The 54,897-nt window shown below is 61.8% G+C and carries 57 protein-coding genes and 4 pseudogenes; 22 read left to right on the plus strand and 39 right to left on the minus strand.

Annotated elements, in window-relative coordinates; all coding sequences use genetic code 11:
* Positions 1-237 (plus strand): transposase (locus tag IVB48_RS07155; RefSeq protein ID WP_247398896.1); only part of this gene is annotated, 237 nt, incomplete at its 5' end.
* Here the strand turns inward: IVB48_RS07155 and IVB48_RS07160 are convergent.
* Positions 210-1,169, minus strand: a complete 960-nt coding sequence (locus tag IVB48_RS07160; RefSeq protein ID WP_247398899.1) for a DUF2130 domain-containing protein — start codon at positions 1,167-1,169, stop codon at positions 210-212. The two genes, IVB48_RS07155 and IVB48_RS07160, sit on opposite strands and share 28 nt — an antisense overlap.
* A gap of 249 nt (positions 1,170-1,418) precedes the next feature.
* Positions 1,419-2,633, minus strand: a complete 1,215-nt coding sequence (locus tag IVB48_RS07165; protein ID WP_247398904.1) for a cytochrome P450 — start codon at positions 2,631-2,633, stop codon at positions 1,419-1,421.
* Between the two features lie 148 nt (positions 2,634-2,781).
* Here IVB48_RS07165 and IVB48_RS07170 point away from each other — a divergent pair, with 148 nt between their 5' ends.
* Positions 2,782-3,510, plus strand: coding sequence for a TetR/AcrR family transcriptional regulator (locus IVB48_RS07170; protein ID WP_247398907.1), 729 nt, complete (start codon positions 2,782-2,784; stop codon positions 3,508-3,510).
* Positions 3,511-3,971: 461 nt separating this feature from the next.
* Here the strand turns inward: IVB48_RS07170 and IVB48_RS07175 are convergent, their stop codons facing one another.
* Entirely contained in the window at positions 3,972-4,301 is a 330-nt protein-coding gene (locus tag IVB48_RS07175; protein WP_247398909.1) for a hypothetical protein, read from the minus strand.
* 83 nt (positions 4,302-4,384) lie between these two features.
* Here IVB48_RS07175 and IVB48_RS07180 point away from each other — a divergent pair, with 83 nt between their 5' ends.
* Positions 4,385-4,573, plus strand: a complete 189-nt coding sequence (locus IVB48_RS07180; protein WP_247398912.1) for a hypothetical protein — start codon at positions 4,385-4,387, stop codon at positions 4,571-4,573.
* A gap of 111 nt (positions 4,574-4,684) precedes the next feature.
* Here the strand turns inward: IVB48_RS07180 and IVB48_RS07185 are convergent, their stop codons facing one another.
* The 4 genes from IVB48_RS07185 to IVB48_RS07200 all read right to left on the minus strand — a co-directional run bounded on the left by IVB48_RS07185 (position 4,685) and on the right by IVB48_RS07200 (position 6,224).
* Positions 4,685-4,846, minus strand: a complete 162-nt coding sequence (locus tag IVB48_RS07185; RefSeq protein ID WP_247398915.1) for a hypothetical protein — start codon at positions 4,844-4,846, stop codon at positions 4,685-4,687.
* A complete protein-coding gene (locus IVB48_RS07190) occupies positions 4,839-5,147 on the minus strand; it encodes a hypothetical protein (RefSeq protein ID WP_247398918.1) in 309 nt (102 codons plus the stop codon). The genes IVB48_RS07185 and IVB48_RS07190 overlap by 8 nt, the downstream gene beginning before the upstream one ends.
* A gap of 303 nt (positions 5,148-5,450) precedes the next feature.
* Positions 5,451-5,828 (minus strand): response regulator, encoded by a 378-nt coding sequence (locus IVB48_RS07195; protein ID WP_256468510.1) that lies wholly within the window; start codon positions 5,826-5,828, stop codon positions 5,451-5,453.
* A gap of 6 nt (positions 5,829-5,834) precedes the next feature.
* Entirely contained in the window at positions 5,835-6,224 is a 390-nt protein-coding gene (locus IVB48_RS07200; RefSeq protein ID WP_247398923.1) for a response regulator, read from the minus strand.
* Between the two features lie 529 nt (positions 6,225-6,753).
* Between IVB48_RS07200 and IVB48_RS07205 the strand changes: the two genes are divergently transcribed.
* Positions 6,754-8,310 (plus strand): ISL3 family transposase, encoded by a 1,557-nt coding sequence (locus tag IVB48_RS07205; RefSeq protein WP_247399024.1) that lies wholly within the window; start codon positions 6,754-6,756, stop codon positions 8,308-8,310.
* A 134-nt stretch (positions 8,311-8,444) separates the two neighbouring features.
* The gene (locus IVB48_RS07210) at positions 8,445-10,130 is read left to right on the plus strand and encodes a transposase family protein (RefSeq protein WP_247398925.1); all 1,686 of its coding nucleotides are present in this window, start codon (positions 8,445-8,447) and stop codon (positions 10,128-10,130) included.
* Positions 10,131-10,306: 176 nt separating this feature from the next.
* On the opposite strand, the pseudogene IVB48_RS41295 reads toward IVB48_RS07210, so the two are convergent.
* The 12 genes and pseudogenes from IVB48_RS41295 to IVB48_RS07270 all read right to left on the minus strand — a co-directional run bounded on the left by IVB48_RS41295 (position 10,307) and on the right by IVB48_RS07270 (position 20,708).
* A pseudogene (locus tag IVB48_RS41295) lies at positions 10,307-10,950 on the minus strand (FMN-binding negative transcriptional regulator).
* Positions 10,951-11,015: 65 nt separating this feature from the next.
* Positions 11,016-11,168 carry a rubredoxin gene (locus IVB48_RS07220; RefSeq protein ID WP_247399027.1) on the minus strand — a complete coding sequence of 51 codons (153 nt, stop codon included), beginning with the start codon at positions 11,166-11,168 and terminating at the stop codon, positions 11,016-11,018.
* Positions 11,169-11,535: 367 nt separating this feature from the next.
* Entirely contained in the window at positions 11,536-13,089 is a 1,554-nt protein-coding gene (locus IVB48_RS07225; protein WP_247398929.1) for a tripartite tricarboxylate transporter permease, read from the minus strand.
* Positions 13,090-13,557: a tripartite tricarboxylate transporter TctB family protein gene (locus IVB48_RS07230; RefSeq protein ID WP_018456533.1), complete on the minus strand. Its 468-nt coding sequence runs from the start codon at positions 13,555-13,557 to the stop codon at positions 13,090-13,092. It abuts the gene before it with no gap.
* A 10-nt stretch (positions 13,558-13,567) separates the two neighbouring features.
* On the minus strand, positions 13,568-14,101 hold the full coding sequence (locus IVB48_RS07235; RefSeq protein WP_247385366.1) for a helix-turn-helix domain-containing protein: 534 nt from the start codon (positions 14,099-14,101) through the stop codon (positions 13,568-13,570).
* 87 nt (positions 14,102-14,188) lie between these two features.
* Positions 14,189-15,139 carry a PDR/VanB family oxidoreductase gene (locus tag IVB48_RS07240; protein ID WP_247398932.1) on the minus strand — a complete coding sequence of 317 codons (951 nt, stop codon included), beginning with the start codon at positions 15,137-15,139 and terminating at the stop codon, positions 14,189-14,191.
* Positions 15,140-15,649, minus strand: a complete 510-nt coding sequence (locus IVB48_RS07245; protein ID WP_247398934.1) for an MOSC domain-containing protein — start codon at positions 15,647-15,649, stop codon at positions 15,140-15,142.
* Between the two features lie 35 nt (positions 15,650-15,684).
* Complete coding sequence (locus IVB48_RS07250) at positions 15,685-17,328, minus strand: thiamine pyrophosphate-dependent enzyme (protein WP_247398936.1); 1,644 nt, start codon at positions 17,326-17,328, stop codon at positions 15,685-15,687.
* Positions 17,325-18,002, minus strand: coding sequence for a 3-oxoacid CoA-transferase subunit B (locus tag IVB48_RS07255; RefSeq protein ID WP_247398938.1), 678 nt, complete (start codon positions 18,000-18,002; stop codon positions 17,325-17,327). The genes IVB48_RS07250 and IVB48_RS07255 overlap by 4 nt, the downstream gene beginning before the upstream one ends.
* Positions 17,999-18,661 carry a 3-oxoacid CoA-transferase subunit A gene (locus tag IVB48_RS07260; protein WP_247282258.1) on the minus strand — a complete coding sequence of 221 codons (663 nt, stop codon included), beginning with the start codon at positions 18,659-18,661 and terminating at the stop codon, positions 17,999-18,001. The genes IVB48_RS07255 and IVB48_RS07260 overlap by 4 nt, the downstream gene beginning before the upstream one ends.
* Positions 18,662-18,680: 19 nt before the next feature.
* Positions 18,681-19,859, minus strand: coding sequence for an acyl-CoA dehydrogenase family protein (locus IVB48_RS07265; protein WP_247282259.1), 1,179 nt, complete (start codon positions 19,857-19,859; stop codon positions 18,681-18,683).
* A gap of 18 nt (positions 19,860-19,877) precedes the next feature.
* Complete coding sequence (locus IVB48_RS07270) at positions 19,878-20,708, minus strand: tripartite tricarboxylate transporter substrate binding protein (RefSeq protein ID WP_247398941.1); 831 nt, start codon at positions 20,706-20,708, stop codon at positions 19,878-19,880.
* A 400-nt stretch (positions 20,709-21,108) separates the two neighbouring features.
* Here IVB48_RS07270 and IVB48_RS07275 point away from each other — a divergent pair, with 400 nt between their 5' ends.
* The 6 genes from IVB48_RS07275 to IVB48_RS07300 all read left to right on the plus strand — a co-directional run bounded on the left by IVB48_RS07275 (position 21,109) and on the right by IVB48_RS07300 (position 26,088).
* The gene (locus tag IVB48_RS07275) at positions 21,109-21,777 is read left to right on the plus strand and encodes a TetR/AcrR family transcriptional regulator (protein ID WP_247398943.1); all 669 of its coding nucleotides are present in this window, start codon (positions 21,109-21,111) and stop codon (positions 21,775-21,777) included.
* Between the two features lie 13 nt (positions 21,778-21,790).
* Complete coding sequence (locus IVB48_RS07280) at positions 21,791-22,774, plus strand: MDR family oxidoreductase (RefSeq protein WP_247398945.1); 984 nt, start codon at positions 21,791-21,793, stop codon at positions 22,772-22,774.
* 98 nt (positions 22,775-22,872) lie between these two features.
* Complete coding sequence (locus tag IVB48_RS07285; protein ID WP_247398949.1) at positions 22,873-24,081, plus strand: PLP-dependent aspartate aminotransferase family protein; 1,209 nt, start codon at positions 22,873-22,875, stop codon at positions 24,079-24,081.
* A gap of 38 nt (positions 24,082-24,119) precedes the next feature.
* Complete coding sequence (locus IVB48_RS07290) at positions 24,120-24,611, plus strand: ester cyclase (RefSeq protein WP_247398952.1); 492 nt, start codon at positions 24,120-24,122, stop codon at positions 24,609-24,611.
* Positions 24,612-24,817: 206 nt separating this feature from the next.
* Positions 24,818-25,447 (plus strand): FMN-binding negative transcriptional regulator, encoded by a 630-nt coding sequence (locus tag IVB48_RS07295; RefSeq protein ID WP_247398955.1) that lies wholly within the window; start codon positions 24,818-24,820, stop codon positions 25,445-25,447.
* 14 nt (positions 25,448-25,461) lie between these two features.
* Positions 25,462-26,088 (plus strand): LysE family translocator, encoded by a 627-nt coding sequence (locus IVB48_RS07300; RefSeq protein WP_247398958.1) that lies wholly within the window; start codon positions 25,462-25,464, stop codon positions 26,086-26,088.
* 136 nt (positions 26,089-26,224) lie between these two features.
* On the opposite strand, the gene IVB48_RS07305 is transcribed toward IVB48_RS07300, so the two are convergent.
* From IVB48_RS07305 to madL, 3 genes are read right to left on the minus strand one after another with little or no spacing between them, the layout of a single operon-like run.
* Entirely contained in the window at positions 26,225-26,920 is a 696-nt protein-coding gene (locus tag IVB48_RS07305; RefSeq protein ID WP_247398961.1) for a GntR family transcriptional regulator, read from the minus strand.
* Entirely contained in the window at positions 26,921-27,685 is a 765-nt protein-coding gene (gene madM, locus IVB48_RS07310) for a malonate transporter subunit MadM (protein ID WP_247398964.1), read from the minus strand.
* Positions 27,682-28,116, minus strand: coding sequence for a malonate transporter subunit MadL (gene madL, locus IVB48_RS07315; protein ID WP_247398967.1), 435 nt, complete (start codon positions 28,114-28,116; stop codon positions 27,682-27,684). Before madL ends, madM begins: the two co-directional genes overlap by 4 nt.
* Before the next feature lie 193 nt (positions 28,117-28,309).
* Between madL and mdcA the strand changes: the two genes are divergently transcribed.
* Genes mdcA through IVB48_RS07350 form a run of 7 tightly spaced genes read left to right on the plus strand, consistent with a single transcriptional unit; the run spans position 28,310 to position 34,321 of the window.
* Positions 28,310-29,956, plus strand: coding sequence for a malonate decarboxylase subunit alpha (gene mdcA, locus IVB48_RS07320; RefSeq protein ID WP_247398969.1), 1,647 nt, complete (start codon positions 28,310-28,312; stop codon positions 29,954-29,956).
* Between the two features lie 10 nt (positions 29,957-29,966).
* The gene (mdcC, locus tag IVB48_RS07325) at positions 29,967-30,284 is read left to right on the plus strand and encodes a malonate decarboxylase acyl carrier protein (protein WP_247398971.1); all 318 of its coding nucleotides are present in this window, start codon (positions 29,967-29,969) and stop codon (positions 30,282-30,284) included.
* Positions 30,281-31,195 carry a biotin-independent malonate decarboxylase subunit beta gene (locus tag IVB48_RS07330; protein WP_247398973.1) on the plus strand — a complete coding sequence of 305 codons (915 nt, stop codon included), beginning with the start codon at positions 30,281-30,283 and terminating at the stop codon, positions 31,193-31,195. The genes mdcC and IVB48_RS07330 overlap by 4 nt, the downstream gene beginning before the upstream one ends.
* Entirely contained in the window at positions 31,182-31,919 is a 738-nt protein-coding gene (mdcE, locus tag IVB48_RS07335; protein ID WP_247398976.1) for a biotin-independent malonate decarboxylase subunit gamma, read from the plus strand. The genes IVB48_RS07330 and mdcE overlap by 14 nt, the downstream gene beginning before the upstream one ends.
* Positions 31,912-32,559: a malonate decarboxylase holo-[acyl-carrier-protein] synthase gene (gene mdcG, locus IVB48_RS07340; RefSeq protein WP_247398978.1), complete on the plus strand. Its 648-nt coding sequence runs from the start codon at positions 31,912-31,914 to the stop codon at positions 32,557-32,559. The genes mdcE and mdcG overlap by 8 nt, the downstream gene beginning before the upstream one ends.
* On the plus strand, positions 32,556-33,410 hold the full coding sequence (gene mdcB, locus IVB48_RS07345; RefSeq protein WP_247398981.1) for a triphosphoribosyl-dephospho-CoA synthase MdcB: 855 nt from the start codon (positions 32,556-32,558) through the stop codon (positions 33,408-33,410). The genes mdcG and mdcB overlap by 4 nt, the downstream gene beginning before the upstream one ends.
* On the plus strand, positions 33,404-34,321 hold the full coding sequence (locus tag IVB48_RS07350) for an acyltransferase domain-containing protein (RefSeq protein ID WP_247398984.1): 918 nt from the start codon (positions 33,404-33,406) through the stop codon (positions 34,319-34,321). The genes mdcB and IVB48_RS07350 overlap by 7 nt, the downstream gene beginning before the upstream one ends.
* Positions 34,322-35,490: 1,169 nt before the next feature.
* Here IVB48_RS07350 and IVB48_RS07355 read toward each other — a convergent pair.
* Both IVB48_RS07355 and IVB48_RS07360 read right to left on the minus strand, forming a co-directional pair.
* Positions 35,491-35,913 carry a hypothetical protein gene (locus IVB48_RS07355; protein WP_247298874.1) on the minus strand — a complete coding sequence of 141 codons (423 nt, stop codon included), beginning with the start codon at positions 35,911-35,913 and terminating at the stop codon, positions 35,491-35,493.
* Between the two features lie 18 nt (positions 35,914-35,931).
* A complete protein-coding gene (locus tag IVB48_RS07360) occupies positions 35,932-36,153 on the minus strand; it encodes a hypothetical protein (protein WP_247298876.1) in 222 nt (73 codons plus the stop codon).
* Between the two features lie 1,041 nt (positions 36,154-37,194).
* On the opposite strand from IVB48_RS07360, the pseudogene IVB48_RS07365 reads away from it, so the two are divergent.
* Positions 37,195-37,326, plus strand: a pseudogene (locus IVB48_RS07365) (serine acetyltransferase); the annotation flags it as partial.
* On the opposite strand, the gene IVB48_RS07370 reads toward IVB48_RS07365, so the two are convergent.
* The 6 genes and pseudogenes from IVB48_RS07370 to IVB48_RS07395 form a co-directional block, all read right to left on the minus strand.
* Entirely contained in the window at positions 37,323-38,192 is an 870-nt protein-coding gene (locus IVB48_RS07370; RefSeq protein WP_247398987.1) for an ABC transporter permease, read from the minus strand. The pseudogene IVB48_RS07365 and the gene IVB48_RS07370 sit on opposite strands and share 4 nt — an antisense overlap.
* A pseudogene (locus IVB48_RS07375) lies at positions 38,185-39,044 on the minus strand (ABC transporter ATP-binding protein). The gene IVB48_RS07370 and the pseudogene IVB48_RS07375 overlap by 8 nt, the downstream one beginning before the upstream one ends.
* Positions 39,041-40,099 carry an ABC transporter substrate-binding protein gene (locus IVB48_RS07380; protein ID WP_247398990.1) on the minus strand — a complete coding sequence of 353 codons (1,059 nt, stop codon included), beginning with the start codon at positions 40,097-40,099 and terminating at the stop codon, positions 39,041-39,043. Before IVB48_RS07380 ends, IVB48_RS07375 begins: the two are co-directional and overlap by 4 nt.
* 21 nt (positions 40,100-40,120) lie before the next feature.
* Positions 40,121-41,047 carry a TauD/TfdA family dioxygenase gene (locus tag IVB48_RS07385; protein WP_247398993.1) on the minus strand — a complete coding sequence of 309 codons (927 nt, stop codon included), beginning with the start codon at positions 41,045-41,047 and terminating at the stop codon, positions 40,121-40,123.
* 301 nt (positions 41,048-41,348) lie between these two features.
* Entirely contained in the window at positions 41,349-41,540 is a 192-nt protein-coding gene (locus IVB48_RS07390; RefSeq protein WP_247398995.1) for a hypothetical protein, read from the minus strand.
* 113 nt (positions 41,541-41,653) lie between these two features.
* The gene (locus IVB48_RS07395) at positions 41,654-41,878 is read right to left on the minus strand and encodes a hypothetical protein (RefSeq protein ID WP_247398998.1); all 225 of its coding nucleotides are present in this window, start codon (positions 41,876-41,878) and stop codon (positions 41,654-41,656) included.
* Between the two features lie 373 nt (positions 41,879-42,251).
* On the opposite strand from IVB48_RS07395, the gene IVB48_RS07400 reads away from it, so the two are divergent.
* Genes IVB48_RS07400 through IVB48_RS07410 form a run of 3 tightly spaced genes read left to right on the plus strand, consistent with a single transcriptional unit; the run spans position 42,252 to position 44,735 of the window.
* Entirely contained in the window at positions 42,252-43,088 is an 837-nt protein-coding gene (locus IVB48_RS07400) for a class I SAM-dependent methyltransferase (RefSeq protein ID WP_247399001.1), read from the plus strand.
* A 45-nt stretch (positions 43,089-43,133) separates the two neighbouring features.
* Entirely contained in the window at positions 43,134-44,477 is a 1,344-nt protein-coding gene (locus IVB48_RS07405; RefSeq protein ID WP_247399004.1) for an LLM class flavin-dependent oxidoreductase, read from the plus strand.
* A gap of 45 nt (positions 44,478-44,522) precedes the next feature.
* A complete protein-coding gene (locus tag IVB48_RS07410; protein ID WP_247360241.1) occupies positions 44,523-44,735 on the plus strand; it encodes a hypothetical protein in 213 nt (70 codons plus the stop codon).
* A gap of 213 nt (positions 44,736-44,948) precedes the next feature.
* Here the strand turns inward: IVB48_RS07410 and IVB48_RS07415 are convergent, their stop codons facing one another.
* The 9 genes and pseudogenes from IVB48_RS07415 to IVB48_RS07455 form a co-directional block, all read right to left on the minus strand.
* Positions 44,949-46,367 carry a PLP-dependent aminotransferase family protein gene (locus tag IVB48_RS07415; protein ID WP_247399007.1) on the minus strand — a complete coding sequence of 473 codons (1,419 nt, stop codon included), beginning with the start codon at positions 46,365-46,367 and terminating at the stop codon, positions 44,949-44,951.
* A 6-nt stretch (positions 46,368-46,373) separates the two neighbouring features.
* Positions 46,374-47,807: an NAD-dependent succinate-semialdehyde dehydrogenase gene (locus IVB48_RS07420; RefSeq protein WP_247399010.1), complete on the minus strand. Its 1,434-nt coding sequence runs from the start codon at positions 47,805-47,807 to the stop codon at positions 46,374-46,376.
* A gap of 170 nt (positions 47,808-47,977) precedes the next feature.
* A pseudogene (locus IVB48_RS07425) lies at positions 47,978-48,876 on the minus strand (dihydrodipicolinate synthase family protein).
* Between the two features lie 11 nt (positions 48,877-48,887).
* Positions 48,888-49,727 carry an amino acid ABC transporter ATP-binding protein gene (locus tag IVB48_RS07430; protein WP_247399012.1) on the minus strand — a complete coding sequence of 280 codons (840 nt, stop codon included), beginning with the start codon at positions 49,725-49,727 and terminating at the stop codon, positions 48,888-48,890.
* Positions 49,727-50,380, minus strand: a complete 654-nt coding sequence (locus IVB48_RS07435; RefSeq protein WP_247360248.1) for an amino acid ABC transporter permease — start codon at positions 50,378-50,380, stop codon at positions 49,727-49,729. The genes IVB48_RS07430 and IVB48_RS07435 overlap by 1 nt, the downstream gene beginning before the upstream one ends.
* Before the next feature lie 11 nt (positions 50,381-50,391).
* Positions 50,392-51,360 (minus strand): proline racemase family protein, encoded by a 969-nt coding sequence (locus IVB48_RS07440; RefSeq protein WP_256468874.1) that lies wholly within the window; start codon positions 51,358-51,360, stop codon positions 50,392-50,394.
* Between the two features lie 4 nt (positions 51,361-51,364).
* Positions 51,365-52,207: a transporter substrate-binding domain-containing protein gene (locus IVB48_RS07445; RefSeq protein ID WP_247399017.1), complete on the minus strand. Its 843-nt coding sequence runs from the start codon at positions 52,205-52,207 to the stop codon at positions 51,365-51,367.
* 93 nt (positions 52,208-52,300) lie between these two features.
* Positions 52,301-53,623, minus strand: a complete 1,323-nt coding sequence (locus IVB48_RS07450) for an FAD-dependent oxidoreductase (protein WP_346658971.1) — start codon at positions 53,621-53,623, stop codon at positions 52,301-52,303.
* 1,162 nt (positions 53,624-54,785) lie between these two features.
* Positions 54,786-54,897 (minus strand): IS3 family transposase (locus tag IVB48_RS07455; RefSeq protein WP_247399029.1); only part of this gene is annotated, 112 nt, incomplete at its 5' end.

Genomic DNA, 54,897 nt, shown 5'->3' on the forward strand with positions numbered 1-54,897 from the left:
CGCAAGAAGACTCACGTGGATCTTGATCCATGGCTGGAACGAGCATGCGCAAGTCTCGTCGCATCCTTCGCCAACGGCATCACCAAAGACAAGGCCGCCATCAACGCTGCGATTACAACATCTTGGTCTAACGGGCAGACCGAAGGTCAGATTACCAAGCTCAAGCTCGTCAAGCGTCAGATGTACGGGCGCGCCAAGCTCGATCTTGTTCAGGCGCGCTTGATCGGCGCTACATGATCACCAATGCACCAAAATTGCGTCAGAGCCAAAATTGGACGCCGATGAGGGGTCAAAGTTGCAAGCCGATTGACAATTATGCCTGCCGGCTGCCCGACGGCGCCGTTGACCTGCTGGATGACGTCGGCGCCAAGCTCGCCTTTGCCGACTGGTTCTATGATATCCGTCGGGAAACGGCTGCGCAAAAGCTCTTCGAGTTCCAATTCGAGGACTTCGCCTTGGGCCTGTTGCGAACCTTGCTCCGCCTTGCGCTTGAGTTCCTCGATCGTACGTGCCATCGACTCGATCGTTTGATCCTTTTCGGCAACGCGAAGCCTGGCAGCGTCGTCGGCTTCCTGCCTGGCCTTGGTCTGAACCGTTGCAACGGAGGCTTGAACGCGCTTTTCGATGGTCAAGTCCAACTCACGCTTCTCATCGTCCAGCGCGCGCTGCTTGCGAATAAGTTCAGCCTGAGCCTGCTGGGCTTCGGCCAGCTTGCGGTTATTCGCCTCCAGAAGCTGACGGAGCTCGGCAGCCTCATTAATTTTCGCTGATAGTTCCGCGGCAGAGGCTTCGCGCGCCTTCTTGGCTTCAGAAGCGACAATCCGCTCGCGTTCGGCCGTCAATCGTTTCGCGACCTGGTCTTCGACCGCCTCGCGGTCCTTGGTGAGCTGTTCGCGTTCCAGACGGAGCGCCTCAGTCTTGCGGGCGACTTCAGCATCTTTTCCCGCGAGCTGTTCCTGGAAGCGACGGCGGGTTTGCTCGAGCAGCGGCGCGGCAAGCGATTCCGTCAGTCGAATTTCGTGATTGCAGTTCGGACAATGTAAGGTAGGCTCGTATGCGCCATTCGTGGCTGCCGCTTTGAAGCTCATCGCGTTGATCTCATTCGTCGCTGAGTCGCGATTGAACCGTATTGGTGTGTCGGCGCCAGAGCGGAATGTGCGTGTCCACATGGGATTTCCACCTGTGGGCTTCCAAATCTGAAATCCGAACGTGCGGATCCGTCGAAATATTCCATAATCTATGTTATGCGAATCGAAAACGCCATTGAAATCAATTGGTTATACCTAGCAGCGACTGTTGCCCTCTCAATATCCTTGTTCCCGCGTCATCATCGTTGCAGGCGACGAGAAGCAGTGCCACCGGATCCGGTGTTGGAATTAGGTCGGTTCTAGCGGACTTCGCCCTAGGCTTGGCGGCCGCTAACGTGAGCCCCGGCGCGACCGCTGCGTGACAACGCGCACTGGTAACGAGCTGAGCGCACGCAATCCGCTGCTGTCCCGGTAGAGCGGCTCGCCTGCTATCTCAATCGATGCGACACGCCCAGCCAAAGCTGCCAGTACGGCTTCGCCTTCGAGCCGTGCGACCATCTGACCGACGCAGCCGTGGATGCCGGTACCGAACCCGATATGTCCGGCGACGCGCCGGGTGATGTCGAACTGATCGGCTCGCCCCCACCGCGCGTCGTCGCGATTTGCCGATGCAATCAGCAGCAACACCTTCTCGTGCTTGCCGATCGGCACACCAGCGACTTCGGTTTCGTGCGGCGTGGTCCGGAATACGTACGGCGCCGCCGAATCGTAGCGCAGGGTCTCGTCGAACGCCGCGCGCGCCAGCGACGGATTGGCGGCCAGGATGGCCCACTGCTGGGGATGACGGGCAAGGCTGTAGAGCGCCATGCCGATGGCACTGATGGTGGTATCCAGTCCGGCCGAGAGAAAGGATCGGACCAGCAGCGGCGCCTCTTCCTCTGTGATTTCGCCGGTATCCGCCGCCTCATAGACCTGCGCCCCGAAACTGCCGGGAGCCAACGCCTGCCGCAGGCATTTCGCGGCGACCCAGGGCAGCACCTTGGGCGCATGGGCCATCAGGCTTCGGAAGTAGTCGTTCTCCGGCCCCATGCCGGCAAACACCATCGCGCCATAGGTCAGGAAGTTTTCGCGGCCCTCATTGTCGATGCCGAGTGCGTCCGGGAACACGGTCAGCGGGAACACTTCTGCAAGATCGCGGATCGCATCGAACGACCCCTTTTCGACGAGGTCGTCGACCAGCGCGACGGCCTTGGCCTTGAACGCATCTTCCAACTTCCGCATCGCGCCAGGCGACATGATCCGCGCCAGCACTTTACGGGTGCGCGTATGCAGCGGCGGATCCGCCTCAAGGACGATGCTCGGTGGGCGCCAGGGCTTTTCCTTGAAGTAGTTGGCTAGTCCAGCACCGCCGGCATTACTGAAGTTCACATGATCGGCGAAGATTGCCTTGACCTCGGCGAAGCTGGGCACGGCGAAGATGCCGTACTTCTCAAGACGGATGATCGGCCCCGCGGCGCGAAGCTCGGCATAGGCCGGGTATGGATCGGCGCGGGTATCCGCGCCGAACGGATCGAAGTCACTGCAGGCATGATCGAGCGCCAACATCCCCATTGCTCCCTCCTACTGTCTGCCGTTTCTAGTTAATTGACCATAGTCATTTATCTTAAGCGCGGCAAGCCGCGAATGAACGATCTTTCTTTGCTTGTGATTCCAGTGACGTAGCGGCAAGGAGAGACCGGCGGAGATTCGGAAAATGTCGATCAAGCGGTCAGGAAATCCCGAGAGCGCGCGGCGGTTTCAGCGCCGCGCGCGCCAGGAAGCTGACAAGCAGGCGTTGCAGGTACGCATCCTTGAAACTGCGCGCAGGGAATTCGCGACGGGCACCCTCGAAACTGTGTCAATCCAGAAGATTGCCGACGCGCTTGGCTACTCGAAGGGCACGGTCCTCAAGTACTTCCCGACCAAGATACTTCTGTTGCTGGCGGTCAAAGAACGGAATCTTGAGGAAATGGCGGATCGGCTCGAGCGCGTCCGCGCGCGACATTCCAACAGCGAGGCGCGGCTGCGGCGTGTCATGGAGACCTATATCGACTACTGGGTCGACAACCCCGATCACTTCCGCTCGCTCTATTCGATGGCTGGGACTGTCGAGGACAGACGCTTTCCTGATGGCGTCTATTTCGGGCAGACCGACATTGCGCGGCGGGGATTTGGGATTTTTGTGACCTCGATCAGCGAGTATCTCTCCGAGCTGGGTGTGGAGACAACGCCGATGCTAACGCAACGACTGGCAACGGCCCTGCTCTCCGCGGCGCATGGAGTGATTTCACTGCCGCTCGGAACACCCACTATGAAATGGCCGGATATCCGTGGCAACGGCCGATTGGTACTCGGCAATCTCATTGACGCTTGGTCGGCGAAGATCGAAGCCGCGCGGCGAACGGACGCCTGGCCGAAAATTTCGATCATCAATTTCCTTTAGATCGGCCGCACGGAGCCAACAACTCGGTTTGTGAGACTCAACTTCGGCCATGTCTGTTCTATGCCAACCGCGGTCGCCGGCTTGGCCCCTACTGTGTGCCCTACGGCGCTCACCCTTGTCCTTCTTTATGTCCGCGTGACCTGCCTCTTCAGACGTCGACATCTCTCGCCACCGTCTCCCTGAATCGGGCCGACCTGCAAAAGTTCAGCGCAGCGCACCCTTACAGGAGCCACCTCCAATCCGCACGGTCGAGGAGCCGATGCAGGCCATGACGCTATCACCGATGCGTTCGTTAGCGCCGGTTCGACGCAAGCGCGACCATAACCTTCATTATGGAATATCCGAATCTGATTTGCGCCAGAATCTACCGAAAGCTGCGTCAAATTAATCACCAAATCGTCAAGGGCTAGAGAGATTCGACATGTGGCCTTAGTACGTCAACGCCATGTGGCCTTAGCACGTCAACCGTCTCGATCAGTCCCGCAGCCTCCATCACGAGCAATAGCTCCGCTGGCGTCATTTCCGGTTTCTTGAAACGTTCGCGCATACGCCGAATGGCGGCAACGGCGCGCGGCTGGTTTGCGTCGTGCGTTGACCTTGGTCACACCGTCTTTTATGCGCGCCTTAGGCACGCCGATGTCTTTTGCGATGATGTCGAGCGCGATCTTTCGCGCCGCCATGGCGGACCTATCGACAGCGCGCCGAATGGCATTGCGCATGCCGCGAGCGGATAGCTCAGTTGCCCACTTCTCCAATTTGCTGGCATCAACTGTCACGCTGATCGTAGACATGGTGCGTTATTACCTACTTGTTAGTTTGTAGATCGCGGTCGCTGTGCTAACAGCGCCGTCCATCGAAGAACTAAGGAGCTAACTTGAAACGTCCCGCCAAGAAGAAGAAGTTGATGCGCCGCGAATGGACGACCGCTGATTTGCGGTCACTTAAGAAGCACTCGAAGGATCGAACGCCAGTCCTGAAAATCTCGAAGGAGATGAAGCGCACCATCGGTTCGCTACGTCAGAAGGCCCTCGTCTTGGGCATCGGCTTGGGTCACCAGCGCTGACAAAAACAGAGCTGCGCAGCGAATATGCTGCGCGGCCTGCCCTTGAACTATACTTTCGGCGGTGTCCGCTTCGAGCGCTCAGCGGGTTGCGGCATCATTGCGGTGTACCGCTCACCCTGCTCGACCATGCGCGCGACTGGCGAGCCCCGGGGCAACGTGCGGCAAGAGCCCGCTCGCGACAGCGCTGCGGCTGATTGCATCGAGCGTCGCGGCGGCCTCATTCAGTGTATCGGCGAGATCGTTGAGCGCTGTTATCGTGGCACGATCATTCATCGCCGCTCTCCGCGTTGTCGGCGTCACACGCAAACGGTTTGGCGCCGTTGCCGGTGCGCAGATAGTTGAGCGGAGCTTCACTGCTAACCCGCTCCCCTTCGGCGTAGCACCGAGCGGACCCGACGCCGATGCAACTCGCGAGCAAAGCGGTCAGCGTCTCCATGGCGTCGGCTAGGCGCCCAAGTTGACGCGCCGCAGCCGCGATCTTTTCGAGCGCATCGGCGGCACGCCCTAGGCGGGCGTCTTCAGACAGCGCAAGCAAGTCGCCCACGCTGATCGTCTGGTCAGGTTGATTGGTCATGACGGCTTTCCGTTGGATGGCGGGTAGCGGGAGACGCCGCGCCAATCCCCGCCCGAAGCAGTAACGGACCGGCGCGACGGCTTTCAGTGCGCGGCGTGACCCAATCTGCGCAGAGGAAGCGCTCCCGCTCCGCGCCCTCCTACCATGGGCGACGCGACCAATAGAATCGTCCAATTCCCGGAATTGGTCGGCTAAGCCATGGAGCGATCTTTGCTTCTACGGAGGTCTGCTCCCGCAGGCGAAGCAGACCTATCGGGCCTGTGACCCGAAGCGATAAAGGGAGACTAGGAGCGTGGCGGGCACTCAACGCTCTCTTGCTGCGAGGAGCCGTCGAATGTGGTCAAGAACAGGACGATGGTCCAGCCGCTTCGACGCAGGAGGTCCCTCTTGGCAGAGGTCGCCTGCCAATGCGAGAACCTTAGCGATTGTCCCGCCCAGCAGCGTCTTCACGCTGGGGTAGTTGGTTTTGATCCACGTCGAGAGCGCGAACCCGGCGTTGGTGGGCTCGTTCATGTCGATCAGCGCAACGTCGATGGCATGCCTGTCATCGCGGAGGCACTCACGCGCTTCGTCGTAAGTGATCGCTTCTAGGACCCGATAGCCGCATTCACGGAGGTATTCGGCGAGCGGATGTCGCACCAGCACATTGTGCTCCACGACTAAAACACATGCTGTCTTCATGCTGCGTTACAGCGTCATCCCGAGTATCTCAGCGATCAGCTTGCCGATGCGTTTGGGGTCGTAGGGCTTGCTGACGAACTTACCTACTCGGCTCGCGACGCTCTCCAATGCTACGTTCCCAGAGGCAACTACGATAGGCAACATTGGTTGCTCGGCTCGAAGTCTTTCAGCTAAAGCTAGTCCGTCGAGATCTCCAGGCATCTGAATGTCGGTGACCAGCACGTCAATCCGCTCTCCGCTCCCTATGTATTGCAGAGCGTCGTCGGCTGATGCGGTTTCAATGACTTCAAAGCCGAGGCCACGAAGCTGATCAGCCAAATCTTCGCGGATAAAGAACTCATCCTCAACGATCAGCACCTTGACTCTCTGACCGTCCAATACCTCCAACGGAACCATTTCGACCTCCCGCCAAACCCTTGAACTTTTAAGAAGTGCGTGGTTCCTAGCAAGTTAGCCGCCTCCTTTGGCCACACGATGTTACCCGCCCCCTTTTGATATTGGCGACGGCTCACGCCATGAGCGGCAGCGGACCGCGGATGATCTTTGAAGAGCGGTTCTTTAACGGACCAGTCGAGCCGGGACAGGCACAACCGCTTCAAGGCTAAGAACAGATGATCTGACCATCTTCTCTACCCGTTCCCAGTCCATCCGTGCCACCCGCAGCCTTTCAGGCTGCGGGGAGGTGAGACATGGGGAGTTTGGACCGAAAGTGTGTCAGGTGACACGCTCTGACACGCGTGACACGACGGTCGCTTTTTCGATCATCATCTCTATAAAATTCAGCTTCCTTTGAAATGACGCAGCACGGGCCGCCAAGCGACCACGTTAGGCACTTTTGATGCCGGTTCGAAGGGCCGTTCCACACCATCACTTTTGATGAAGTTCAAGCGCCGGCTCGTGTTGGTTTCACAAAGGAATCAATATGATGCAGCGAGCACTACGTCCGTCGGCTCTGGTCCCTCACGGGTTTGACGTGGAAAGCGCCTTTTGTGATGGCGCTACGACCGTGATCACCGTGCGTCCCACGAGCGGGACGAGTCTCTGTCCCGGATGCGGGACCAGTTCTGGGCGGATCCATAGCCGATATCGGCGGCGCCTAACCGATCTGCCGCTTGCGGGGCGGCAGGTTCGCTTGGTGGTCGTGGCGCGCCGCTTCCGCTGCGTTACTGCTCTCTGCGGTCGGCGTATTTTCACCGAGCGCTTCGATGACGGCGCTCTAGCACCGTGGGCGCGGCGAACGACCCGGCTTGATCTGATCGTCCATCACCTTGGCCTCGCCTTGGGTGGCCGCCCGGCGGCGAGTTTTGCCCGTCGACTTATGCTGCCCGTGAGCAACGACACATTGCTTCGGGTGGTTAGAAGGCGCGGATGTCCGCCCTTTGCTGCGCCGAGTGTTATCGGCATCGACGATTGGGCCTGGCGGCGCAATCAGCGCTACGGAACGATCGTCTGCGACCTCGAGCGGCGACGGCCTATCGCCCTGTTACCCGACAGAGAGCCGGCCACCGCGCAGGCCTGGCTCGCGGGGCAGCCACAAATCGCTGTGGTCGCGCGTGACCGCGGCGGTGGTTATGCCCTTGCTGTGGCCAAGGCACTCCCGCATGCCACCCAGGTCGCCGACCGTTGGCACCTCATGGAGAACGCCAGCCACGCCTTCCTGGATGCGGTTCGCAAATCCATGCGCCAGGTCCGCGTCGCGGTCGGCTCCGCCACCATAAATCCCACTTTATTGACCGCCGCCGAGCGCATACAATATGAGGGCTATCTTCGGCGAGAAGACACCAACGCGGCAATCCTCAAACAGGCTGAGACGGGCATCTCCATAAAGGAGATCGTACGGCTCACCGGCCATAGCCGGGGCCTCATCCGCAGGGTATTGCGAGGTCAGCGATCCGACGTGTTCAGGGTGCGCGAGAGCTCGCTCGAGCACTACCTGCCATGGCTCGATGTTCAGTGGGCCGCTGGCCATTGTAATGGCGCCGACCTGTGGCGTTGCCTCAAGGCGCGGGGATTTAGAGGCTCGGTGCGAGTCGTTACCGAATGGGCGACACGCCGTCGGCGTGCCGAAATGCCCGATGCTCAGAGCCTGCAGCGCGTACCGTCCGCGAGAACTATCGCCCGCCTGATGACCAATGGCCGCGATACACTATCAAGGTCAGAGACCGTCACCATTGCGGCGATCGAGCAAGGCGTTCCTCTTCTAGTGGAAGCTCGAGAGATCATAGCCGCTTTCCATGCGATGATCCGCAAGAAGGCTCACATAGAGCTTGAACCATGGTTGGAACGGGCACGCGCAAGCCTCGTCATGTCTTTCGCTAACGGAGTCATCAAGGACAAGGCCGCCGTCAGCGCAGCGATCACAACGTCCTGGTCCAACGGACAGACCGAGGGCCAGATCACCAGGCTTAAACTGGTGAAGCGCCAAATGTACGGACGCGCCAAGCTCGACTTGCTGCAGGCTCGACTAATCGGTGCCACATGACCAGTGCTGCACCAAAATTGCGTCAGAGCCCCCTTTGGACGCCGATCGGGGGCGCATTGCCTCACCCAGAATGTTACTGGACAACTTCTCGCCGATGAATGCAGCGGCGCCACCAAATTGGTTCGGTGGCCTCCATGGCGGGAAAGATCAGCATGGGCGCGAGGCGCGAGGTGGTGTCGGCGGTGATGGAACGTTACCGATCGGCCAAACGAGCGGAGAAGGGGCGGATCCTTGACGAGCTGTGCGCGACGACGGGCTGGCATCGCAAGCATGCGGTGCGCGCACTCCGGCGACGCGCAACGGTTGGGCCCGGCGCAGTTGAGGCACCGCGAGAGCGCAAGCGTAGATATGGTGCGACGATCAAGGACGCGATGACGGCGCTGTGGGAGGCGTCGGATCGGGTGTGCGGCAAGCGGCTCAAGGTGATGATCCCGACCTTGCTGCCTGCCCTCGAGCAACATGGCCGATTGCGACTTGGCCAGGCGGATCGTGACTGTGTTCTCTCGATCAGCCCCGCAACCATCGACCGCCTGCTCGTGGACGTGAAGGTCGCGGCGAGCGGTGGCAGGCGACGCCGTGCCGGATTTTATTCGGCAATCCGGCGCGAGGTCCCGATCCGCACGTTCAATGACTGGAACAGCCCGCCGCCTGGCTTCTGCGAGGTCGACATGGTCGCCCATGGCGGAACGTCGGTGGCTGGCTCGTTCATCCAGACTTTGACGATGGTCGATGTCGCCACGGGCTGGACGGAGTGTCTGCCGTTGGTGACGCGGGAAGGTTCGCTGGTCGTCGAGGCGATCAACCGCGCACAGAGCCTGTTCCCCTGGCTGTTGCGCGGCGTCGACTTCGACAACGACAGCGCCTTCATGAACGATGTCGTAGTGCCATGGTGTCGCGAACAGAAGCTCGAAGTCACACGCTCGCGCGCCTACAAGAAGAACGATCAGGCGTTCGTCGAGCAGAAGAATGGTGCCGTCGTCCGCCGCCTCATGGGTTATGGCCGCTTCGATGGCGTCGAGACGGCGCGCGTGATGGGTCGCCGCTATGCGGCGGCAAGGCTCTACGTCAACTTCTTCCAGCCGTCATTCAAGCTGAAGGAGAAGCGCCGCGAAGGGGCTAAAGTGATCAAGCGCTATCATCTCCCATCAACACCCTATGAGCGTGCATTGGCGCATCCCAAGGTCACCGCAGCCGTAAAGAAGCGGCTGCGCGATCAGTATCGCTCGCTCGATCCGGTCGGGCTGTTGGCCGAGATTCGCGCGACCCAGGACGAACTCGGCAATCGCGTCGATCGTCGTGCCGGACAAGTGCGCGGCCTGCAAGCCGCCAGCACGAGCACCGCGCCAGCCACCACAGCCACCTTTGCGAAGACGCTCGGCAAGACGACGACCTCCGGCGAGCCACGTGCCACACACCGGCGCACCCGTCGGCCCTACAAAACCAGGGTTCGCATGCCGTCCAAGCTCGATCCGCATATTGCTGTGATCGAGGGTTGGCTCGCCGAGCAGCCGCAGCTAACTGCGCTCGCCATTGTCTGCCGGCTGAGCGAGAAATACCCCGAGGATTTCGGGCCGACGCAGCATTCTATTGTGCAGCGTCTGCTGAGGGTGCTTCGACGGAAGACTGTTAAGCAGTTGCTCGCGAAGGAGCCGCTTGCGGACGTCACGACCGCAGCCCCATTGCCCGGGGTTGTGGACGGCTCGGGCTATGTAGGGCCCGACCCGCCCACAGCCCCTCTCATCGAGCAAGCCGGGAAAGCTACCTGGCGCGACCCATCAGGCGACCTCGGATCGTCATCGGCCACGGCGCCGCCAGGGTAACATCTGCAAGTGAGGCAATACGGGGGGTCCCAGTCCAACGCCGATTGACAGGCCGGATGCGTACGTTGGAGCGCAAGGCCGCCAAAATGAGCAGGTCAACCGAGGTGTTTCGATCGGAGATCGTTGCGGTATCGACGATCGGCGTCGCCGCGATGGTCGTTTTTTGGGATCTCTGGCTATGAGGCCTGCTCCGCCTTGACGGCGGCAACGGCCAGCATCGCGTCGCCGATCATGTTGCCCTGTGCCTTCAGGGCATTGCCGGCGCCGACGATATCCCGGACCTCTTTGTTCTGGCTGAGCTTCGACTTGCCGACCAAGCGTGTGATTTCGATCTCGATGCCGACAATCATCTTGAGCATCGTGTCGATGTAGTCCTTGGGGCTGTCGGTCATCTTCCAAGGATCGGCCTGTTTCGCCTCATGAATGCGCGTCAGGCGCGCGACCATGCCGCGGCGTTACGCTCATCATCGCGGATCGTGACACGTCCGTACACATGCGCAACCATGTAGTTCCACGACGGGACCTGCTTCTTGAACTCGACCTTGCTCGGATACCAGTTCGGCGAGATGTAGGCATCCGCGGCGCGGAAGACGATCAGAACCTCATCACCGGTGGCGAGATCCTGCCAAACAGGGTTCGCACGAGCTACATGCGAATGAAGCACGCCCTGCCGACCTTCGTGCGCATGCAGTTCGAACGGAATATGATTCGCGTCGAGTCCACTCTTCCCGTTCGTAAAGAGGATGCCGAGTGGATTATTTTCAATGAGATCGTGAAGCACCTCGGCGCGAGCCTCAACGAAGTGCGGAGGGACGTACATGACAACTCCTTGGCTATTGCAGGACGCTGTGCACCCTTGGGTCGCGCAGCATCAACAGGCTTGGTTCAGACCTCGGTCATCTCGAATTCACTCTTGCCAGCACCACATTCGGGGCAGATCCAATCTGCGGGCACGTCCTCCCAGCGGGTGCCGGGCGCAATGCCCTCGTCAGGCCATCCGTCTCGCTCGTTGTAAATGAGCCCGCACAGCGCACACATCCAGGTCTTGTAGACGGGCGCATCGCCTGCGATTTCCGTGTTGACGTGAGCACTTTCGTTGCTCATGACAACTTCCCCTATTCCAGTGGCAGGGTTCACGAGTTCGATTAAGGGCAAGGCTGGCCTATCCAACAGTGCCAGATAACTGCAGTTTACCGGACCAGTTTCATGCCTGCGATACTACTTTTCCCTTTGTTTCGCCGATCGTGATCATCACCTGCACCTTGCGTTTGCTGGCGTGCCGATGCTGCGCCATCGCGCGGGTGGCGCGTTCGTCAAGATACGCCTCATCTTGGGGCTCTTGTTGCCTGGAGTGCCTGTCGTCTTTATTGGCCCGCGAAGCGACCTGCTCTTGAACGAATGAAGCTCACTCGGCAGGCCGGGCGGTCGAGACGGCGTTCCCCTCCGCATTGTCGAGCGCCGCAGGAGCCTTCGGCTTGCGCAAACGCACATAGACCTGCGCCGCCAGAAGCGTCACGCAAAGAAAAAGAAAGAACGCGCTGATCGGCCGCTCGACGAAAATCATGGCATCACCGCGCGAGACCAGCAGCGAACGGCGGAAGTTCTCCTCAAGTCGTGGCCCCAGCACGAAGCCGAGGAGGATCGAGGCCGGGTGGAAATCGAGCAGCAGGAGTAGATAGCCGATCAATCCAACGACGACGGTCTCGCCGACCTGGAACATGTCGTTGTTGGTCGAGTAGACGCCGATCGCGACGAAGAACAGCGCGCTTGGATAGAGATATTTATACGGAATCATGAGGAGCTTGACCCACAGCCCGATCAGCGGGACGTTGAGCAAGACCAGCATGACGTTGCCGATCCAGAAGCTCGCGATCAGGCCCCAAAAGATGTCGGGGTGCTCTTTGATCAGTTGGGGACCGGGTACGATGCCCTGAATCATCAGCGCACCCAGGATCAGCGCCATGACTGCGTCCCCGGGAATACCAAGGCTCATTGTCGGAATGAAGTCGCCCTGTACCGACGAATGCGTCGACGCCTCTGGACAGGCGACGCCTTCGATCATGCCGGTGCCGAACTTCTCCGGCGTCTTGGAAACCTTTTTCTCGGCTGCGTAGGAGATAAAGGAAGCGATCGTTGGTCCCGTTCCCGGAATGAGCGAGCAAAGGCTCCCGATGACGGTGCCGCGCAACATCGCAGGGATGGAACGGCGCAGTTCGTCGCGTGATGGGCGCAGATCGCGCAAACCGACTTTCGAATAGCGCGTGTTCACCTCGGAGTATTGGTTCACGCTCTTCATGAACTCGGCGATACCAAATAGGCCGAGAGCGAGTCCGACGAGTTCGATGCCGTCAAGGAGATTCGGGATGCCGAAGGTGAAGCGCTCCGAGCCGGTCTCGACATCCGTTCCCACGATTCCTAGAAACAGGCCGAGCAACGTCATGGCGATGCCTTTGAGAGGCGAGCCTTTCGCCAGCGTCGAACCGGCGAGCAGGCCCAGAAGCATCAGCGAGCATATTTCAGTTGGACCGAACTCCAGCGCGACCTTCACCAGCACCGGAGCCAGAAAGATCATTTCCAGGATGCCCCAGGAAGCGCCGACGAACGACGATAGGACCGTGATGCCGAGCGCCGCACCGCCGCGGCCCTGCTTCGTCAGCGGAAACCCATCGAGGCACGTCACCGCGTGCGGCGGATGGCACGGTAAGTTGAGCAGGATCGAACAAATCGCGCCGCCGTATTGGGCCCCATAGAAAACCCCTGACAGCATCAGGATGGCGCCGACCGGCTTGATGCCGAACGTCAGCGGCAGCAGCACCGAGATGGTGGCGAGTGGCCCCATTCCCGGCAGCACGCCCACCATGTTACCTACGAGGACGCCGACAAAACACCACATGAAATTCTGCGGCTCGAAAGCGACACCAAAGCCGTACCAGAGATCGGAAAGCGCGCTCGCGAACATCTAAAACCCCCAACGGTACAGCGGGAAAGGAACCTTGAGCACGTAGGAAAAGAGGAGGCAGCCGACGACCGCGACGACCGCGGCCAGGACGGCTGATCCTTTCAGCGTGGCGGTCCTGTCGCCGAGCGCGGAGACGAAGACGCACATGAAGGTGGCCGCGGCCATTCCGAAATAGAGGCCGAAGAGGACGAACATCAGAGGACCCGCGAGGATGCAGGCCCAGCCACGCCATTCCATCGCCGCGGGCAAGACGCGCTCTCCCTCTTCGAGAGGCGTCGCCAATCCGGTGACGAAGATCAGGGCTCCGACGAGAACCATCATGAGGCCGAGCATCAACGGAAACATGCCCGGTCCCACGTGCGCGAAGGTCCCGAGCGAATATGTTGCTGAGTTGACGCCGATCCCGGCGCCCAGCAGCACCATGAGCAGCCCGGCGTAGAAGTCCTTCTTCCGCAGCATCATCGGCATATCGGCACCTCTAGTTGGTTTTGGTCGCTATCACGACGAGCGCCGAGGCTGGTTCGGAAGACACCTGCGTCAGTTTGTGCGGAATCGTGGAGTCGAACTGGACGCAATCGCCCGGCTTCAATGTCTCCTTGCGCTTTCCGATGACGAGCTCGATCCGGCCGGAGAGAATGAACAGGATTTCCTCACCTTCGTGGTGACTCATGATGCGACCGCGTTTCGCCGTCTTGGTCGGTCGCACGATAAAGGCGCGCATGGTGCGGTCGGGAGCCAGACCGGCGACTAGCGACAGGTGCGTGTCGACGTCGCCGGCCTTCCCGTTCTTCGCGCGGACAATCGTGATCGGGTCGTGGTCGTCCGGCTGGCCGTAGAAGCGGTCCAAGGTCGTTCCGAGAGCCGCGGCGATCTTGAGGGCGGAGCCTATCGACGGAGAGGAGAGCCCGCGTTCCAGCTTGGAAAGATAGCTGCGGGTCAAACCGGAATCGGCGGCAAGCTGCTCCAGCGTCATGCCGCTCTGCACGCGAAGGAATTTGAGGTTGAGTGTCATTGCGCTCGGCTCTTTCCCAAGTTACTGCCCGCATCGATCTCGCACCAAACCACCGATAGTTCAAACCTTAGAACGGGTGCCGACTGATCACAGATCCAGCACTAGCCGTTGTCCGGCGCAATCGCCCACGCAGACGATGAGCTCATTCTGCCGCTCAGCAGGCGAAAGCACGCGATCGCGATGGATGGGGGGCCCCTCGGTCCAGCGCGTGCGGCAGGCGCCACAGATGCCGCCGCCGCAGGACACGGGGACCTCGACGCCGAGGGCATCGAGCGTTCCGAGAAGACCAACATCTGGCGTGACAGTTGCAAGCTTCTGGCTCGCCGACAGATACAGCTCGTAGGGAGGCACGTCGCTTCGGGCGATGGCCTTGGGCGGGGTGAACATCTCGATGTGTTTGCGCTCTTCCGGCCAGGCCGAGACGGCATCTTCGAAAGCCTTCAGCATCGCTGCGGGTCCGCAGCAGGCCGCTAGGCCACATCTGGCAAATTCCCCGACAATTTCGGCGATGACGGGCTTGGCCTGCGCGGTCGTGTCGTAGAGGCGGACACGGCCTGCTCCGATTGCCGGCGCGATCATGTCGGTCAGGACCGGTCGTCCGCGGCTGGTCCAGTGCAGCACATAGTTCGAGCGCCCTCGTCGTTCGAGATGCCGAATTGCGGAGATGAACGGGGTTACACCGATGCCTCCCGCGAGGAATACGTTCGTTCCCTCCTGGTCCAGTGCGATCCCGCCGCGCGGCAGCGAGACCGAAATCGGCTGTCCCGCCTCCACGCGATCGTGCAGGAAGTTCGAGCCGCCGCGTCCTTCGCGTTCGCGCTTCACCGCGATCACGTAGCGCCGATCATCGTCCGGTTCATTGCAGAGCGAATAGGTCCGGACGAGACCCTGGTCCAGGTGAACGTCGATATGGGCCCCGGCCCGAAAGGGTGGCAGCTCCCAATCGTCCTGGTCGACCAGCGTGAAGCGCTTGGTGTCGTTGCCGAGATCCTCGACCTTCGAGACGACGATGGAGACTGTCTTGATCGCCTTCGCCATCTAGATCGGCCTCACGGCGTCGCCTACGCGTAGCGTGCCCCCTGCGATGATCTTGCAGTTCAGCCCCGACCGGTTGATCAACGGATCGAAGACGGACTTGCCGAGTATCTCCTCGATGTGCCGGCACGGCGTTGAAAGGCGGGTCGCCTCGACAATCGCGTCTCCGAGCCGAAAGCGACGGCCGACGAGATGATTGAGCGGGACGCCTTCGACGGTCACGTTGCGGCGATGTTCCTCGGGCGGCAACTCGATCTTGTGGTCGCGTTGCAGGGCTTCGAGCGTCTCCATCTCGAACAGCGTGACCTGGCGTCCATCCTCCGGCTTGTGGGAGTAGAATCCTGTTTCGTGGCCGACGAAATATCGATCTCCCTCGATACCGCGCCCAGCGACGAGCTCGAGCGAGGGAAACGAGCGCATCGGCAAAAAGGCGCGCGGGGTCTTGTGCAAGAAGCGAACGACGCCCTGCCAAGACATCGTGACCTCGGGCTGATCGATTGCGATCGCGTGCATCGTGTTTTCTCCTTGGGCGTCAATCCCGAACTGGCCTAACGTAAGGCGGCCAGTGATTTGTCGAGCGTCTGGCGCACGTCCGATCGCACTTCGATGACGACCGGTCCTTTGGTCGTCATCGCCTCCGCGACGTTCCCCGGGGCACGTTCCGCGTCCTCGATGACGAAGCCGGTCGCACCGAAGGCGCGCGCCAAAGCGGCAAAGTCGGGATTCGAAAGATCCGTACCGTACGGACGACCGGGAAAGGCTCGCTCCTGGTGCGACCGGATGGTCCCGTAGGACCGATTATTGGATACGACGATCGTGAGGTTCGCGCCTCTGGCGACGGCCGTCGCAAGCTCATTGCCCGTCATCAGGAAGCCGCCGTCTCCGCAGAAGGTGACCACCTGCCGCTCCGGAAAGCGAAGGCTGGCAGCGAGCCCGGACGGGAACCCACTGCCCATCGCCCCGCAAGCCGAGCCGAGCAGCCGCGCGGTGGGCTCGAGGCTGAAGATGCGATGGACCCATCCGGCGAAATTGCCCGAGTCCGTCGTGACGATGCCATCGGGCCTGAAGTGCGTGGCGATGGCCGCCACCGCGTGACCGAAGACGTCCGCCGATGGTACGCCGAACCGAGGCCAACCATGCGTGGCCGTCCGCGCCGCGGCAGCCGCGGAGGACCACTCGGTGCGGGCCCGCGCCGTAGCGGGCGCGGCGAGCATGGCCGACACGAACGCGTGCGATCCAGATACGACCGCGACGTCGGTCCGGACGCGCTTTCCGAGCATGTCGGGATCCGGATAGACATGGACTAGCGGCTGGCGCGGCTCGGCCTGTCTCGGAAATGCGAAGCCAAGCGAGGACAGATCGCCCAAACGTGTTCCGATGGCAACGACGAGGTCGGCGCGTTCGAGCAGTTTCACATGAGGCTGAGACGTGAAGAACCCGAACTGACCGGCCCACAGCGGGTGAGAGTTCGGGAACTGGTCCTGCATTTTGTTCATAGTGATGACCGGCACGTTCCATTTCTCGGAAAACGCGATCAGATCTTGGCGGAACGATGCCGTCCGGCATTCTCCGCCGACCAGCAGGATCGGCCGCTCCGCGGCCCTCAACGCCGCCCTCGCCTGTTCAATGGCCGCAGCACCGGGCTCCGGACGCACAGCTCCGTTGGCCGTGGCCACAAATCCCCCGGCCGGGTCTTCAAGGAGATCTTCCGGCAATTCGATGGCGACGGGACCTGGCGTTCCCGCATGGGCCACGGCGAACGCGCGGGCCATCATCTCTGGAACGAGATCCGCCGAATTCAGACGCACCGACCACTTCAGCACGCCATCGAAAGATCGACCACAGTCGATCTCCTGCACCGCGTCCCTTGCGAGGTTCGGACGATCGACCTGACCGACCAGCATCACCAGCGGAATCGCCTCCTGCGCGGCCACATGCAACCCGAGCGCTGCGTTGAAGGCGCCCGGACCACGGCTCGTCATCACGACGCCTGCGCGCCCTGTGAGTTTGGCGTCAGCGACCGCCGCGAGGCTCGCGCTTCCTTCGTGCCGGCAAGTCACCAGATCGAAATCGTTACGGTCGCGCAGCGCGTCCAGCAGCGCCAGAAAGCTTTCTCCCGGGACGCCGAAGGCCCTGTCCACCCCGTGCGCGACGAGACAGTCCGCGACGAGTTCCGCGACGCGATAGGTCATGCGACGCTCCCGTCCTGCCTGATGGTCAGGGGATCGCCCATGACGCGCAGTGGCGCCTCCGTCCGATCTCGCAGCGCCTCGATCGCGAGGCCGTCAAGTAGGGCCCGAACGGCAAGGCCATCCTCGGTTACGTCGATGATGCAGAGGTTGGTGAAGATGCGGGTCACCACTCCGCGCGCCGTGAGCGGATACCCACATCGCTCCACGATGCGGGAGCGGCCATCCTTGGTGGTGTGGTCCATCATTACCCAGATCGACTTGGCGCCGACCGCCAGATCGATGGCTCCGCCGATGCCGGGCGGAGACCCGTTGTCACCCGTCGTCCAGTTGGCGAGATCACCGTCCTTGGACACCTGAAAGGCGCCGAGCACAGCCACGTCGAGATGACCGCCTCGCATCATCGCGAACGAGAGGCTGGAGTCGAAGTAGGAACCGCCGGTCCGGAGCGAGATGGGCATCTTACCTGCATTGATGAGATCCCAGTCCTCTTCGCCCGCAGCCGGCTTCGGACCCACGTTGAGGACTCCGTTCTCGCTGTGAAGGATCACGCCAGACCCCTCCGGCAGGTAGTCAGCGACGTGCGTCGGGGCGCCGATACCGAGATTGACGAATCCTTTCTGCGGCAGATGAAGCGCGACCATGCGCGCCAGCGCATCGCGTGCAAGCGGTGTCATCGGGAGCTCCTTGCGAAAACGCGATCGACGAAGATGCATGGAGTGACTATGGCTTCCGGATCCAAATCGCCGACGTTGACCACGCGGTCGACTTCCACGGCGACCGTCCGGCCGGCGGTCGCCATCACCGCGCAGTGGTTGCGCGCGGTCTTGTTATAGGTGACGTTGCCGAGCGTGTCGGCGAGATGACCTTTGACGAAAGCGAAATCTGCATGAAGCGGTAGCTCAAGAATAAATTCGCGTCCGTCGACGACGATCCTCTCCTTGCCGTCAGCGAATACCGTTCCGACGCCGACGGGAGAAAGGAAGCCGCCGAGACCGGCGCCGCCCGCCCGGATGCGCTCCACCAACGTGCCCTGCGGAACGAGTTCGAGCTCGACCGTGCCGGCACGATATTGCTCGGCGAACTGCTTGGCGCTGCGCGGATAGGAGCAGACGATCTTGCGAACGATCCTGGCTTCGAACCACAGCGACAGATCGTCTTCCGTGGAGCCGGCGTTGTTCGATATCAGCGTCAGGTCGCGGACGCCCCGGTCGAGCACCGCCTTGACCACTCCGAGCGGAAGCCCCGCTCCGCCGAACCCGCCCATCATGACGGCGTCGCCGTCCTTGATGCCTTCCACGGCCGCCGCCGCGTCTTCAACCACTACGTTGCGCATCGTAAATCCGCCGTCTCTGCTACGGGATTGATTTGAGGTACGTCGTTGACAGGCCACGGCCGACCCGGTCGAGCAGCATCTGGTTGGTGCCGTCGGCGTAGGCCGCCATCCGGACCTCGGCGAAATGCATGTTCAGGCGGTGGGCTGCGCCGGCGCCCGTCGCGCCGACGATCCGGACGCACTGATCGATGCCCCAAAGCGCGGTGTCGACAGCGAACTTCTTGGCTTGCGCAGCGAGCGCGACCGGATTTCCCCCGGTCTGTATCTGCTCGGCGGCGCGGAAGACGAGCGCGTTGGCGGCCTCGAGCCGGACCGACACCTCCGCCAGCTCCCAGCGCAGGCCCTGATGTCCGGTCAGCGGCTTTCCGAAGGCCTGCCGGCCTTCGCAGTAGTCCACCGCCTCGCACAGCGCCGCATGCAGAGTTGCGACGCACATGGCGGCCACGTGAACGCGGGCCGCGTTGACCGATGCCATCGATGCCTTGAGCGCGGCGCCGGGCGCTGCGATCAGACACCAATCGGGAATGAAGTGGGCGTCAAAGGCCACTTCGGCCAGACGGAAGGAACGCGCTCCGGGAACGACGATCTCGGTCCGCTTCACCGTCTCGGCTTGGCCGAAAGGCACGTAAAAGCTGGCGATCTCACCGGTCCCCGCAGCGTCTCCGACGCGGGCCAGGACGATCAGACCACCGACCAGCAGGCCGTCGGTCATCCACGCCTTGGTGCCGCTCAGAGCCCAGCCGCCGTTGACTGGAACCGCGGTGGTGGTCAGGGCGGAGACATCGCTGCCACCAGCTGGCTCCGTCATGGCGGTTGTCAGAAGAAGCTCGCCGCGCAACGCGGGCTGCAGCAGGCGCTCGATCTGGATCGACGTACCGGTTTGTGATAGGCGCGTGGCTCCGCCTTGATGGTGGTTCAGGCAGAACGCTGCCGCAAACCCGTGGTGCGCCATTTCCTGCGCAACGCGGACTTTGCACAAATAAGACGCTTCCAAGCCACCGTGAGCGCGCTTGGCCTGGAGGCCCAGCATGCCGAGAGCGGCCCACTCGGCGATCCACCTCTGCGGGAACGCGTCACCTGACACGTGCGCGGCGAAGACGCTCTCGGAGAAGGCACCGGCGCAGAACGCCCGCGCCTTCGCCACGTGATCACGCTCTTCGGCGGAGAGATGAACGTCATACTGGTAATAGAAGTCCACAGGAGATCCTTCGGCGAGCTACTTCTGAAGAGGCGCCCCAATGTCCTTGGCCCACTTATTCCAGTAGGCCTCTTCCTGTCCGACCTCGGCCGTGAAGGTCGAGACCGTTGAACCTGTGATCAGCGTGGCGCCGATCGTTTCCAGTTGCTTGAGGAATTCCGGGTCGCTCGAAGCCTTGTCAAGTGCGGCGCCAACCTTGGCGACGACGTCCGCGGGAAGGTTCGGCGGACCCGCGACCCCGAACCACGGCGAGATATCGAGAGGCTTGCCAGCGGCCTGCTCGATCGTCGGCAGATCCGGGAAGGCCGGCGACCGGTCGGCCGACGTCACCGCGAGCGCCTTCAGGGATCCGGCCTTGACCTGCTGGCCGATCGTGGCTTCGGTGAAGAAGCCCACCTGCAGGATGCCCGACATGCAATCGACGATCGGTTGATTGCCGCCCGAATAGTTGATGAACGTCATCTTCGTATCATAGGCCATGTCGAACAGCGTGCCGCCGACATGGGACGTCGCCCCGAACGTCCCGCCGAAGTTTACTTCTCCAGGGTGCGCTTTCAGATAGGCCACGAGTTCCGGAATAGTGGACACTGGAAGCTTCGGGTTCACCACGAGCAGGTTCCGCTGTTTCGCAACCTTGCGGATATAGGTGAAGCCCTTCTGCTGATCGTAGCGCACCGACGAATACAGTGCCTTTGCGCGAGTATTCGAGGACTCCACCGCGACGAGAAGCGTGTAGCCGTCAGGGTTTGCGCGGGAGACGTTGGACGCGGCGATCATGCCCCCGGCGCCGCCGTTGTTCTCGACGATGACGTTTTGGTTCAACTCCTTCGCCAGCAGACGACCGATCACCCGGCCGATGATGTCCGTTGGCCCTCCGGGGGGAAATCCGACGACCAGCTTAATCGTGGTTGAGGGATAGGCATCGGCGGCCTCGACAGGTCCAGCAAGGAAGCCGAGACAAAGAACGGCGGCGCCGGCGCCAATCGACGCAGTTTTTCGGATCGATCGAAACATGCAGCACCTCCCTCGAAGGACGACCCACCTTCAAGCCAAGGACACTTTGTGTCAAGTGTGAAACGATCGTGATCCGACCAAGAAGCGCACATTGACCGGGCAAACGTTGCGGAAAAAGCGTGCATCATGCCTGTTACGCCACATTTCAGGTGAATGTGCCGCCCGGCAGCCCGACCTTCCAGGGTTGCCAAACCCCGTCGTTGTGTTCTAGACGATCGGTCTACAGAGAACACAAATGGCGAAATCTACAGACAGCCACCGCGAGCTCAATTGGCAGGGCCGAAACCAAGTCGGCTATGCGCCGACCCGCGACGTTCTGATCCGTTGCGGAATGGAGGTGATGACCCAACAAGGTTTTGCAGCTACGGGCCTGGACGCGCTGCTGCGCCGCGCCACCGTGCCAAAGGGTTCGTTCTACCACTACTTCGAAAGCAAGGCCGACTACGGCCGCGAAATCATGAAGGCCTACGACTCCTTCTTCCGGCACAAGCTGGACCGCGCCCTGGACGACGGAACGCTTGCGCCGTTGGCGCGCGTGCGAGCTTTCGTCGAAGGCGCCAAAGCGGGCATGGCGAAATACAGCTATACGCGCGGCTGCCTCGTCGGAAACCTCAGCCAAGAGGTCGAAGCGCTGCCCGACGATTACAGGTCCGCCTTGGACGAGATCGTCAAAGGATGGCAGCGGAAGGTGGCGCATTGCCTGGAACGCGCATACGAGGCTGGCGAGATCGGCAGCGCGGACTGCGATGCCCTGGCTGAGTTTTTCTGGATCGGCTGGGAGGGAGCGGTGATGCGTGCGCGCCTCGTCAAGAACGGCCTCCCGCTCGATACCTTCATCGCCGGTTTCGTCGCCGGCCTGCCGCGTCCGGACGAGCCGAAGGCCAGGTCCAGAAGAAAATCGTGAAGAGGAGTTCGAGTTGTTCAAAGCCGTGTTGATCGAGAAGGACGAGCGGGGATATCGCGCCGACGTCGCTGAATTACCGGACAGCCGCCTCCCCGACGGTGAGGTGACGGTCGAAGTCGAGTTCAGCACGCTGAACTACAAGGATGGCCTCGCGATTACCGGCAAGGGCCCGATCGTGAGATCCTTCCCGCTGGTGCCCGGGATCGACTTCGCTGGCGTGGTGTCGTCGAGCTCCGACCCGACCTACACGCCGGGGGACCGCGTAGTTCTCAACGGCTGGGGTGTCGGCGAACAACATTGGGGCGGCCTGGCGCAGCGAGCAAAGGTCAAGGCCGACTGGTTGATCAAGCTGCCGCCCTCGATGCCTTCCCGCCGCGCGATGATCATCGGGACCGCCGGGTATACCGCGATGCTGTCGGTCGTAGCGCTCGAGAAGTATGGCATCCGTCCTGGCGCGGGCGACGTGCTGGTGACCGGGGCCGGCGGAGGCGTCGGCAGCATCGCGATCATGCTTCTCCACAAGCTCGGTTTCCGCGTCGTGGCTTCGACCGGCCGACCGGACGAGGAGCCATATCTCAAGAGCCTGGGCGCTGCCGAGATCATCGACCGGTCACAATTGTCACAGCCCGGCAAGCCGCTGCAGAAGGAACGATGGATCGCCGCGATCGACTCAGTAGGCAGCCATACGCTCGCCAATGTTTGCGCCGGAATCAAACCGGACGGAGCGGTCGCCGCGTGCGGCATGGCGCAAGGATTGGAATTTCCCGCAAGCGTCGCCCCTTTCATCCTGCGAGGAGTGGCGCTGTTCGGCATCAACAGCGTGACCCGCTCGAAGGCAGAACGCGTTGAAGCCTGGGATCGTCTCGCTTCCCTGCTAACCGAAGCCGATCTGGAGAAGACGGCGGTCGAGATCGGTCTGAACGAGGTCGTCGCCGCGGCTGGCGGCCTGATGAGTGGCCAAGTGCGCGGGCGCACGGTCGTCAACGTCAATAGATGACATCGTCCGAAAAGTAGAGCGATGCGACCGTGGCGGTCCGCCTCGGGGTAAATCTGAAAGCAATGACCGCTCGTCCAAAAAATGGGAGATCCCCAAATATGGCTGCTTCGGAACGAATTGGAACGGATGAACCTGCGTTCGGGTTCTCGACGCGAGCGATCCACCATGGGTATGACCCTGCCCATCACTCTCGCGCGGTATCCCATCCCATTCATATGACGTCGACCTTCGCCTTCGACAGCGTCGCCGAATTAGATGCGGTGGCCGCATTGGGGGGCAAACTGTATGGGCGGGAGTTCAATCCGACGACCGCATTGCTGGAATCCCGTTTGGCAAACTTGGAGGGTGCCGAAGACGCCGTCGTACTGGCCTCGGGAATGGCCGCGTTCGGTGCCTTGGTACTTTCGCTCCTATCCCAAGATGACGAACTCATCGTCCATCGGACCTTGTATTCGAATACGACGACCATGACGGAACAGGGCTTGCCGCGCTTCGGCATAAAGACCATCCCTGTCGATCTCAATGACCCCGCCAATCTGGATACTGTTCTCACATCTCGCAGTAGAGCCGTCTACTTTGAGACGCCGGTCAATCCCACAGGAGACGTGCTCGACATCGAAGCCATTGCGCAACGTGCTCGGCGGGCCGGCCTCTTGGTCATCGTCGACGGCACATTTGCATCTCCCGCGCTGCAGAGGCCTCTCCAATGGGCGGACATCGTGCTCCACTCCCTTACCAAGTATATCAGCGGGCATGGAGACGTTCTTGGAGGGGCTCTGCTGGGACGGACCGAGTTGATCGAAAAAATACGTGATCGCGGCTTGCGCTACATCACCGGTGCCGTCATGTCGCCGATGGTTTCTTCTCTGATTTTGCGCGGGATCAAGACGCTTCCTCTCCGAATGGACCGCCACGGGTCCAACGCACTTGCGATTGCGCGCATGCTCGATGCCCACTCGGCGGTAGAGTGGGTGAATTATCCATTTCTGCCGTCCCATCCGCGGCATGCAGTCGCAAAGAGACAAATGTCAGCGGGCTCTGGAATGCTGTCCTTTGGTCTACGCGGGGGTTTTGATGCCGCCCGCTGTTTTCTCGACCACCTCAAGCTCATTACGCTTGCCGTCAGTCTCGGAGATGCTGAAACGCTCATCATGCATCCCGCGAGCCTGGTTCATGCCCGGCGCGCCGTTCGTCCCGAAGCGCGCCTGCAAAGGGGAGTCGGAGATGACCTGATTCGCCTCTCGGTTGGTTTGGAAGACGAGGCAGATTTGCTCGGCGACCTTGAGCAGTCCCTGAATCGTCTTTAGGTCGCCCGCAACGAACGTACGTCAAGGAGAGGCCTAAGATGATTGCGCCGCCGCCAGGACTCGAGCCCGCCATGGACTTTGCTCGAATTACTCTCAGCCCTCAGAAAGAGGTCGTCCGAAAGTTCTACAAGGAAATGTGGGACAATGCGGACGTTGCTCTAATCCCCGAAATATTTCAACCTGGGTTCACCTTCCGGGGCTCTCTCGGTCCTGTCCTCGTCGGCTTCGATCAGTTCGCGGACTACGTCAGATGGGTGACAGACTCCCTGGAAAACTACACGTCTGACATCCTCGATCTCGTCGAGGAGGGCAACGTGGTCTCGGGAAAGCTGCGCTTCCACGGCATCCATCGAAAGCCGATGTTCGGCCACGCGGCCACCGGACGCCACGTGTGGTGGTACGGTGCGCCGATGTTCACGTTTCGTGGCGACAAGGTGAGCGATCTGTGGGTCTTGGGCGACATCCATGGACTGCTCGGTCGTCTCGCACCGGATGCAACTAGCGAGCCGGAATTCATGACGGACAAGTAGCCCTGCTCCATGACCACTCGCGCCGAGCGGACCATCTTTGACGCGTGGCCCACGACGTGGAACGAGTTCTTGCGATATCGATGCCGATCACGGCCATCGCGGTGTCTGAGACATGGCGTGCTCCTTGTCTGTAGCCACCCCTTGCCAGCTTCGCTTGCTGGCGGGGCAGAAGCGCGGCCGGACCATCCCATTAACGGAGACAAGCCATGTATACGCCTCCCGCATTCAAGGACGAAGACGTCGAGAGTATCCGCGCGACCATCCGCGACGCCCGCTTGGCCAATCTGGTGACGGCGACTGCCGAGGGCCCGCTCGCGACGCCGCTTCCATTGTTTCTCGACGAAAGCGAGGGCGAGCACGGCGTGATCTACGGGCATCTGGCGAAAGCCAATCCGCAGTGGCAGGTTCCTCCGATCGGAAACGCGGTCACGATCTTCATGGGTCCAGAGGCCTATGTAACGCCTTCCTGGTACGCGACCAAGCAGGAGACCGGCAAGGTCGTGCCGACCTGGAACTACGTCGCCGTGCACGCGTACGGGCCTGTCGAGTTCTTCCAGGATCCAGAGCGCCTGCTCGACGTTGTGACTCGCCTGACGCGGAAGCACGAAGCAGCGCGTGCGAAGCCATGGGCCGTCTCCGACGCTCCCGCGGATTTCATTGCCGCCCAGTTGCGCGGCATCGTCGGGATCCGCATCCCGGTGGTGCGCTTCGAAGGCAAGCGCAAGATGAGCCAGAATCGTCCAATGGCCGATCGCATCGGCGTCGCGGCGGGCCTAGCAGCCAGCGAGCATCCTGCGGACCGTGCCGCGGCCCCTCTAATTCCCGTGCGTGTCTAGCATTCAGCGATACGATGTTCGAGCTTCAGACGTTCGCGCTGTTCTTGGCCGCAGCTACGGTCGTGGCGGTCACGCCGGGACCGGGCATTTTCTACATCGTCGCTCGCACGCTGGCCGGCGGCCGGACCGAGGGATTAGCATCCAGCGTCGGCTTGGGTCTCGGTGGTTTCGTACACGTGCTCGCCGGCGCGATCGGCATCTCGGCCCTGGTGATGGCGAGCGCGGAAGCGTTCACTGCGCTGAAGATCGCCGGCGCCTTCTATCTCATCTGGCTCGGCATTAAGACGTGGAAGGAAGCGCGGGTGCCCGCGCCGACCGAAGTCCAGACGACCGGCGCTGGCCGTGCGCTGCGCGAAGGCATCGTCGTGGAGGCGCTGAATCCAAAGACGGCCGCGTTCTTCCTTGCCTTTATTCCGCAGTTCGTCGGCACGAGCGTGAACGTGGCTCTGCAGTTCGTTGTGCTGGGCACGATTTCCGTCGCCTTGAACACTGGCGTAGACCTGATCGTGACCCGTTGGGCGGCCAAAGCGAGGGATGGACTCGCCGGGCGACCCACGTTTATCGCGCGGACGAGACGGACCTCTGGAGCCGTAATGTGCGGACTCGGGGCCGCGCTTCTTATCGCGCGTCGCGCAAGCTAGACTCACGCTTGTCGCGGTGTCGATCTGACGTTGTCATCCCATCAGAACAAGCAAAACATCAGGCGCTCGACCCAATCGACCGTGGGCCAAAATGGGTAAACTACAGCCAAATGCGCAAGTAGGCTCATCCTGCTGCTCAACCTTGTCCGCCGGCGCGGTCGTCGATGTAGCGCCGAAGCGCGGCGGCGGCGTTCAACATGTGCGCGCGCATTCTGCGAGCGGCCGTATCACCATCGCCCTCCGCAATCGCCTGCATGATAGAATCATGCTCGTCCCGGGACTTGCGGATACGATCGCCCTGCCGCAATTGCGTGCGGCGGAAGGCGCTGAGACGGGCACGGACCTCCTGCGCCTGCTCGGCCATGAACGCGTTGTGCGTTGCGCTATAGATGCCTTCGTGGAACAGCCGATTGAACGCATCGTAGGCATCCACGTCGTTGGCGTCGACCATTGCCAGCGAGCTGTCGTGGAGCTCGATCAGATCGCTGCGCTCCAGCGGTGTCATGCGATAGGTCGCGAGCCTGACGCACATGGCTTCCACCTCTGCGCTGGTCTCAAACATGTCCATGATGCGTTCGGGTGTCATCCGTGCCACGACGAGCCCGCGACGGCCCCGCACCTCGACGAGCCCGCTGACGACAAGCTGCCGGAGGGCTTCCCGCACCGGCGTGCGGGAAGCCCCAAAGCGATCGGCAAGCTGCTGCTCTTCCAGCGCCGAACCGGCAGCCAGCGCACCGGAGGCAATCTCGTCGGTGAGCGCATTACGGATGCGATCGGAGAGAAGGCCGCTATCTTCTTCTGCCTCAGCAGCAACTTTAAACAGACCTGCCATTCAGCTTCCTATGATTGCGCGCACCGTGAAGTACAGAATGGACGGTGCGACGAGGCATCCCAACCCGGTATGAAACGTTGCTGTTAATGCGCCGTAAGGCACTAGACGCCGATCTGTTGCCGCCAGGCCTCCAGAAACGCCGCTGACCGTACCCATCAAGCCGCCAAACACCATTGCGCTGCGCGGATTATTTAGGCCGATCATCTTCGCAACAAAGGGCGTACCGATCATCACGATCACCGCCTTGAATACACCGGTCGCGATCGACAGCGCAATAACCGGCGAGGAGGCGCCAATCGCCGCTCCCGTGACCGGCCCGACGATGTAGGTGACCGCGCCGGCGCCGATCGTGGTCAGCGATTCGGCGTCAGTGTAGCCAAAGGCTGCGGCGACGAGAACGCCCAGAATGAACGGAACGACCGTCCCCAATCCGAGCGCGACCGCACCGATCAGTCCGGCCTTGCGCGCATGGACGACGTCGACCTCGAAGGCGGTGGCGACGATGGCGAAATCCCGCAGCATCGCCCCTCCCATCAGTCCAATTCCGGTTAGCCCCGGCAGGTCGGCGAGGCCCTTTTCACCGTTGGTGGCGAGGCCTCCGAAAAACGCGAGCAAAAGCCCGAGCATGATCGCGATCGCCGAGGCGTGAATGCGCCCGAAGGTGAGATATTTCGAGATCGCTCCGGAGATCCACATCAGGATGCCCACCGCGGCGAACGCCGTGATCAGCGAGTTTGCGGCAAGAACGTGGGATATCATGGTCATCCGATCCTCCCGGACTTGAAGCGGGGCACATTCGCCTCGATCGCCTCGCGCGCCTCGATCTCGTCCATCGTCTCGACACGGCCGCTGAGTCGACTGATCAAAGCGACCTGGGCGAAACACACCGCCACCGCGCCGATCCCCGCAATGACAACGATGGGACCGCCTTTTGCCGCAGCGACGACGTTCTGCTGCGCGGCCATGGCGACCACGATGGGAATGTAGAAGCTGCCCCAGAACTCGACGCCCGTCTTCAGCCCGTGGCTGAGGAGACCGTGCCGTAGCAGCCATAGCCGGGCGGCGATCAAGAACATCATCGCAATGCCGACGCCGCCGACATTGGCCTTCACACCGAGGACGACGCCGAGCAGGTCGCCGAGCAGGACCCCGAGCAGCGTGCAGATCGCGAGCAGAGCTACGCCGGAAATGGTCACGGGCGCCTCCCGGCTGTGAGCGGGGCGCTGACCCCCAGAGATCGAAGCTGTGTATGCACTCGCATCGAAAATTCCCTCCTGTGTATGCGACTGTCTATCGCTCAGCATCGTGCGTATACATTAATTGACATTGGAAGGCAATACGCATACACCCTGGCTCATGGAAGCCAACCTCGCATGCCAAGGAGCCGAAATGAGTAGTTGGGGTATGCAAAGGGCCGCCCTGGGAGAGCGCTTGGCGGCCGGCCGAAAGCACGCGAAGGGAAAGGTCGTCCCGATCCCGAGCCTGCCCGCATTTTTGAATGCCGTGATCCGGTCAGGAGACCGGGTGTGCCTGGAGGGTGACAATCAGAAGCAGGCTGACATCCTCGCCTCGGCGCTCGCGAACCTTGACCCCGAAGACGTCCGTGACCTCCACATGGTCCAGTCCGGGGTGGTCCTGCCATCCCACCTCGACATCTTCGACAAGGGCATCGCTCGGCGGCTCGACTTCTCCTATTCGGGCCCACAATCGGCGCGCATCGCGCGCATGCTGTTCGGCGGCAAGATCGAGCTCGGGGCGGTGCATACCTATCTCGAGCTGTTCGCGCGCTACTTCATCGACCTCACGCCGAACGTCGCACTGATCGCGGCGGTCAGCGCCGACAGGGACGGCAACCTTTATACGGGGCCGAATACCGAAGACACGCCGACGGTGGTCGAGGCGACCAGCTACAAGAACGGTCTCGTCGTGGCGCAAGTCACGGACATCGTCGACAAGGTGCCCCGCGTCGACATTCCCGGCGACCTCGTGCATTTCGTGGTCGAAGCCGGTCGTCCCTTCTATGTCGAGCCGCTCTTCACCCGCGATCCCGCCGCCATCACCGAGACCCAGATTCTGACGGCGATGCTCGCCATCAAGGGCATCTATGCGCCCTACGGCGTGCGCCGGCTCAATCACGGCATCGGCTTCAACACCGCCGCAATCGAGCTCTTGCTGCCGACTTATGGCGAGAAGCTCGGCCTCAAGGGCAAGGTCTGCACCCATTTCGCGCTCAACCCGCATCCGACGATGATTCCGGCTATCGAATCCGGCTGGGTCGAGCAGATCCACTGCTTCGGATCGGAGGTCGGCATGGAGGATTATGTTGCGGCGCGCTCCGATATCTTCTTCACGGGTCCCGACGGCTCGCTGCGCTCCAACCGCGCCTTCTGCCAGACGGCGGGCCTTTATGCCTGCGACATGTTCATCGGATCGACGCTGCAGATCGACCTCGAGGGCCACAGCTCGACGGTGACGACCAACCGCATCGCCGGATTCGGCGGCGCGCCCAACATGGGCTCCGATCCGCGCGGGCGCCGTCACCCGAGCGAACCCTGGCTCAAAGCGGGTGCCGAGGCCGACCCCGCGTCCAATGCTGCCCTGCGCCGAGGCCGCAAGCTCGTGGTGCAGATCGGTGAGACATTCGGTGACGGCAATGTACCGCTCTTCGTCGAGCAACTCGATGCGCTAGAGCTGGCGCGCAAGCTCGACCTCGACCTAGCCCCGGTGATGGTCTACTCCGATGACGTTACCCACATCGTCACCGAGGAAGGCATCGCCAACCTGCTGATGTGCCGCAGCAAGGACGAGCGCGAGCAGGCGATCCGCGGCGTTGCCGGCTACACCAACGTCGGGCGCGCGCGCGATGCAAAGCTCGTGGAGCAGCTCCGGCAACGCGGCGTGATCCGCCGTCCCGAGGATCTCGGCATCGATCCGCTCGATGCCGACCGGCGCCTGCTGGCGGCCCGTTCGATCAAGGACCTCATGCTGGCTTCCGGCGGTCTCTACCGCCCGCCCAGCCGCTTCCGCAACTGGTGAGGAGTTTCGCATGGAAACGCTGAACTTCAGACTATCTGCCCCGACGCGCGCCGGCGGCACCCGCGCGCAGGCGATCGTTGGCGTCGTCGCCTCCGGCAATCTCGAAGTGCTGCTGGAGCGTGCTTCGCCAGCCGACACCTGCATGATCGACATCACGACCGCGGCCCATGGCTTCGGCGCTGTGTGGGACGCCGTCGTTCGCGACTTCGTTGCCCGCCGGCCTGCTGGTGGCTTGCGCATCTCCATCAATGACGGCGGAGCCCGACCCGACACGGTCGCGCTGCGCCTCGCGCAAGGCATCCGCAAGATCGAGGAGCCGGAACGATGACGGTGGCCACAGCCAATAGGGTTACGCTGAGCTGGTATGAGGCGAGCGCCCGGCAGCGCATAGAAGCGCTGGTCGACGCGGGCAGCTTTGCCGAATTCATCGGTCCCGAGCAGCGCGAGATGAGCCCGCATCTGGCGATCTTCGACCTGCCGGAGCAGTTCGACGACGGCATCGTCATCGGCCGCGGTCGCCTGGATGGCTCGCCGGTGTTCGTCGCCGCACAGGAAGGACGCTTCATGGGCGGCGCCTTCGGTGAGGTCCACGGCGCCAAGCTCACCGGCCTCCTGCGCGCAGCTCGCACGCTCAAGCAAGATCTGCTGATCCTGTTCGACACGGGCGGCGTGCGGCTCCAGGAGGCCAATGCCGGCGAGCTTGCGATCGCCGAGATCATGCGCGCGATCATCGAGGCACGCCGCGGCGGCATCCACGTCGTCGGCCTGATCGGGGGGCGCGCCGGCTGCTATGGCGGCGGCAGCCTGATCGCGGGCACCTGCTCGCGGCTGATCATCTCCGAACAGGGGCGGCTCAGCGTCAGCGGCCCCGAGGTGATCGAAACCAACAAGGGGATCGAGGAATTCGACTCGCGCGACCGCGCGCTGGTCTGGCGCACGATGGGCGGCAAGCACCGCTATCTCATCGGCGGTGCCGATATCTTCGTCGACGACGAAGCGACGGCGTTTCGCGAGGCGGCCATTGACGCGATCAAAATAGCCAGACGATGCGACGCCGAGATTCTCGAGGCCGAGCAGAAGCGCCTCGAACGACGGCTGCAGCGCTTTGGCGAGGCCGAGGACGCCGTCGATATTTGGGAGACGCTCGGCATCGGGCAGCCGACCGAGATTCCCGCACTTTCGACCGGCGCATTTCTTCGCGCGGCAGCCAACAGGGAGAATGCCGATGACGCTCGATGACATCCTGGCCGGCCTATTCCCGAACGGCCGCAAGATCAAAACGACCGGCGCGATGATCGCGGGGGAGGCGACGCTGCCTGACGGCGGACCAATCCACGTGCTCGGCATCACGCAGGGGCAGCCGCTCGGCGTGGACGAAGCCATCGTGCTCGCGGGGCGGCTGGTCGAGATCGTCCAAACGAAGGACCGTGCGCCGATCCTGTTCCTGGTGGATTCCGCCAGCCAGCGCATGAGCAAGCGCGACGAACTGCTGGGCCTCAGCGAATATCTGTCGCATCTCGCCAAGGCCCTGCTGCTGGCGGAAGCCGAAGGACACCGCACCGTCGGCCTGCTCTATGGCGGCAGCGCCGCCGGCGCATTCATCGCCACCGCGCTTGCCACTGGCACGCTGGTGGCGCTGCCCGGCGCGCATCCCGCGGTGATGGATCTGCCGTCGATGGCCCGGGTCACCAAGCTTCCGATCGACGTCTTGAAAGCCAAGGCCGAAGCCACGCCGGTGTTCGCGCCCGGGCTCGACAACATGGTGCAGACCGGCGGCATTCACGCCGTCTGGGATGAACATGCGCCGCTGGCGCCGCAGCTTGCGGCCGTGCTGCAACGACCGCACGGACAGGATGATCGCGGCCAGATCGGTGCCCAACGTGGCGGCCGGCGGAAAGCGGCCGAACTTGCCGAGCGCGTTGTCGTCTCAGCCACTTCACATCAAGGAGCGCCAAATGGGTGAAGCTCTCGCGCGCCACAGCATGGTCAAGGTCACAGCCGCCGGCTGGACGGCCGTGATGAAGCGTTATCCGGAACTCGCCAGCGAGCCGATCGTCGCAGGCTGGGCACACGTCGGCCGTCCTCTCGTCGTTCGCCGACCGGCTTGCAGCGATACTGCAGGCCTCGTTCCGCTCGGCCTGCCGCTGCCGCCGAGCCATGGTAAACGTCGTATTGCGGTCTCGCTGGCCGCAGCCGATATCGTCGCGTTCGCTCAGCCTCCGTTGCTGGCCGACGCCGCGGCCGCGGCGCCGACCGCTTGGCGCGAGACGATTGAGAAACTCGTCGAACTCCTGCCGGAGACCCGCGCCTATGGCAGCCTTGCTTGGCAGCACCTCACCGGCCTGCCCTATCTTTCGGACGGCTCGGACCTCGATCTGCTGTGGCCTCTCTCGTCGGCCGACAAGACCGGAATTCTGTTGTCCGGCATCGCGCGGATCGCAAAGCAGTCGCCGATGCGGCTGGACGGTGAGATCACAGGTCCCGCCGGCGGGGTTCAATGGCGCGAACTGACCGGCACTGACGAAGACGAAGTGCTTGTGAAGAGCCCGGCAGGAGTGACCACCACGACTCGCGCGGCCTTCCTCACAGGTCATGTCTCATGACCATTGCGCTCAGATGGCAATCACAGCCGGGCGGCGCGCTTGATGCCGAGCAGCTCGGTCATCTTGCTTCGCTATGCCTGAAGCTGGAAGTAAAGACCTATCCGAAGCCCGGGCTTGTCAGCCATGTCGACAACGGTGCGCATCGCGACATGGACGCCGGGCTGTTGTGCCTGAGCGCTGAGACCTTGATGCCTTTCTTCAGCGATCTCGCCCTCGCGGGCGCCGCAGGTGCGGGCATGAACCGGCTGCGCGCCATCGGGGTTGCCGCGGAGCGCGCGATGATGGCTGCGACCTCCAGCGTCAACACCCATCGCGGCGCGATTTTCGGACTGGGCCTGCTCTGCGCCGCGGCCGGCTATCGGAATGCCGTCGGCATTTGCAAATCTCTTGGCCGGCTGGTTTCGGAGCGTTGGGGCGAGGACATCCTATCTGGCCCGGTATCGCTGCGCAGCCACGGCGCTGTGGCCGCGCGGCGCTATGGCGCCGGGGGCGCCAGGGGGGAAGCCGCCGACGGTTTCCCGTCTGTCTACGACATCGCCCTACCCGCGCTGCAGGCAGCGCGCGAGCTTGCACCTCATGACGAGGAAGCCGCTCGCGTTCAGACGTGCATGAGCTTGATTACTAGCGTCACCGACACCAACCTCCTGCATCGAGGCGGGCCCGAGGGACTGTGCTTCGCGCAAGCCAGCGCGTCAGCGTTCCTTTCCGCCGGCGGTGTTGGATCACCGGAATGGCGCAGGCGTGCCGCCGACATTCACCAAGCGTTCCTGACCCGCAATCTCAGTCCCGGCGGCTCCGCAGACCTGCTGGCCATGGCGCTATTCGTCGATCGGATAGATCGCGGATGTTAGCACTGCTCTGCGGCGGACAAGGTGCGCTTTCGGGCAAGATCTTTGATCTTGTCGCGGACCAGCCTGCCGCGGAGTCAATCTTCGCCGCGGCGACGGCTTGGCTCGGTGAGGACCCGCGGGAATTCGTTCGGACGCGCAACCCCGAGCAACTGTCCGAGAATTATGCCAGCCAGATCCTGACCGTCACATCGGCTCTCGCGACCCACGCCTGCATCGCTGACCTGTTGACCGAAGAGACCGCTGTCACCGGGTATAGCGTCGGCGAGATGGCGGCCTGGAGTATCGCGGGAATCTGGACTGCCGAAGAAGCGTTGCGGCTCACCAATATTCGTGCCCGGCTGATGGAGAACGCAGCGGGGCCCACCGGTCGCCTGGGTTACATCCGCGGGCTCGACCGGGCTACGATCGAACCTCTGCTTGCAAAGCACCGCTGCGAGATCGCGATCAGGAATCCGGACCTTCTTTTCGTGATCGGAGGCGTGGAGCGGGAGGTCATTGCGCTCTGCGACGAGGCTGCCCGGAAAGGAGCGCGAACGGGGCTTCTGGCCGTCAAAATCGCGTCGCATACGACAAGGCTCGCGCAGGCCTGCCAACCTCTGCAACAGGCACTCGATGTCAACAGGGACGCGGCCGTCGCAAACCATCGCGTCTTACTTGCCGGCGGTGACGGCGAACGCATCTTCTCGGTCGCGGGCGCGACGGTGAAGCTGGCAAACCAGGTCGCCCATCCTATTGATTGGGCGGCAACCCTGGACGCGCTTACAGAGCTGGGCGTCACCGAGGTATTAGACCTCGGGCCCGGACACGCGCTGGCGGAGATGATGCTAGCATCTCAGCCGGACATGCGCTGCTACGCCGCCGACGGCTTTCGCACGATCGAGGGCCTACGTAACTGGGTTGCTGCCGTATAGCAGGAGATCCGGAAGCGAGCCACGCTCGCGTGCGTTGCAAAGCAGGCCGGATCCACATGGGCCCGAACAGGACTACCAACCGATCGTCGCACGGGTACGGTACCTCCGACAGAAGATCCTGGTTGTTTTCTGCCCACCTCATCGCCTCAGCCCCCAGAGCACGATGCAAGAGCTGGCCAGCATCAGGATGCCAACCCACACGAAGCCGGTCGTCACCAGCATCTCTTGCCAGGCCGGCGCACCTCGACCCGCGGCTGTGATGGGTGAGAGTGCGGCTGTGCCGGTCACAGCGGCGAGCGTTGTCGTCGCCCAATTGCCGTATGTCCCCGCCACCAGCGCTGCAAACGTGCCGCGCTCAAGCTCGGCGGATAGTCGAACCTGCGTCCAACAGCACCCCAGCCCCAAAGGAAAGTCCCGTTCATGACGCCCTAGAGGTGCGCCGCAAGCCCACCCTCCTGTTCGAGAAGCTTTGTTCGGCCAAGCCGGTCAGCAACCCCAATAGGAACAGAACCATCCCGTGCCACAGCAGCCAACGTCCGATTGTCTGCACGCTTGGCCGTCTGCGATTTCGGGTTCCGGTATTTAACCTGCAGCCCCGACATCAAGCTTAATTCGCGACTTAGGTTGCCCCGGCCTCCGGCGACGCTAGGCTGAACACCGGACATTGCCCCCGTCCGGGTCCATCAATGGCGAAGTCGGCGCGCCATCACATTCGGCGCGTCGGTTTCGCGTTTTTGCTATGGATAGCGCGAGCCCCGTTTTGACGAATGATCCGGATGATCACCCGCTCGATTTAGTCGAGACACGAGGACAGATCACGGCGTTGCGCTCGCAACACTCTGACAATCGTCTCGTCACATCGCGATTGAACCGCTTCCTCGTCGAGATTCTTAGAGCCAAAAGATGCGGCGCACACTCGACATCTTCGGTCTGAATCCGCTCGGATGCTGCAAGCTGTCGAGGAAATGGTCTCACGCGGCCGATCCACGAAGCGGCCGAACGTAGTTAGGCCGCGGTTCAAGTAACACTAACGCACGGACGATCTTGCGTCGATCGGGCCCAGCGCCCATGCTGGATGCAGTCGCGAAGTGGTCCGCGTCTCGCGTAACGGCGCCTTCGCGGCGAGGGGTCGCCGCCGTCACAAGCGACGGCCCCGCCCATGATCAGCTCTAGTGACCGCGCCGCACTGCTCGGGGCACAAACGGCAGTCTCGGAGAAAACGACTTCGCGATCGCGAGAACTGCGGCTTCGTCAGTTTCGAGTGCGATCTTCTGGGCGAGCATCACATCGCCAACTGCCAACGCCCGTTCGGGGAGGAAGCACCACCCCACCTTAGGCTCCAGTTGTTCATCCAGCTCCAAAACATTACTCATCGTGCCCTGATAAATTCGGTATCGACGGCCAGTAAGAGAACCAGCGACTTCAAAAAAGCCATTGGCATCAAATTGCGCGCGCTGTTCTGGAGATAACCATTCCCGCAAAAGACGACGTGCACGCGCTTCCGGGCCATTTTGCTCGTTGAAGCTCCGATAAAGGGCACGCAGGGCACGTAGACGCGCGCCCTGGGCGACGTTACGTCCGAACAAAAACATCTTTGATGCTGGACGGTTCTAACCGCCGACTAAGTGCGGATAGAACAGCGTTTCATCCGCTGTTGGGTCAAATGACCGTATCAGCTTGAGATCGCCGGCCGGCGTCCGAGTGGCAGCGGTAAATCCCTGGGCGGTGAACTTCTTGAAGCGCCGCTCAGCCTCGGCGAGCCCCTTCGGGTCCTTTCGCTCAAAGAAATGTCTGCTGTCGCCTGTGCTGTCCATTACGATCTGGGTAGCCATGGAAGAGAACTCCGCGATCCCTAGCCTCTGATGAAAAACAAACCTCGCCCCGGTGAATAGTGTTCCTGCTCTCGGCAAATTTCGTTCTGCCGTCTTTTTAGTCGGGATCGTCTGGCTCGCTGAAATCGATGAGAACCTGATCCGCGACCTGAGGGCGGCACAACGGGCGAAGCTGGTCGCAAAGCGGAAGCCGGCTTATGAGGCGGTGCATCCGAGACGAAGAAGGGCGGCGACCGCAGATCAATCCGCCAAATTGGCGGTACGGGCAGCTTCGCAAAGGACACGGCAGAAAAGAGCGGAACACCGCTTCGTACGGTCGAGCGGATAGTACGCGCACTCGGAAGCTAGGCCCCGATCTCGGACCATGTTTCAACAAGTTGCGTACCAACCCTCGGGAAATGGAACGAGCAGCGAGGGGCCGTCCTCGTTGTTATCGTTTGCAGCTTCGGGCCTGCCGGTCGCTAGAGGCTCGGCGGCGAACTCTTCCACCTCAACGGCACTCGCCGCGTGACGCCCGGCGCACCTTAAATCGCTTTGCATGAACAAAACTCCCCACCGGGGTACGATCAAATTTGGAGCGTCTTCAAAGATTTTGATCAAAAGGTTACGGCGGCAAAATATCAGGTCTCCTTCCCAAGCGATAGGAGCGCGACCCTGTCCTTTTCGCATCCTTATCGTGCAGCGCCATCGGCGTTGCAGTGCAGCCAAGAGTCGCCCCTCATCGTTTGAGCAACGGGCGCTAGTCGCAACGGCGAAGCTCGCTCGCCACAGTCACGTCCATCTCAGACAGCGCACACACAATGTGGAAAGCCGCCCCCGTGATGCTTTGCGGCGGGAGGTGATCGGCCGTCACGACGTCGTCATGGAGCAGCTCGTAGGTAAGGTCATCTTCGTTCTCGAGCCCACTGTTTCGCGAGCACGTAGCACTTTTGAGCCTAGGCCAGAACCGGGGGCGCTTCTGCATGTCGTTCTCCTCAACCGCCTCAGCATTGCGCTCGACAGCCTGTGCGACCAGGTCCATCGCGCCGCGCTCTTCATCGGGCGAGCGCGACCATCCTCGGCCGGATCACGATCGGTCGCGGCTCGATGATCGGCGGCAACGTCTGGGTGACCCAGGATGTGCCGCCGAACAGCATCGTGACGCAGGCTACGGCCCGCAACAAACGGGGCTAGGCCGCTACGGGCGCCTTCCAGCGCATCAAGCGACGTTCCAGTGCCTCGAGGATCGCGTTGAAGACGAGGCCGATCACGGTGATGCCGAGGATGCCGAAATACATCTGCGGGATGAGGAAACTGTACTGGCTGTTGATGATGAGATAGCCGAGCCCGGACTTGGCACCGACCATCTCGGAAGCGACTAACACCAGCATCGCGGAAGCGCTTGCCAGCCGAATGCCGACGAAGATGGTTGGCAGCGACGCCGGCAGGATCACCTTACGGAACAATTGGCTTGGCGTCGCGCCCATCGTCCGCGCCGACTTGACCAGCAGCGGATCGACCTGACGGACGGCCGCGATGGTATTGAGCAGCAGCGGCCAGGCGCAGCTATAGACCACCATCGTGACCTTCGAGAGCTCGCCGATGCCGAGCAACAGGATGAACACCGGCAGCAGCGCCAGCGGCGCCGTGTTGCGCGCGATCTCGATGGTCTGGTTCAGCAGATCGCCAAGCCGGGCGTACCATCCCGTCAACACGCCGAGCGGCACCATCACAACGACAGCAATCAGGAATCCGCTCAGCGCCCGCAGCAAGCTTGCGCCGACGTCCTCATAGAGTTCACCGCTCTGCGCGAGCTGCCAACCCGCGGCGATCACCTCGGAGAACGGCGGCAGGAACGTTACGTCGATCAGACCCAACCGCGGCGCCGTCTCCCAAACGGTCAGGAACAGCACCAGCAGCAGCGATCGCTGCCCGATGGCACCGAACCATCGCGCGAAGTCGCCCGGCGCCGCGGTAAGCGCGCCGGCGCGTCGTGCGGCTCGGTCCTTCGGACTTCCCTCGGCCAGCTCCAGCAGCGTCAGCACCTCCAGATTAGACATGAGCCAATTCCTTCGGCTTTGCGACGCCCTCGCCGTCCGCTGCGGGGCCCTGAGCTCCTTGCGCCTTCAACACCTCGTCGCGCAGCAAGGACCAGACCTCATGCCGCACACGCCCGAACTGAGGCAACGAGCGGACGTCCTCGGTTTCGCTATGCAGTTCGTCGGGAATATCGACGATCTGCTTGATGCGGCCAGGACGCGAAGTCATCACCGCCACGCGCTGGCCAGGACGACGGCTTCGTCGATGCCATGCGTGATGAACAGGATGGTCTTTCCGGTGCTGCGCCAGATCCGCAACAGCTCGCCTTGCAGCGTCTCGCGCGTCTGCGCGTCGAGCGCCGCGAACGGCTCGTCCATCAGCAGCACCCCGGGATCGTAGGCGAGGCTTCGCGCGATCGCGACGCGCTGCTTCATGCCGCCCGAGAGCTCGTGCGGATAGCGGTCGGCAAAGCCGGACAGCCCGACCAGATCGAGATAGTGCAGCGCCTTCTCCCGCCGCGCCCTGGCCTTCAGGCCGGCGATGTCGAGTCCGAACTCGACATTCTGCGCGGCCGTCCGCCAAGGAAACAGCGCGTATTGCTGGAACACGATGCCCCGGTCGCGCGCCGGTCCGTTGATGGCCTTGCCGTCGAGCAGGATCCGCCCGCTGCTCGGCAGCGAAAGGCCGCCGAGCAGGTCCAGCAAGGTCGACTTGCCGCAGCCGCTCGGCCCGACCAGCGCAAGGAACTCGCCGGGCCGGACATCCAGCGTGATGTCGTCCAGCGCGGTGAAGCGTTGCGCCGGCCCGCCATCCTTGCCCCGGACCAGGAAGTCCTTCCGTACATGCTCGAATCTGATCTTGATCGTAGTCATTTCGCCTCCGCGGTCTTGCCGGGGCGGAAATAGTTGAACTCGTTGGTGTAGAGATCAGACGGCTTGAGCTGGTCCGGCTTCAAGAGACCATCCTTGACCAGCCAGTCGACCCACACCTGCAGCTCGGAATCGCCGATCACGCCGCCCTTGGTCGCAACACCCGTGCTCTTCCAGTACTTGATCGGTGTGGCGTCCTCGTTCCGCTTGCGATCGGCGATGATGCGCTCGAAACGGGCGCGAACTTCCTCCGGCGGCGTCGTCTGCGCCCAGGCGATGGCACGCGACACGCCCTCGACCAGCCTGCGCGAGGTGTTGGGATTGTCCTTGATGAACTTGTCCCTCAGCACGTAGGACCCGCCGGTGAAGTTTCCGAAGATGTCAGTATCGGCAAACAGCCTGCGGATGCCGCCGCGTTCGAGCGCCTTGTCGCGCAACACGCCGTTGAGCGTGGCCACCTCGACCTGTCCCTGCCGCAACACCTGCTCGCCGGTGACGGGCGGGATCGCGACCAGCGTCACCTGCTTCGCATCCGCCGGCGTAAGGCCGTTACGAGCCAAGTATTCGCGCAGCACGAATTCGAGATGTGCACCGAGCGTGTTGACCGCGACCTTCTTGCCGATCAGGTCCCGCGCGGTCTTGATCGGGCTGTCATCCTTCACGTAATAGCCGTTGTAGGTGTTGTCATCCGACCCGTAGTAGCCGACCACCGCCTTGATCGGCGCCTTGGCCGCGATCAGCTTGATGATCGCGCCATAGAACGCGCCGCCGATGTCGATATCGCCGGTCACCACCGTCTGGATGTCCTGCGGACCGCTGATGGTGTTGCCGATCCATTTCAGCTTGAGCGGCGCGAGATAGCCGAGGTCATCGGCCAGCTCGATAAACGTGACTTGGCCGGCCCAGCCTTGATAGCGGACCTCGGTCCTTTCGAGCTGCGGCTCGGCCATGGCGCTGCCGACGAGCCCTATCAGCCCGAGGGCGGCGAGGCCAAGTTGCCGCCCTCTTGCACGCAGACCGGCAACCAGGCGACGCAACGCAGAGATAGCGATTTCCATTGTATTCACTCCTCGCTCGTTTCAGGCGGCCTTCGCCTGTGGCTTGGTCGACTTGACGCGAGTGACGCTGTTGCGGCCGTCGATGCTGACCGGCACTTCACCGTCGATGGTTGCGCGCCGGACGACGCGATGCTGGTCGCCGTAATCGTTGACCGCGTAGTGCTGGGTGGCTCGGTTGTCCCAAATCACCACGTCTCCTTGGCGCCAGCTCCAGCGCACCGTATTCTCGGGCGCAGTGATGTGGGACTGGAACAGGTCGAATAGCTTCTGGCTGTCGTACTTCGGCAGGCCGACGAAGCGCTGGACGAAATTGCCAAGCACCAGCGTCCGTTCTCCGGTCTCGGGATGGACGCGAACGACGGGATGCTCGGTCTCGTAGATCGTACCGGTGAAGACCTCCTCGAAGTGCTTCCTGTCGGCTTCGCTCGCGCGGGTCTTGACGGCGTAGTCATAGGCGTTGCTGTGCACCGCCCAGAGTTCGTCCGCGAGCTTGCGCAGCGGCGCCGGTAGATCGAGATAGGATGCCGCGGTGTTTGACCAGATCGTATCGCCGCCGAACTCGGGGATCACGACGCCGCGCAGCACGGAGATCTTCGGATAGGCGTCGACGAAGGTCACATCGGTGTGCCACTGGTCGGCGCGGCCGCCGCCGCGTCCGGAATCGAGCTCCAGGATCGACGCCGTTCCCTTGGTCGCGCCGACCGTCGGGTGCGGAACCAGTTTGCCGAGCCTCACGGCAAAACTCTCCTGCCCCGCATCGTCGAGATGGTTCTGGTCGCGGAAGAAGACAACCTTGTGCTCAAGCAAAACCTGGTTGATGGCCGCGATCGTCCGGTCCGGCAGATCGCCTGAGAGCGTGATATTCCTGATCTCCGCGCCGATACGCGCCGACCGCTTGACGATATCCGCGCGCGGAATGACGTTGTCGATGGTGATTGCGTCCGTCATGTCATTTTCCCAAGACCGCGATCCCATTTGGACAAGGCTCCGCCGTTCGCCGATCGCTGATGCGATGGCGGAGTAAATACACAGCTGATGGTCGTGATCGATCCTCTTGCAGTATCGCCGTCTGCTCTGGCGGCAATCGGGTCTGGCGGCATCTTCCCCGAGAGACGGCATCGATGCAGCCTCTCGCTCAGTCACAGGATGCTAACTCAAGACTTTCGGAAATAGCTTCCAAAGTTAGACGAAGGTGGAAAATAGTTGCACGCACCCGCACGACGTATCCGATTGATATCTGCGCTTTCTGCTATTCAGCCGCGGCGACGCTTTGCCTGCGCCACACCGCAGGCGCGTAGAGTGCAGGTTCGAAATCGTCGGCGATCGGCGCATTGATGCGGGCCTCATGCGAGGCAAGATCGTCCAGAAAGAGATCCCTGCTGATTCGCGCGACGACGGCCGGGATATCCCGCTTGAAGCTCGGGACGTCTCCGATCGGCAAGCCGAAGCTCACGAACGCCGCAGGGTTGAAGACGTGGATGTTACGGAGACAGGGCGCGCGGCCGGGCGCCTTCTCGAGGAATTCGTGCCCCGACCCGAGATAGGGATGTGCGCTCAGGGTTTCGTCCTGCTCGTCCGCAGAAGGCTAAAATCGATCAGGGTGACCTTGCCGATGCCGGCACGACGCAACGCAAAGGCGAACGCGCTTCCGGATTGCCCGCCGCCGATGATGGCGACGTTGTGATCGATCCCCTGACGGTCAGGGCTCCAGTTCTGCGGATCGGGTCCAATCAGGCGCAAGGTCTCGCGTCCCGCAGTGTCGACATCGGACTGAAACATGTTCGCACCTCGAATTTTCAGCAACAAATGCGGTCAAATCGTAGAAGCGAACGATACTCAGTCAATGAAATGGAATCGGCTTTGTTTTTCAACCCGCACAACGAACCCATCGCCGGGCTACGGCGTGTTGAAAGATTTGCGTAGCGTCGTGGAGCAAGCCAGAGACCGGGGCGAGACGCTCGGCATGCGCTGGGGCATCCAATCGAGACGATCGGTTTGCAACATCATTTCTTCGAGGGATACGCGCCGCTAGATTCATGCTCGCATCACACCGAACATCGCAATTCAATTTCATCGACATTCCTCGTTCCGACAACATAAACTTCGTCCAATCAAGCCGTCTCGTCGGCCCGTTGGAGATTTGAGAAGCACGATGTCGACCTCCGGCGTCATCAGCCTTGAACGAGACACACCCGAGCTTGCTCGCACCTATGAGCAGGCCGGCATCCTCCAATTTCATCACGGTAAATTCCTCGTCGGCCCGCTCGCATTGAAGGCCGGGAATCACGTGCTCGATATCGGTGCCGGTACGGGCCGCCTTACCGAATTCGTCGCAGAACTTGTCGGCCCTGACGGCCGTGTGACCGGCATCGATCCTCTCGAGAACCGTATTGCCATCGCGCGTCTCCGCGCGTCGAAGACGTTGACATTCGCGGTCGGCCGCGCCGAAGACCTTTCGCGCTTTGAACCTGCGGACTTCGATGCCGTCTATCTCAACAGCGTGTTCCATTGGATCGCGGACAAGCGGCGAGCCCTGCACGAAATCCACCGCGTTCTCAAGCCGGGCGGCCGGATCGGGTTGAACATTCAGGACCCGACCAAACCTCACGAGTCCCGCACCGTGCTTCTGCAGGCGATCGAACAGGCTGGGTTCGCCGAGAGGAGTGGTGAAGCGCACCGGGTCCTCGGAGCCACCGACGACGAGCTCAAAATGCTCTTCGTTGAGGCTGGTCTCGTCGATTACCGAAGCGACCTGCGTTCACTGGTCGATTTGCATGACGACGTGAGTTCGGCGCTCGCATGGTCCGAGGCTAGCGCATTCGGTAACTTCCTCGGCGGCTTTTCCACAGCGGAACGGGAAGCGATCGAGCGCGCCTTTGCTGGCTTGGTCGAGGCGAAGCGCACCCCGGAGGGCCTCCGCCCGGAGCGATATCTGCGCTTCGCGTTCGCTCGAAAGCCGGAGCCACGGGATTCCTCTCCGGGTCTTTAATCGTTCAAGTCTCACCATTGGCCATCGCATCGGGACAAACGAACCATGAGCAACCAACGCCAGCTTGTTCTCAATCTCTTCATCTATCCGGGCGGCCATCACGAAGCCGCGTGGCGCTATAAGGGATCTGAACCAGACCGCATCCTCGACATCACCCATTATCAGGAGCTGGCGCAACGGGCCGAAGCGAGCAAATTCGACGCCATCTTCTTTGCCGACGGGCCGGCGCTGGCCGACAACGTTCGGTACGCCCAGCGCCTTCGTTTCGAACCAATCACCTGGCTCGCAGCGATTGCCGCCGTCACGAGCCGTATCGGGCTGATCGCGACGGCGTCAACGACCTATACCGAGCCGTACAATCTGGCACGGCTGTTTGCGTCTCTCGACCATCTCAGCCGGGGTCGCGCCGGCTGGAACATCGTCACCACCGGTGCGCAGCAGGCCGCACAGAACTTTGGGTTGCCTGAACATCCGCCTCACCACGAGCGCTATGAGCGCGCCCGCGAATATCTCGACGTGATCTCCCGGCTGTGGGATAGCTGGGAGGATGACGCGCTCGTCAACGATCCGGCTTCTGGCATCTTCGCCGACACCAGCAAGATCCACACGCTCGACCATATCGGCAAGCATTTTCGCGTTCGTGGCCCGCTGAACATCTCGCGGGCGCCGCAGGGACGGCCGGTCTACGTACAGGCCGGCTCTTCCGACGACGGCCGCGCGTTCGCCGCCCGGTTCGCGGAGGCAATTTTCACGGCGCATCAGACACTGGAGTCCGCGACGGCGTTCTATGCCGACATCAAGCGCCAGGCCCGCACCTTCGATCGCAGTCCCGACGAGATCAAGATCCTGCCCGGCATCAGCCCCTTCATCGGCAGCACGCAGGCTGAAGCCGATCGACTTCAGGACGAATTCAACGAGCTGATCCAGCCCGAATTCTCCCTGACGCAGCTGCGTCAGATGATCGGCCTCGACCTCACCGGCTACGATCTCGATGGCCCGGTTCCCCGGGATCTCATCGACACAGCGAGCGCGCGCGGAGTCGCAAGCCGCTTCAAGCTCGTGGTCGATATCGTCGACCGCGAGAAGCCGACCATTCGCCAGCTGGTGCAGCGCCTCGCCGGCGCGCGCGGCCACTGGGTCATTGCCGGCACGCCGGAGAAGATCGCGGACAACATCCAGACCTGGTTCGAGGGCGGCGCGGCCGATGGCTTCAATGTTATGCCGCCATGGCTGTCCGGCGGCTTCGATACCTTCGCCGAGCAGGTCATCCCGATCCTGCGCAAGCGCGGCCTGTTCCGCGAGGACTACACCGGCACGACCTTGCGCGAGCACTACGGACTCGCGCGGCCGGCCAGCGTCTACTCCAGCGCAGTCAAGGCGATTGCCTGAGACTGTTTCCGCACCCACATCCAGACTCCCGAACGGTAAGCAGACATGAAGACGGCGTTGTTTCTCCTCTCCAGCCTTTTGGCCATTTTCCTCCTCGCCGCCGGGTCCTATGTCGATTTCTCAACAGGTGCTGAAGCCAACAACGCCGTGTTCAAGTCCGAGATCGACTCCATCCTGATTCGTACAGTCGTGTCGGCCTTCTTGCTATTAACGATCGGGCTGGCCAACTATTTCATTCTAAATCGACGCGACCGATAATAAGGTCCGGTTCTACGCGAAGGGCGGCCGACCGCGTCAACCGACGCAATCCCAAGGACCGAGTGTTGGAGAGTCGGCAGAAATGGGCGGTCGTTCGCCAAGGGCTAGTAAGTTCAGGTTGCGGGAGCAAACACGGTTTCTTGCGATTGATCGACAGTATAATTCCGCGACGGATTGCGTGGCGTAAATGTCTTCCGCTCGCCGGTTGCAACGTCAGGCGACAGAAACGACGTTTACTGGGTGCCGGACGAGGATTTCGCGCAAAGTCTGTAGCGCATCGGAGAGTGCGACAACATCTTTTGGTGCGCCAAGGCAGATGCGGGTTGCGCCGGGGTCGCCGTCATTAACCGCGAATGCGATGCGTGGGGTTACGAGTATGCCGCGGCCGCGGGCCGCGGCGGCAAATTGATCTGCGGACCACTCCCGCGGCAATGGCAACCATGCATAGAAAGCCGGGCACTGAAGCTTGGCGGCTTTTGGAAAAACGTCCAGGAACACCCGGTAACGCTCAAGCGCCTGCAGGCGCCGCTCACGCAGAAGATGTTCAAGCTTGCCGCTCTCGATCAGCCGCACCACCACCTCGCTCAGCATCGGAGCTACGAACCAGGCGGAGGCGTGCATAAGGAGCTCGGTTTGAGAAATGTGGTCGGTCGGGACCGTCAATGTTCCGAGCCGGAAGGCGGGAGCAAGGCACTTGGAGTAGGAGGTGATGTAGAAGGTGCGGCTCGGTGCCAAGGAGGCGATCGGCACCGGACGCTCGGTGAAGAAAAAGCCGTAAACATCATCCTCTATCACGGCGAGATCGAGCTCTTCGGCCACTTCGGCGATGCGCCGCCGGCGGGCGAGACTCATCGTACGAGCCGTGGGGCTCTGTAACGTCGGCATGCAGTAGAGCACCCGCGCCCCGGACGTGCGATAGGCCTCTTTTAGCGCCTCCGGCTTGATGCCCTCGTCGTCCATCTCGACTGGTACCAAGTTGAGGTGGCTGGCCGCCGCGATCGCTTTGAAGCCGGAATAGGTGAAGGTATCGACCAGGATATTGTCGCCCGGCTTTGCTACCAAGCGAAGGGCAATGTCGATGGCGTGCTGAGCGCCGTTGCACAGGAACAGCTGAGTCGGGTTGACGGTCAGCTTGCTATCCGACATCGAAGCAGCGATGATTTCGCGATGCTGCCAAATGCCCCCATGGGGATGGTAGCGGAGCAACGGTGCAAGATCAGCCTCGCGCATCACCTCACTGAACGTCTGTGAGAGGATCTGGGTCTCGCCGCCCTCGACGGGTACGTTCAAGGCCAAATTGATCGGCTCATCTCTAGGTGGCGGCTCGGCTCGGGCGGCGGAACGGCGCCGGACGAACGTACCCTGCCCGACATGACCGCTGACGATACCGCGTTGTTCGGCCTCCTGATAGGCTTTGCTCACAGTCCCGACGGAGAGACTAAGCTCACGTGCCAGGTCACGGTGCGGCGGCAGACGATCGCCGTCCGATAGCCGGCCATCGGCGATGTCCTGCTCAAGAGCATTGACCAAGGCTAGATAGCGCGGTCCCTCGGAAGCGAGCTGCCGAGGTCGCCAGGCGGAAAGTGGCCCGTCCAAGCTCACGTCTCGCGCTCCTTTTCCTTTCGGTCCCATCGGATGCTAGACATGAAGATGGCCGACATATTTTCTGACAGTGTAGGACTCCAGACCCTCGATGCCGCCCTCGCGGCCCCAGCCACTGTCGCCGATTCCGCCGAATGGCGTCTCGGGTATCGTCACCACCATCTGGTTGATGCCGATGACGCCGACCTCCATCTCCTCCGCTATGCGATTGGCAGTCGCGGCGCAGCGGGTGAAGGCATATCCGGCCAGACCGTAGGGCAATGCATTCGCCCGTGCGATGGCCTGTTCTAGGTCATCAACAGGTTGTACCAGCGCAAGCGGGCCGAACGGCTCTTCTCTCATAGCCCGCGCCCGGTCCGGCATATCCGCCAGGATCGTGGGTCGATACATCAGACCCGTCCCCTTCAGTCGTTCACCTCCGACCACAAGGCGCGCCGAGTGGGACAAGGCGTCGGAGATCAGGTCGTCCATGGCAGCGACACGGCGCGTGTTGGCGACGGGCCCCACTGTGGTGCCCGCCTGCAGGCCATCACCGACAACCTGCTTCTCCACGAAGGCACGAGCGTGTTCGAGGTACTCTTCGTAGACCGGCTGTTCCACGAAAAACCGTGTCGGCGAAGTGCAAACCTGGCCAGTGTTGCGCAGCTTGATGGTCATGGAGAGCTCCGCCGCGCGCTGTACGTCGGCGTCTTTCGCGACGATCACCAGTGCATGGCCGCCCAGCTCCATTGTGGCGAGGGTCAGGGTCTCTCCTGCAAGCCGAGCGAGGTGACGTCCCACGGGTGTTGATCCCGTGAACGAGATTTTGCGGATGATGGGGGAACGCAGGAGATATTCGGAGACTTTTGCCGGGATGCCGAAAACCACGTTCAGCACGCCTTTGGGGAGCCCTGCGTCGGTGAGCGCCCGCGCGATCTCCAGCGTGGTCCCCGGCGTTTCCTCAGCTGGCTTGATGATGCAAGTGCATCCGGCGGCAAGAGCGGGGGCGATTTTGCGCGCGGGCGTTACTGCCGGGAAGTTCCAGGGCGTGAAGCAAGCGACGGGGCCGACCGGCTCCTGCGTGACCGTCTGGCGCATATCGGGCAGGCGCGCCGGGATCACTCGCCCATAGCTGCGCCGCCCCTCTTCCGCGAACCAGTCAAAAAACTCTGCCGCGGCGGTGATCTCACCCTTCGCTTCCGCGAGGGTCTTACCTTCCTCCAAGGTCAGCACAGTGGCGATATGGTCTAAACGCTCTCGCATCAGGCCGGCCGCGCGGCGCAAGATCTGCCCCCGCTCATAAGGCGAGGTGCGCCTCCAGCTTTCGAAGACCCGGTTTGCCGCCGTGAGTGCGCGGTCTAGTTCTTCCGTCGCCGCGTGCGGCAGCTTACCAAGAGGCTGCTCCGTCGCCGGGTTGAGAACGGTCTCGCTTCCAGCATTGGTTTCCTCGATCCACTCACCATCGATGAGGAGTGCCAGTTTCGTATACATCTTCGATTCCTTAGACGGATATGTTGCGCTCAGGCGCGAGTGAACGAGAGTACGATTGGACCGAGCCCCATCTGTCGAGGCGGCACTGATGTGAACCGTCTCTGCTCTCAAAGTAAGTGGGCTCTGCGACCGACGTTGATTTCCCCAGTGGCAGGATTGGACCGGCCTTCTTAGGCCTTAGCCCAGCGTGTAAGACCGGCCTCGGAAATGATCTTCGCGATGGCCGCCTTCTGTTCGTCTGCCAAGGGCAGCAGCGGCAGCCGCGGTCACCCGCGCTCCGACCGAGCTGGCTCATGGTCTCTTTGATGGCCGCGTAATAGGATCCGGACTGGAAGCAGCGATAGAAGGCGAAGACGTCGCGGCCGAGATCATCCAATCCCTTGTCACCGCTGAGAGCCTTGTCCCAGTAGTCGCGGATCAAGGGCCCTGCGATTTGATGCGCCATGGCGACAACGCCGTGGGCACCAACGGCGCGGGCGGGTACGATCATTGTCTCGTAACCGACGAAGACACGAAGTCTGTTCCCGACACGCTGCACAAGTTCAGTCACTTGAGTAATGACGCCGGAGCTATCCTTGATCGCGACCACCGTTGGCAGTGCGGAGAGCTGCTCCACAAGGGCTGGCGTGATGTCGACGCCGGCGCGCCGCGGGCTGTTGTAGAGCATCAGCGGCAGTGACGTGTTACGGGAGATGTGTTCGAAGAAGGTCACGATCTCACGCGGACTCGGCATGGCGTAGATAGGTGGCAGGATCATGCCCCCCGCGCACCCCGCTGCCACGGCCGATTGGCACGCTTCAAGCACGTCCTCGACACGCAAATCGGCGACGCCCGCCAGCACGGGAACACGGCCGCCCACATGGTCAACGGTCAGCTTGTAGAGACGCGCGCGCTCGGCCTTGGTGAGCGCATAAAATTCTCCGGTGCTGCCGGCCGCCACGACGCCCTGCGCGCCATTGGCGATCGCATCGTCAATGAGCGCCTTATATCTGGTCTCATCAATCGAGCCATTGACGCCGAAGGGAGTGACGAGCACGGGGAAGATACCGCCCCAGTTCACGTTGGTCATAATCTACTGTCCTATGCTGGAGATGTGGTTGAAGGTGCGGCCGCCTGCGAAGTGAGGGGGCCGAGAAGACGGGCCTGCTCAGTGAACCGGCCGACGAAGGCAGCGAGCCTCGGGTTTGCGTTCGAAAGCAGGAGTTCACGCGGAGCTCCGCTGGCTGCAACGACTCCTTGGTCCATGAAGACCACCCGATCGGCTAGCTCATAGGCGAAGCCGATTTCATGGGTGACGATCACCATGGTCATTCCTTCGGCGGCGAGCTGGCGGATCGCGGCGAGCACCTCGCCAACTAGTTCTGGGTCCAGCGCCGAGGTCGGCTCGTCGAAAAGCATGATGGTGGGCTGCATAGCGAGCGCCCTGGCGATGGCAACGCGCTGCTGCTGACCGCCCGATAATTGCGAAGGATATTTGTGCCCGGCCTCGGGAAGACCCATACGGGTGAGGAGCTCGCGACCCCGAGCCTCGGCTTCGGCGCGCGACACTTTCTTCACCACCACTGGGGCTTCAATGATGTTCTCTAGCGCCGTACGGTGGGGGAACAGGTTAAAGCTCTGGAACACCATTCCGGTTTTGACGCGCGCGGCGCTGACCTGCCGGCCAGAGAGCTTCAGCCGCTCGGCCCCGGAGCGACGGAAGAGAGGCGCCCCCTCGATGACGATCTCGCCCTGGTCTGGCTCCATCAACAGGTTCATGCATCGCAGCAGCGAGGTTTTGCCCGAGCCGCTCGCGCCAATCAGGCAGACCACCTCTCCGCGATGGACGTCGAGATCGACGCCGCGAAGTACATGGTTTTTACCATAGGACTTCTCGATGCCCCGAACGCTCAGTGCGATTTCGGCGGATGTCACGGTCATCACGCGGCCTCCTTGCGCTCGAAGCGGCGAGAAAGAGCGCTGAGGGGGAACAGCAAGAGGATAAAGACGGCGCCGATCGCGGTGTAGACCTCCATTGGCCGGTAGGTGAAGCTCGCGATGTAGCCTGCCTGATAAAGCAGATCAGGGATGGTGAGCACCGAGAGCAGCGTCGTATTTTTGAGCTGCATGATAGTCTGGCCCATCAGCGGCGGCACCATGCGGCGGAGTGCCTGCGGCAGGATGATCCGCTTCATGCGCTGCACGTACCCCATTCCCAAGGCGATTGCGGCGTCAGTCTGGCCACGGTCGATCGACTGGACGCCAGCGCGCAGGATCTCGGCATAGAAGCCGCTGGCATAGAATCCGAGACCCAGAATGCCCGCAGTTTCTTTTCCGATCTGGATCTGAAGAAAGATTGGCAGGGCATAATAGGTCCACATCAGCAGCACGAGCAGCGGGATGTTGCGGAAGAACTCGACCCAGACACGGCCGGTCCACCGCAAAATCAGCCATGGGGTGAGCTGAAGCAGCGCCACAAAGAGGCCGATCGCGAGCCCGATGGCGCAGGTGTAGATCGTGTATTTCAGAGTGACGAGCAGCCCGTAGGCCAGAATGTCCCAATTCGCGAAGACGATGGAGGGATCGAATTTCATGGCACTCTCCATCAATTGGGAAGAAACCCGGCTGGCAGCGGATCGTCCGTTTCCAGCACGAGCGTGGAGAATCCCGTTATATGAGCCATGCCCCGCACCTCCGGGATCACCGCGGGCTGGCCATCATGCCCTCTGCCCAACTCCGCGATCTTGGCCTCAAAGGGCACGCCAAGAATGTTCTCCGCTCGGTAGTGCGCGCCCACAGCCAGCTGCCCGCGGGCGTGAAGCTGGGCCAATCGGGCGGAGGTCCCGGTGCCGCAAGGCGAACGGTCGAACTTATTGCCGGCCAAAATCACCAGATGGCGGCCGCCACCCGTAATCGACTGATAAAACAGAACGCTGTCAACCTGCGGCACTCCGCTTTGATTCAGCGCTTCCTTGATTCCCAACCCCACACGGCACCAGCGGCTGGCGTGATCAATGCTGAACGGAAGATCGAGTTTATCAGCGTCGACCAATGCGTAGGTAATCCCGCTGTAAGCAATATCGCAGGTCACCGTGCCGAGACCTTCGACCTCGGAAACAACATCGGAGGCGAGCACGAAAGAGGGCACGTTGCGCAACAAGACGGACGTGAGCTGGCCGGCTTCGAACGTGCCGGTCACACGGACGATACCCGCCGGGGTCTCGATCGACATGCCGTCTTGTTCAAAGCCCTGCGGCAGAGCTCCCGTTGCAGCCAGACTGGCGATGTAGCCGATCGTGGCGTGCCCGCACATGTCGGCGTAGACGTAGGAGAAGATGAAAAACAGCCCCTGGTCCGCCTCACGGGAAGCCACGGGCACGGCCGCAGCCATGGCGGCATGCCCGCGCGGCTCATGGAGCAGTAACGTTCTCAAGCCGTCATGATTGTTACGGAAATCGTCCCGCTGCTCGCGGACGCTGTCCCCGCGCAACGCAGGGATGCCTGCCATGACTGTTCGGGTGGGATGGCCTGCGGTGTGGCTGTCGATGACTGTGAAGAGACGGCTCGTACGCATGGCGTCAGCAATACTTGCCGGACTGGGGAACCACTTTCATGTCGATGCCGCGCTCGAGCATGTAACGAGTGATGCGCGAGCAAGCGAGGCCGAGGGAATTCTGCTGCGACATCCAATTGGCCAGGAAGTTGGAGAAGCCCTCGTTTCCGGCTTCGCGGCGGATACCGATCGTCGCAGGGTTGCGCAGGATCGGTGTCGGTACCACGGCCTTGCCGACGCCCTTGGAGTCGAGAAGGGCCGCATCCTGGTCGGCAATGATCATCGCATCGATTTTGCCTGACTGTAGCTCGAGTACCGCCTGGTCGCGCGTGGGCACCACGACGATGGTGGAGTTCGGGATCACGGATTCGGCGATGACTTGCATTGTGCCGCCCTTCTGCACGGCGATGCGCACTTCCTTCTTGTCCATCTCGCGCCAGGTCTTGGGCGTAAAGCCAGGACGCGCGACCAGCGCCCAGATGCCCTCGACGATGGAGCCCGGCACATAATCGATGACGAGGCCACGGCGAGGGTTCGGATTTAGCGCCACGGCAAGGTCGATTTTACCCGCCTGAAAGTCGGCAGCGAGGTTGCCCCAGGTCGTCTCATAATATTCGACTTGAACGCCGAGCAGTGTCGCGATGTCCTTGCCCCAGTCGACGAAAAATCCGGACCATTCGCCCGTGCGCGGATCCTTGATGTAGCCTGGCTCTTCCGCAACCATGACCGGAAATTTGAGCTTGCCACTCGCCTTGATGCGGTCGAGCACCAGGGAGGGGTTTTCGGCGCGCGCCGGCTTGGAAGCCGGCCCGCACAGCGCGACCGCACCAATCACAGCAGCGATGATCGTACAGATCCAACGGCTCATCGGGGCCTCCTCGCATTGAACTAGGTCAATTTACTGATTGAACCATAACATAACTGTTTGGCCGCGCAAGGTTAAACTTGCGCGGCTTACTGGTTATCGCAGGCGGTATGGCGCGCTCGAAATACGTAGTGCGCGGCCGGCGACGAGGTCGGAGATGATAGCCGCAGTCATGGGGGCTCCGCTGATGCCCATGTGACCATGACCAGTGGCGAACAAGATGGACGCGTGCTTGGGATGGGCGCCGATGATCGGGAGGCTGTCTGGCGTCGATGGTCTTACGCCCATCCAGTCATTCACCTGGCTGATGGATATGTCCGGGAGCATTGTGCGGGCGTAGGCTTGCAGCTTCTTGTTCTGCTTCGCATCACGCGGCGCATCGGGCGCATCGAATTCGGCGATGCCGACGATGCGCAGTCCTGCGTCGAGGGGCGTTGCAACGAAGGCTGCCGCTGCGTCGGTGACCGGGCGGCTGATGGCGCCGAACGTCCCCGGCATCGTAATGTGATAGCCACGCTCGCTGGCCAGCCACAGGGAAACTCCCAGGGAGCGGGCCAGATCGCGGCTAGTGATACCCGCTGCGATAACGACGGTGTCGTAGCGGTGGGGCCCGGCACTGGTCTGCAGCGTTACACCTTCCGTGCTCGGCTCTACGGCCTCAACCCGCGCGGCCTGAATTGAAACGCCAAGCGCAGCGGCTCGCTCCATCAGACCCTCCACGAGGGCCAGAGGGGAAGTCACATGGCCACTGTTTGGAAAGTATATCCCGCGTTTGTAGTCGCGGGATAAAGCTGGCTCCAATTCGCGAAGCTGGTCGGCGCTCAGCCTCTCAAAGGTCACGCCATGCTTCGTCCGCAGATTGTCCACTCGCTCATCTAGCGCGCTTGGCGTTAGGTCGCGCCACACGTGGAGCGCACCGTTCGGCCGGAATAATCGTCTCCAATCGGTGTGGCCGAGCATGTCGTGATAAAGCACGGCACACGGTTGGTTGAGAGCGTGCAAAGCCGTATACGCCGCCTCCCAAGCCTCCGGGCGCCCCGTACGCAGGAAGCGGACGAGCCAAGGTAGGGTGCGAGGTAACTCCCGAGGGGCCAAGCGCACCGGACCATCAGCGTCAGCAAACCAGCGCATCGCCCGCCACATGACACCGGGATGCGCCATGGGGAGAGCCGATCCCGCATTGTATTGTGCGCCGTTGCCCCAAGAGCAGCCATGGCCGATGCGCCCCGCCTCGACCACGGTGACGTTGTGCCCTTCCCGCGCCAGCATGAGCGCGCAACTTACGCCGACCACGCCCCCACCTATAACCGCGACGGCACGCGATTCAGCCATGTAACATCTCCTGTTCGAACCAAGTCGCGAGCGAGACCGGTCGCGCCTCGATCGGACAGAGTGCTCTCTCTGCCCTTCAGTTGACATGGTTCATTAGTTCCGATTGCTGCCTTATTGACATATAACAATCACAAGCAGTGGAGGGAATCAATCATCTTCTTTGCTCCGTTAGCGGACTTTCGGCCCCCGCTCGCCTGCAAAGCAACGGCGGGGCTGCTGATTTGGCGACGCCTGCATCAGCCATAGTCAAACGCCGTGTGTCCTTACCGACGGCTTGTCTATAAAGCTCGCGCCGGGTCAGTTCGGAGGCCTTCGTACGCGGCAACTCGCAGGCTTTCTGCGACTTCCGCGAAGGTGTCGATGCTGCGTTCCGAGAGCGCACGAGACGGCTTCCTGTGCCCATTGATAGATGGCCGCAGCGAACGTCTCCGTTGGGCTAGATAAGCAGCGCCGCGTAACGTGATCGTTCTCCGAGTGTGGGCGTCAAAGGGCATTTCGATTCGACGGAGCTGAAATTTCTGTGCTTTGAGAGACTGTCCGCAAGCTGCTCCGGCCGGAAGGCTCTTCGTGTAAGTACCTCGTAAGCAGATGAACAGTAAGCGAGCCGTTAGCGCCACGTGCGCCGGGTAGCGAGGGCTGTTCTTTGAAAACTCGCTGAGTTGAAGATTTCCAACACTTGAACTTCGAAGACAGGTCGGGCCAGGCGAAAAGAGATGCACACGTAGTTCAGCTGAGTAGAGCGGGCTCCTGCAAAGGTCGAGAGGCCACACGTTTGGGTCGTATCGAATGCGCAATTATGATTGCTCGTGAGCGAGGCAAACGCATTTGAGCGTGGCATAGAGGCGGTCACCAATGCAGTCGAATTTCAGCGCCCTTACTTTTGTTGGTCGACGTGATCGCCAATGAAGCCGCTTGACCAACGTCAGCTACGTTGGGCTGCGATGACGCAATCGATCGCGATCTTCACTAGAGGCGAAGATAGCGACAAGCAACCGACTTTCAAAGCACGCGCATGGCGCGTGGTTGATGGCCCGAATGATTCTCTCTGTCATGCGGAGCTCTTCATTCGGCAAAATCATTGCTGACGGAGGAAAGAGTGCGGACCAAGAGAATGGATCGAGCTCTCAATCGAAGAAGGCAGGTCTGTTCGCGTCAGCTGCGAATGCGAAGGCTGCTTCAACGTCACTCTCGATAGTTCTACCTCGCGACAGCGGAGGTATGAGCTGCACCCGGTTCTGTTGACACCGGCTTAAGCTAATCCGACCTTCCGTTCGAACTCCATAGGGCTCAGATATCCGATCGTCGAATGCCTTCGCTTCGGATTGTAGAAGCGCTCGATGTAGTCGAACACGTCGGCCTTG

It is taken from the genome of Bradyrhizobium sp. 76 (assembly GCF_023073025.1).
GTDB lineage: Bacteria > Pseudomonadota > Alphaproteobacteria > Rhizobiales > Xanthobacteraceae > Bradyrhizobium.

Excerpts from the sequence above, each read along its gene's own strand:
- IVB48_RS07170 (WP_247398907.1), top strand. The coding sequence starts at position 2,782 with ATGTCGATCAAGCGGTCAGGAAATCCCGAGAGCGCGCGGCGGTTTCAG.
- IVB48_RS07360 (WP_247298876.1), bottom strand. The coding sequence starts at position 36,153 with ATGGCTACCCAGATCGTAATGGACAGCACAGGCGACAGCAGACATTTC.
- IVB48_RS07200 (WP_247398923.1), bottom strand. The coding sequence starts at position 6,224 with ATGGTTCCGTTGGAGGTATTGGACGGTCAGAGAGTCAAGGTGCTGATC.
- IVB48_RS07275 (WP_247398943.1), top strand. The coding sequence starts at position 21,109 with ATGGCGAAATCTACAGACAGCCACCGCGAGCTCAATTGGCAGGGCCGA.
- mdcC (WP_247398971.1), top strand. The coding sequence starts at position 29,967 with ATGGAAACGCTGAACTTCAGACTATCTGCCCCGACGCGCGCCGGCGGC.
- IVB48_RS07380 (WP_247398990.1), bottom strand. The coding sequence starts at position 40,099 with ATGGAAATCGCTATCTCTGCGTTGCGTCGCCTGGTTGCCGGTCTGCGT.
- IVB48_RS07260 (WP_247282258.1), bottom strand. The coding sequence starts at position 18,661 with ATGCGCAACGTAGTGGTTGAAGACGCGGCGGCGGCCGTGGAAGGCATC.
- mdcA (WP_247398969.1), top strand. The coding sequence starts at position 28,310 with ATGAGTAGTTGGGGTATGCAAAGGGCCGCCCTGGGAGAGCGCTTGGCG.
- IVB48_RS07300 (WP_247398958.1), top strand. The coding sequence starts at position 25,462 with ATGTTCGAGCTTCAGACGTTCGCGCTGTTCTTGGCCGCAGCTACGGTC.
- IVB48_RS07190 (WP_247398918.1), bottom strand. The coding sequence starts at position 5,147 with ATGACCAATCAACCTGACCAGACGATCAGCGTGGGCGACTTGCTTGCG.
- IVB48_RS07255 (WP_247398938.1), bottom strand. The coding sequence starts at position 18,002 with ATGACACCGCTTGCACGCGATGCGCTGGCGCGCATGGTCGCGCTTCAT.
- IVB48_RS07210 (WP_247398925.1), top strand. The coding sequence starts at position 8,445 with ATGGCGGGAAAGATCAGCATGGGCGCGAGGCGCGAGGTGGTGTCGGCG.
- IVB48_RS07415 (WP_247399007.1), bottom strand. The coding sequence starts at position 46,367 with ATGGGACCGAAAGGAAAAGGAGCGCGAGACGTGAGCTTGGACGGGCCA.
- IVB48_RS07230 (WP_018456533.1), bottom strand. The coding sequence starts at position 13,557 with ATGCCGATGATGCTGCGGAAGAAGGACTTCTACGCCGGGCTGCTCATG.
- IVB48_RS07250 (WP_247398936.1), bottom strand. The coding sequence starts at position 17,328 with ATGACCTATCGCGTCGCGGAACTCGTCGCGGACTGTCTCGTCGCGCAC.
- IVB48_RS07350 (WP_247398984.1), top strand. The coding sequence starts at position 33,404 with ATGTTAGCACTGCTCTGCGGCGGACAAGGTGCGCTTTCGGGCAAGATC.
- IVB48_RS07305 (WP_247398961.1), bottom strand. The coding sequence starts at position 26,920 with ATGGCAGGTCTGTTTAAAGTTGCTGCTGAGGCAGAAGAAGATAGCGGC.
- IVB48_RS07400 (WP_247399001.1), top strand. The coding sequence starts at position 42,252 with ATGTCGACCTCCGGCGTCATCAGCCTTGAACGAGACACACCCGAGCTT.
- IVB48_RS07395 (WP_247398998.1), bottom strand. The coding sequence starts at position 41,878 with ATGTTTCAGTCCGATGTCGACACTGCGGGACGCGAGACCTTGCGCCTG.
- IVB48_RS07330 (WP_247398973.1), top strand. The coding sequence starts at position 30,281 with ATGACGGTGGCCACAGCCAATAGGGTTACGCTGAGCTGGTATGAGGCG.
- IVB48_RS07295 (WP_247398955.1), top strand. The coding sequence starts at position 24,818 with ATGTATACGCCTCCCGCATTCAAGGACGAAGACGTCGAGAGTATCCGC.
- mdcG (WP_247398978.1), top strand. The coding sequence starts at position 31,912 with ATGGGTGAAGCTCTCGCGCGCCACAGCATGGTCAAGGTCACAGCCGCC.
- IVB48_RS07385 (WP_247398993.1), bottom strand. The coding sequence starts at position 41,047 with ATGACGGACGCAATCACCATCGACAACGTCATTCCGCGCGCGGATATC.
- IVB48_RS07405 (WP_247399004.1), top strand. The coding sequence starts at position 43,134 with ATGAGCAACCAACGCCAGCTTGTTCTCAATCTCTTCATCTATCCGGGC.
- IVB48_RS07370 (WP_247398987.1), bottom strand. The coding sequence starts at position 38,192 with ATGTCTAATCTGGAGGTGCTGACGCTGCTGGAGCTGGCCGAGGGAAGT.
- IVB48_RS07240 (WP_247398932.1), bottom strand. The coding sequence starts at position 15,139 with ATGGCGAAGGCGATCAAGACAGTCTCCATCGTCGTCTCGAAGGTCGAG.
- IVB48_RS07355 (WP_247298874.1), bottom strand. The coding sequence starts at position 35,913 with ATGTTTTTGTTCGGACGTAACGTCGCCCAGGGCGCGCGTCTACGTGCC.
- IVB48_RS07185 (WP_247398915.1), bottom strand. The coding sequence starts at position 4,846 with ATGAATGATCGTGCCACGATAACAGCGCTCAACGATCTCGCCGATACA.
- IVB48_RS07245 (WP_247398934.1), bottom strand. The coding sequence starts at position 15,649 with ATGCACGCGATCGCAATCGATCAGCCCGAGGTCACGATGTCTTGGCAG.
- IVB48_RS07440 (WP_256468874.1), bottom strand. The coding sequence starts at position 51,360 with ATGCGTACGAGCCGTCTCTTCACAGTCATCGACAGCCACACCGCAGGC.
- IVB48_RS07160 (WP_247398899.1), bottom strand. The coding sequence starts at position 1,169 with ATGTGGACACGCACATTCCGCTCTGGCGCCGACACACCAATACGGTTC.
- mdcB (WP_247398981.1), top strand. The coding sequence starts at position 32,556 with ATGACCATTGCGCTCAGATGGCAATCACAGCCGGGCGGCGCGCTTGAT.
- IVB48_RS07285 (WP_247398949.1), top strand. The coding sequence starts at position 22,873 with ATGGCTGCTTCGGAACGAATTGGAACGGATGAACCTGCGTTCGGGTTC.
- IVB48_RS07420 (WP_247399010.1), bottom strand. The coding sequence starts at position 47,807 with ATGTATACGAAACTGGCACTCCTCATCGATGGTGAGTGGATCGAGGAA.
- IVB48_RS07165 (WP_247398904.1), bottom strand. The coding sequence starts at position 2,633 with ATGTTGGCGCTCGATCATGCCTGCAGTGACTTCGATCCGTTCGGCGCG.
- IVB48_RS07195 (WP_256468510.1), bottom strand. The coding sequence starts at position 5,828 with ATGAAGACAGCATGTGTTTTAGTCGTGGAGCACAATGTGCTGGTGCGA.
- IVB48_RS07450 (WP_346658971.1), bottom strand. The coding sequence starts at position 53,623 with ATGTCAACTGAAGGGCAGAGAGAGCACTCTGTCCGATCGAGGCGCGAC.
- IVB48_RS07445 (WP_247399017.1), bottom strand. The coding sequence starts at position 52,207 with ATGAGCCGTTGGATCTGTACGATCATCGCTGCTGTGATTGGTGCGGTC.
- IVB48_RS07220 (WP_247399027.1), bottom strand. The coding sequence starts at position 11,168 with ATGTGTGCGCTGTGCGGGCTCATTTACAACGAGCGAGACGGATGGCCT.
- mdcE (WP_247398976.1), top strand. The coding sequence starts at position 31,182 with ATGACGCTCGATGACATCCTGGCCGGCCTATTCCCGAACGGCCGCAAG.
- madM (WP_247398964.1), bottom strand. The coding sequence starts at position 27,685 with ATGACCATGATATCCCACGTTCTTGCCGCAAACTCGCTGATCACGGCG.
- IVB48_RS07225 (WP_247398929.1), bottom strand. The coding sequence starts at position 13,089 with ATGTTCGCGAGCGCGCTTTCCGATCTCTGGTACGGCTTTGGTGTCGCT.
- IVB48_RS07430 (WP_247399012.1), bottom strand. The coding sequence starts at position 49,727 with ATGACCGTGACATCCGCCGAAATCGCACTGAGCGTTCGGGGCATCGAG.
- IVB48_RS07235 (WP_247385366.1), bottom strand. The coding sequence starts at position 14,101 with ATGACACTCAACCTCAAATTCCTTCGCGTGCAGAGCGGCATGACGCTG.
- IVB48_RS07205 (WP_247399024.1), top strand. The coding sequence starts at position 6,754 with ATGCAGCGAGCACTACGTCCGTCGGCTCTGGTCCCTCACGGGTTTGAC.
- IVB48_RS07290 (WP_247398952.1), top strand. The coding sequence starts at position 24,120 with ATGATTGCGCCGCCGCCAGGACTCGAGCCCGCCATGGACTTTGCTCGA.
- IVB48_RS07410 (WP_247360241.1), top strand. The coding sequence starts at position 44,523 with ATGAAGACGGCGTTGTTTCTCCTCTCCAGCCTTTTGGCCATTTTCCTC.
- IVB48_RS07435 (WP_247360248.1), bottom strand. The coding sequence starts at position 50,380 with ATGAAATTCGATCCCTCCATCGTCTTCGCGAATTGGGACATTCTGGCC.
- IVB48_RS07175 (WP_247398909.1), bottom strand. The coding sequence starts at position 4,301 with ATGTCTACGATCAGCGTGACAGTTGATGCCAGCAAATTGGAGAAGTGG.